Below are 55,109 nucleotides of genomic sequence, written 5' to 3' on the forward strand. Positions count from 1 at the left end.
GAGTTTTCGCACGGTCTGGATCGTTTTCGAGAAAGGTTTCGTGCCGCAACCAGCCGGTTTTGACACCTGTGAAGGCGGGGGATCTGCTAACCTCGATAACTTATTCGGCATGATCCTTTTTAACATTCGATGTGCTGAAAGCGTGTGGGTATCGTTGATCATCCATGGCCAACGAACGACTGTCATTGACCCGTGATTTCAACGGCCCATTCGTTCACGGTGCGGACCGGTTGGAGCATAGCGCCAAGCAGCAAGCAGATAGCGCCGATCGGCGCACGGAGCTTGCTGCCGATCGAACAGTCATGGCAGCGGAGCGCACCTACGCAGCCTGGGTCCGTACCGGGCTTGCCGCTCTAGCCGCAGGAATTGGCGCCCGCGCATTGCTTGAGAACATCGTGCCCGGCTGGCTTGCCGGTGCGACCGCAACCGTCCTGATCCTGTTCAGCGGCTTCTGCTTCGTTGCAGCGGTCTGGCGTGAAATGATTCCTATCGCCCCACCGCGGCCCGACACTCAGCGACTGCCGGCTTGGTTGCTGATCTCTGTGAACGGCTTCCTAGCGATTGCCGTCTTGGCGGCACTCGTCGGGATTTGGCTGCAATAACCGGCGTGACTATCGCCATTTTACGGATTCTGCTTGCATGACCACGCCGCAACTTATGTCGATTGGCCTGCTGATTGGCATGATGGGCCTCTTTCTTTGGGGCCGATTTCGCTATGATGTCACGGCCATCATCGCCCTGCTTGCCGGGCTGTCGCTGGGATTGGTGAAGCCCAAAGCGGCATTTACTGGCTTTTCCGATGACATCGTTATCATCGTTGGATCGGCGCTGGTGATCTCATCGGCAATGCAGCGTTCCGGCCTAATCGAGAGCGCGCTCGGGATACTGGCGCGGCGCGTGACACGCGTCCGGTCGCAACTCGTGGTGCTGACTACGGCAGTCGGGGTATCGTCCGGGCTCGTAAAGAACGTCGGTGCCTTGGCTATGCTGATGCCGGCAGCCGTGCAGACGGCGAAGAAATCGGACACTAGCCCCTCGGTGTTCCTGATGCCGATGTCGTTCGCTTCGCTCCTTGGCGGGTTGATGACCCTCGTTGGTACGTCGCCGAATATTATTGTCAGCAGAGTACGAGAGCAGATGACCGGTGAGCCGTTCGGCATGTTCGATTATCTGCCAACGGGGCTGGGCCTGCTTGTGGTCGGCCTCATTTTCCTGCGTTTCGGCTACCGCCTCCTGCCCAGGGAACGCCGCGCAGCGCCGACCATGGGCGAAGCTCTAAACATCACGGACTATGTCACTGAGGCGACCATCCAAGACGGATCGCCCGCTGTCGGCGAAACGGTTGAGTCCTTCATCGACCGTCATGATAATGAGGTGACGATCGCCAATGTTGTCCGTGACGATGTGCGCACGAGCATTACGGCCGAGTTCCTTCTGGCTGCCGGCGACACGCTGATCTTGGGCGGTGACCCGGATACGCTTGAGCGTGTCATTGCGGGTGACCACCTAGCACTTGCCGGACAGCATCGTGACCTACCGGAAGGCAGCGAAGATGATGAGGTTGGCGTCATTGAGGCGGTCATCACCACCGGCTCCGTGTTGGTCCGCCAGTCCGCTGGACGACTGCGGCTTCAGCAACGCTATGGCGTCAATCTCATCGCGGTATCGCGCGCCGGCAAACGGCTGACCAAGCAGCTCAGCGAGACCGTCTTGCGCGCCGGCGATGTCATTGTTCTTCAAGGACCCCTCACACTCTTGCCGGAACGCATGCGTGACCTCGGTACGCTGCCGCTGGCAGAGCGTGCCCTGCGTCTGGGAAGTTCGAAGCGTCGCTTCCTACCACTTATCATCCTCGCGGTGGCGATGACCGTAACCGCGACCGGCTATGTGCCTGTGGCCGTCGCCTTCTTCGCCGCTGCCGGTCTAATGATGGCGACCGGAGCGCTACCGCTGCGAGATGCCTATGATGGCGTCGAATGGCCAATTCTCATCATGCTGGGCGCGCTCATTCCGGTCAGTGAAACCCTGCGCACCACCGGCGCGTCGGATGTACTCGCGACCTCGCTTGCCCATCTGGCGGCCTCCTTGCCGCCATGGGGCGCGGTCGCCCTGATCCTCGTAGCGGCGATGGCTGTGACGCCGTTTCTCAACAATGCCGCGACGGTCTTGGTGATGGCGCCAATCGCGGCGGTGTTCGCGCATGACCTCGGATATCGCCCCGAAGCCTTCCTCATCGGGACCGCTATCGGGGCAGGATGCGATTTCCTGACGCCGATTGGGCATCAGTGTAACACCTTGGTTTTTGGTCCTGGGGGCTACCGCTTCAGCGATTACGCCCGGCTGGGCGCACCACTATCGGTTCTGGTGGTCTTGGTTGGTACGCCTCTAGTGATGTGGACTTGGCCACTGCACTGATCGCCGGGTACTGTTGATGGGCAGCATGGCCAAGCCGCAGGCGTTCGAAGATACTGAATGGCGTCCGTGGCGAGGAAGCGTACCGGGCGGCTCGGAAGGTTGTGGCACCGCAGATGTAGCAGGCGTAGGCGGCTTCATGCGTTTTTTCCACTCGCGGGCAGCCATGCCCGTTCTCATCGTCCTACTGCTTGCAACAATCACGGCAGCTGGACTGGCGACGTCTTGGACGCTGTCGATTGTGATGTGGCTTTCGAGCGCCGTTCTCGCCGCAGCCCTGTTTGCAACCTTGATGCAGGACGCCGACTGACATGGCTTCAGCGCCACTGATCGATAGCGCAGCTAGTCCACCTGGATCTGGTCGGGTGGCGCCATCGTGGCTCCGTAAAGCTTTTCGATCCAGCGAAGCTGCACTCATCGTGCTGGCCATCATGATCGGCAGTGCAGCCGGATTGCTCAGTGTCGTCCAGGGTACGCTCGCACAGGCGATGCAGCATCTGCTTTATGCCTTGTCGCCGGATGAAAGGCTGAGTGCGGCCACGACGATCCCTTACCTTGCTCTACTTGCCCTGCCGGCTGGTGGAGCCGTCCTCGCACTCTTCTCTTGGGTTACTCATGCTCGCCGGCGCCGGATGGTCGACGCTGTAGAGGCGAACGCCCTTCATGGTGGTCGCATGTCATGGTCCGACAGCCTCGTTATCTCCGGGCAAACGATCCTTTCCAACGGCTTCGGTGCGTCTGTGGGGCTTGAGGCGGCGTATGCGCAGTTGGGAGGGCTCGTCGCCTCGCTCAGCGGCAACTGGTTTGCGTTACGCAGGTCCGATCTGCGCATCTTGGTCGGCGCCGGAACGGGCGCCGCCATCGCAGGTGCATTCGGGGCTCCATTAGCTGGGGCCTTCTATGCCTTTGAGATCGTAATCGGGGCCTATACGATATCAGCGCTGGCACCTGTCGCTGCGGCGTGCCTGGCGAGTGTCCTTGTGGCGCAGGCGTTTGGTGCTCAACCGTATCTGGTTGCGGCTAATGCAGGCGAACAGATCGAGACGTTCCACTACCTTCTCTACGCCGGTCTTGGGGCCTGTGCCGCTGGCGCTGGTATACTGCTGATGCGGGCTGTTGCGGAGATGGAAGCAGCTACACGCAAACTGCCGATACCCTCGATTTGCCGGCCGATATTGGGCGGTCTTCTGCTCATCCCTCTGGCGATGCTCACGCCGCAAATTCTCTCTGCTGGTCACGGCGCCCTCCACCTCAATCTTGAAGCCGAGGTATCGCTGCGCTTCCTCGCCGCCATCTTCGTCGTCAAGTGCGCGGCCTCCATCATCTCACTTGGCTTTGGCTTCCGCGGTGGCCTGTTCTTCGCATCCTTGTTCTTGGGCAGCCTGCTGGGTCACCTGTTTGCTGGTTCACTCGAATGGATTGTCGGATCGCCTGTGATCGACCCGCACAATGCGGCCCTGGTGGGGATGGCCGCATTAGCGGTCGCCGTAGTTGGCGGGCCGATGACGATGGCGATGCTAGTCCTTGAGGCGACCCACGACTTCTCCCTTGCCGGCGCGGCCATTGCAGCATCGCTGGTCTCGTCCACCATCGTCCGCGAGCTGTTCGGCTATTCCTTTTCTACGTGGCGCCTGCATCTCCGGGGCGAAACCATCAAAAGCGCCCGCGATGTCGGCTGGGTCAGAACGCTTACAGCGGGCAAGATGATGCGACGTGTCGAAAGGGCTACGCCGTGCAACACGACGATCGCCGAGTTTCGTCGGGCGTTTCCGCTTGGTTCCACAAGTCGGGTCCTACTAGTCGATGACCACGAAAATTATGGCGGTATCGTACAGACTGCCAGTGCATTTGCCGAAGAGGTCGATCAGAAGGCACCGATCGGGTCGCTGGCGATCCACACGGGTCTCGCCCTTACGCCGGATTCAGACATCAGAAGCGTCATGACTACGTTCGATACCGAAGGTGCGGACGAACTGGCGGTAGTTGGAAGCGACGGGGCAGTTCTCGGCATCCTCTCCGAGAGCTATGCGCGACGCCGCTACGCAGAGGAATTGGACAAGGCGCAACGTGAGTTGTTTGGAGAAAGCTGACCAGCCGGCACGCAGCAAACGCTTCGTCCTACCGGTCTCGCTTAAGCCGGGCTTCGATTTTGACCCAGAACATGCCGCATCGCAGACCCATTCCGGCGAGTTGGGCGCCATGTACTGACATCAGCTCCGCACCGCGGCGAAACTGTTCAACCGGCACGGATATGGCGACGAACAGCCCGGCGTAGAGCAGCTGCGACATGATCGAGTGGATCACGACGGCGACCCCCAGCACTATCAGGCGGGCAGGCACGGAAGGCCGATGCGGCGCCGGATCGGGGCCTGTAATGAGCTAGGCGTAAAGGCATCCTGCTGCGACGAAATGGAAGTGCACCAGGTAGTGGAGCGCACCTGCCCTCTCTAAAGCAGCCAGTCCGCTTTCCTTCCCATTGTCGGCATTCAGCGGCCCGATATGTAGAAAACCCAGTCGTAATCACCATTGTGCGACAAACAAGTGCTTTCCGACACTCTCGAGACGTCGTGTCGACCTAGCCCAGCGTCATGCCGAATATACCGGACACGGACAGCGGGGCGCAGGTTTCACCGGAATCCTCATTTTTGCACCTGAACGACAGCGCCCGGCATCATCGGGTCGCCCGGAGCAATGACGAGGTAACGGCGCATGTCGCCTTTCGCGTCGCTGACGATCTGGCGGAGCGGTCCGAGCGTGTTTACTATCGCGCCGCCCGCCGGATTGGTCATGAACTTCGCCAGAGGCTGGATCACGCCGCTGCCGTCAGCGTGGGAGGATAATCCAAGGACATAGGGCATCTTTGGGCTGAGGCCCGCAACCGCCGCCTGCAAAATCTGGACCTGGCCTTGATCGAATAGCGTGACCTGGCTGCGCCCAGTCCCGGATAGAGTCAGCTGGATCTTCATGCCGGCCTGCGCGAGCGGCACCAGGTTTGCACGGCCATCGCCTACCGGCACCGCGCCGGGAACATATGCCACGCCTTGCGGCCCCTGACCGATTGGAATCGTCGCGATGACGGTGTTGCTTGCTGTGTCGATCGCCGCGACCGCATCGGCGTTCTCCAGCCCGACATACATCCGCGTGCCGTCGCCCGACGGCCATAGGCCGTGCGGGAGCGCGCCGACCGGGATGCTCGCCACCTGCACGAAGTCAGTGGTGCGGAACACCTTCACGACATTCTCGGTGCCGACCGTCACAAAGGCGAACTGGCCATTCTTATTGCGGGCGATATTGACGTGGTTGGTGATCGCGCCGGTATCGAACGTCTTGAGCACTGCGAAGGGTGGCTTGGCGTCGAACACCATGACCTTGCCGACGTCCTTGAGCGTCAACCAGACCTGCTTACCGTCGGGCGTCGCGGCGATGTCAGGGCAGAACGGGCTCGCCTGCTTGACGCGACCGACGATCTTCTTCGAGGCGGTGTCGATCACAACTGTCTCGGGCGAGAAGCTCGAACAGACGTAACCGTATTTCCCGTTTGGCGAAAAGATCGTCATGCCGGGGCCATTAGGAACGGGGATGCGCGTGGTCGGCGCGAAGGTCTTACCGTCGAGCACCTGGATATAATCCTCGCCGCGCACCGCGACCCAGACTTCGCGACCGTCGGGGCGGAAGAACGCTTCGTGCGGCGATCGGCCCACATAGGTCGTGTGCTTCACGGCATTGGTCGCAGTGTCGATGAACGTCACCGAGTTCGAGCCGATCGATATTACCGCCAGCGTCTTGCGATCGGGCGAGAAGCCCATGCCGTGCACGAGCAGCTGCCCCTTGTAGAGCGGGCTGAGATTGGCCGGGGTCTGGTCGCCGAGCTTGATGACGCCGAGCAGCGTGTTGGTCGACGGATCGATCACCGACACGGTGTTGGAGAACTGGTCCGAAGTGTAGAACCGGTCGTGCGCGCTAACAGGGATGTCGGGGGTCGCGTTCGGTACCTGCTGCGCAAATGCCGGGGCCGAAAAAGACAGGGCAGCACAGGCGGTTAAGGTAAAACGCTTCATGGACGGTCTCCGTGATGGGGGTGACCGGTCGCGGTCGGTTCGGTGTGAGGCAGCAACGCGCCGCCTTCGGATAGGATGCCCTGCATCACCGCGATTTCCTGACGCTGTTCGACGATGATTCCCTGGGCGAGCCGGCGCAGGCGTTCATCCTTGCCGAACCGCAGTTCGACTTCGGCCATGTCGATCGCGCCCTGATGATGCGGGATCATCATTTTGGCGAAGTCGCGATCGGGATCGCTCGAATAACCGGTCATCATCGCGCCGTGCATCCGCGCCATCGCCGCATCCATTGCGGACGCGAAACCGTCCGTTTGCGCTAAAGCACCCGTCGATACGGACACGGCTATCGCCGTTAGCAAAGCCGTGCGAAATTTCATCGTCATGCCTTTAGTGTTCCCATTTATGACACGCGAGCGATCAACGCCGAGCGTGACAGCGTAATGATCGCGGCGCAGCCGTCGATCCAACGCATAAGCATGGTTGTTCTGATCATCTAACAAGAACGGTAGGCGATCTATGATCGCGTTTTCGTATTGAAACCATCGCGACCATGCGTTGGACGCAGGGGACATATCGGTCGATCTAACGGCATCGGACTGGCACGATCACCCGCCGGATCCGCGATAAGGATCAAACGATGAAAGCTGCGATCGTTTTGGTTGCCGCGATGTTGGCCTCCGTAGCGCCAGTCCCGGTGATCGCTCAGGCCTATTGGGCTGCACCTGCGGCGGACGACTTTCCCTACGATATCAAGGCGGTTCAGGCACCGTGGTCGAAGGCTGATATCGACCTCAGCCATCATGACCGGATCTATGTGTCTGACCCTACATCGACGAAGATCGTTGTCATCGATCCTGCAGCGGGCAACGAACTGGGACGCATCGACCTCGCCAAAAGCGCGATAGCTGAGCCCAGCTTTTCCAGCCCCAGAGTCCAGCACCTGGCTGCAACGCGTGACGGGCGGACCCTGGCGGTATCGGCATCAGCGCAGCACAGTGTGACGCTCGTAGATCTGGCCACGAACACGGAACGAGGCCGGACCGTGTTCCAGACGTCGCCTACCGCCGTCGCGTTTACGCCCAATGGGCACGAACTCTGGGTTTTGCTCGGCGATGAACATGCCATCGCGGTCGTGGATCCTAAGACCGCGCGGGAGATCACCCGCGTACCAGCAAGTGGCGGAGCGGGCGCGACCATCCTGTCGCCAAACGGACGCTATGCCTTTGTATCGCTTACTGAAAGGCCGTCCATCCTGGTTGTCGACGTCGAGGATCGGCGCGTCGTCGGACACGTTGCCAGCAACGGTGCAGGTGCGGGAGCAATCGCGGTCTCGCCAGATGGCAAACAGATCTGGGCAACACGCCGCGAGAGCGGCACGACCACGGTCTTTGCTGCCAAACCGCCGTTTGCGGTACACGAAGTGATAAACACTGGTCCAGCGACGGGCGCGGTCAACTTCGCCCAGCGCGCAGACGATTCCTTTGCCTATGTCAGCGTTGGCGGCGATCAACCTGCAATCAAGGTCTATAGAACCGACAGCCTGGAGGCTGTGGCAACCGTCCCGCTACAAGCGGCTCCGAGTGCGGTTTGGCCGTCGGGCGATGGTACGAGGATCTATGCCAGCCTGGCCGGAACCAACAAGGTCGCTGGGATCGACACGCTGACGTACACCACCGTGTCGACGATCCCGATCAGTACGGATGCGCAAAGCCTGATCTACGTTCCTGGTGCCGTAAGATCAGGAAAAGGTCTCGCCAATCTGGTGCCATCCGGGCGCGATGCGGCGCTTGCCCTGGCGGCGCGTTAATCGGTCTCACACCGTCTGTAATCTTCCAACGAAAGCCCTTTCCAAAATGACCAAGCCCCCCGTCAGGATCGCGATCAGCGGTGCCGCAGGACAAATTTGCTATTCGCTGCTCTTCCGGGTCGCGCAGGGTGACGTGTTCGGACCGGACCAGCCCGTTATCCTTCAACTGCTCGACGTGCCGCAGGCGCTGGACGCAGTACGCGGCGTGGTCATGGAACTGGAGGATTGCGCGTTTCCGCTGCTGGCAGATGTGATCATTACTGATGATCCGATGGTGGCTTTCAAGGACATCGATGCGGCCATGCTGGTCGGGTCTCGTCCCCGCTCGAAGGGCATGGAGCGCCGTGATTTGCTCGCTGCCAACGCAGCGATCTTCAAGACGCAGGGCGCAGCGCTGGACGCAGTGGCCAAACGCGACGCCAAGATCCTGGTCGTCGGCAATCCCGCCAACACAAATGCCTGGATCCTTGCGCAAAGCGCGCCGGGTTTCCCTGCCGAAAACATCACGTCGATGATCCGCCTCGATCACAATCGCGCGCAGGGACAGCTTGCGGCCAAAGCGGGTGTCGGTGTCGATGCGATTACAAAGCTCGTCGTCTGGGGAAACCATTCGCCGACGATGTTTGCCGACTGGGGGAATGCCGAACTCGATGGCCAAAAGCTTGCCGACCGTATCGGAAACGAGGCCTGGTACCGCGAGACCCTGATCCCCACCGTTGCGCAGCGCGGCACCGCGATCATCGAAGCACGGGGTGCGTCCTCGGCCGCATCGGCCGCAAATGCGGCGATCGACCATCTGCGCGATTGGGTGCACGGCGCAGGCGACAATTGGGTGTCGATGGGCGTGGTGTCAGACGGCTCCTACGGTATCCCGCAAGGGCTGGTGTGCGGCGTGCCGGTGCTCTGCAAAAGCGGTGGCTATGTGCGTATCGAAGGACTGATCCTCGATCCATTCCAGCGAACGATGCTCGATCGCACGATTGCCGAACTGGTCGATGAACGTGAGGCGGTTATCGACATTCTGAAATGACCAATCTGTAATTATGATTGAAACGACCATAATATTTGGTTGGTGCGATTGATCTCCTTTCCCTATCATTGGGGCAAGGAGATCGGGCATGACCCTGGAACAACTCAGGATTTTCGTCGGTGTCGCAGAGCGCGAGCACATGACGCGCGCTGCCGAAGCGCTCAATGTGACGCAGTCGGCCGCAAGCGCTGCCATCGCCGCGCTAGAAGCGCGGCACGGCGTGCCGCTGTTCCACCGGGTCGGCCGTGGGATCGAACTGTCCGAAGCGGGCCGTATGTTTCTGGTCGACGCACGCGCAGTGCTTGGCCGTGCTGCCAGTGCAGAACTTGCATTGGCCGAATATGCCGGACTGGAGCGCGGCACACTGCGGCTGGTCGCGAGCCAGACGATCGCGGGCTATTGGCTACCCCGCCAGCTGGCGGCGTTTCATGCGCGCTACCCGTCCATCACGATAGAACTGGCGATCGACAACACGGAAGGGGCCGCGGCGCGCGTGCTCGACGGTGCAGTCGAGCTTGGCTTCGTCGAGGGTGTGATCGACGAGCCCGCGCTCGCGCATTGGACCGTCGCGAACGACCGCATGGTGCTGGTGAGTGACCGCGCTGCCGACACGATCGACGAGGACTGGATCCGGACCGCGCGCTGGATCGTCCGCGAGCAGGGATCGGGCACGCGCTCGTCGTTCGAGGAGGTGTTGCGCCAGCGCGGCGTCGATCCGTCGGACCTTACCATAGCGCTGACCCTGCCATCGAACGAGGCGGTCCGCAGCGCGGTCGAGGCCGGCGCGGGCGTCGCGGTGCTGTCGCAGCATGTCGTCGCACCTGCAATCGCGGCCGGCACGTTGCACGATCTGCCGCTCGGTCTGCCGCGGCGTCCATTCTACGCGCTGCGGCACAAGGAGCGCTATCGTACCCGGGCGGCCGACGCGCTGACCGATCTCATCAAGGAGACTGGGAAGTGACTGCCGATCTGAAACCCGTTCTCGATGGTCTGAAGCCGCTCAGCCGGCTTGATTCTCCGCGCGAGATGATCCGCCAGTTCACCCCCAACTGGTTCGCCGCTACGATGGGCACGGGCATCCTCGCGCTGGCCTTGCCGCAGGTGCCGGGCGTCGGCGCATCGCTGCACCCGGTCGGCGAGGCGTTGTGGTATTTCAACATCGCGCTCTTCACGCTGTTCGCCGGGCTCTACACCGCGCGCTGGACGATGTTCGGGCACGAGGCGCGTCGGATCTTCGGGCACAATACCGTGTCGATGTTCATCGGCACGATCCCGATGGGCCTCGCGACGATCATCAACGGGTTCCTGGCGTTCGGCCTGCCGCGGTTCGGCGCCGGCGTTATCCCGATCGCCGAGACATTGTGGTGGATCGACGTCGCGATGTCGCTCGCCTGCGGTGTAGCGATCCCCTACCTCATGTTTACCCGGCACGAACATTCGCTCGACGGCATGACCGCGGTGTGGCTCCTGCCAGTGGTCGCGGCCGAGGTCGCAGGCGCGAGCGGAGGCCTGCTCGCACCGCATCTGGCGGACGCGCACCACCAGTTCGTGGTGCTGGCGACCTCCTTTGTCCTCTGGGCGTATTCGGTGCCGGTCGCGTTCGGCATCCTCGCGATCCTCATCCTGCGGATGGCGCTGCACAAGCTGCCGCACGAGAGCATGGCCGCATCGAGTTGGCTCGCACTAGGCCCGATCGGCACCGGTGCGCTCGGGATGCTGGTGCTCGGCAGCGACGCGCCCGCGATCCTCGCCGCCAACGGCCTCGGCCAGATCGGCGCGGTAGCGCAGGGGATCGGCACGATCGCCGGGCTGCTGCTCTGGGGCTTCGGCCTGTGGTGGCTGGCGCTCGCGACGCTGATCACGATCCGCTACTGGCGCGCGGGCATTCCGTTCAACCTCGGGTGGTGGGGCTACACCTTCCCGCTCGGCGTCTACACGGTCGCCACCTTCAAGCTCGGCACGACGCTCCAGCTCGGCTTTTTCGGGATCGTCGGCACCGTCCTTACCATCGCGCTCGCAGCGATGTGGCTGCTGGTCGGCGCCAAGACGGTCACAGGCGGCTGGCGCGGAAACCTGTTCGTGTCGCCCTGCATCGCCCAAGCCAATTGATGGGCCGAACTGATCGTCCTGCCGGATCGAACCGGCGCATCCGATCGACCCGTACCGGGCAGACCGTCGGACGGATCGCGCATAAGAGCATGACATCGAAGGGAGAATGCTGGTGGACAGCCTGGATATGAAACTGGCGCAGGCGACGAACCGCCGTCGCTTTCTCGCAGAGGCTGCGATCGGCAGCGGCGCGTTGATCGCCGCACCCGCGCTGGCGCAGAGCATTGTCGATCTGCACCTGCCTGGCGGTCCGTCGGAACGACCGATGACCAGTGCGTTCCCTGGCAAGGGCAACATGATCCTCCAGCGTATCCACCCGCCTTTGCTGGAAACGCCGATGAGCGTGTTCAATGGTGACGTCTTCACGCCAAACGACCAGTTCTTCGTCCGCTGGCACTGGGCTGACATCCCCACCGCGATCGATGTCGAGGCGTTCCGGATCAAGGTGCACGGCGCGGTCACGCGGCCGCTGTCAATCTCGCTCGCGCAACTGCTGAAGTTGCCACGCGTCGAGCTGGCGGCGATCAACCAATGCTCGGGCAATTCGCGTGCGCTGTTCCAGCCGCCCGTTGCCGGTGCGCAGTGGCGTCACGGGGCCATGGGCAACGCCAAATGGCTCGGCGTGCGCCTGCGCGACGTGCTCGACATCGCCGGCGTGAAGCCGGGCGCGGTTGCAGTGCGGTTCGGTGCGCTCGACCAGCCGGTGGTCGCGGGTGGACCGGATTTCGCCAAGTCGCTGTCGATCGACCACGCACGCGACGGCGAAGTGATGCTCGCCTTCGGGATGAACGGCGAACAGATGCCGCTCCTCAACGGCTTCCCGGTCCGGCTGATCGTACCCGGCTGGTATTCGACCTATTGGGTCAAGATGCTGAACGACATCGAGGTGCTCGCCGCGCCCGACGACGGTTACTGGATGGCCAAGGCGTACAAAATCCCTGACACTCCAGGCGCGAACGTGCGGCCGGGCCAGAAGGATTTCCCGGCCGTTCCGATCAACAAGATGATCCCGCGCAGTTGGGTCACGAGCCTCGACGAAGGGCAGGCGATCGCGTTCGACCGGTCGATCCCGCTGGGCGGCATTGCGATGGGGGGCGATTGCGGCGTCGCCAAGGTCGATGTGTCGACCGACAACGGCAAGACCTGGTACAAGACGACGCTCGGCCCCGATCACGGCAAATACAGTTTCCGCCGCTGGGACGCGCAGGTGCCGCTCACGCATGCGGGCCCGACCAGGCTGATGTCGCGCTGCTGGAACACCGCCGGCATCGCGCAGCCGATGACGCCGATCTGGAACCCGGGCGGGTTCATGCGCGGCAACATTGAAACCACCAACATCGTCGTCGGCTGAGGAGCGCTCCCCCATGAAAACGCCTTCCATCGGCACGCTGTCGTTTGGGTTCGTCGGCGCGACCGTCGTTCTGCTACTTGCGATCGGTGCCCCGAACAGCCGCATAGCCCCGCCGCCTGCCGCCCCGGCCGCACCACCGCCGCCAAGCGTTTCGGCGCGCGGCTTCTCGCTGGCGTCCACCTCGGTCGATCTCCCGACCGACGAAGGGCAATATCCGGCTGGTCCGCATGCGGACGTCATCAACGCCAACTGCACCTCGTGTCATTCGGCGAGCATGGCGCTGAACCAGCCGCCACTCTCTTCCGACCAGTGGACCGCGGAGGTCACCAAGATGCGCGAGGTCTACAAGGCTCCCGTTGCACAGGCTGACGTGCCGGCGATCGTCGCTTATCTGACCGCCATGAGCGCAAAGCAGCCGGGTGCCGCGAAGGGCAAGGCGCAAGACCCCGATCCGAAGGCTGCGCCCGACGTATCGGGGGGATCAGGCTAAGCCCATCAACTCACGACACGCGGTTCTGCGCGCGAAGTGCTGTGCGGCGTGGCCTCCGGGGGAGGGCGTCGACGCCAATCGAAACACTGCTCGCGCCCTGCGCGTTCGCAGGTGTGCCATGTGGCACACCTTACGCGAGAATCGTCACCGGCAGGGCCGAGACGCCGGCACGATGGCTCGGTCGGCACGCCCAGCGGGCCGATAGAGCCGTGCCCGCGGGGTCCCGCCCCACTCGTTGGGGACTTCGGAAAAGAGCGTAGGGTGCCGACTGCCTGCCTACTTGGTGCTATCAACGTCTGGACCGAAACCATATAGCTGCTATCCTGGATATATGGAAAACAACACGGCAATTTCAGCGCTCGGCGCGCTCGCACAAGGAACACGCCTCGACGTGTTCCGCCTGTTGGTGCGGCACGAACCGCATGGCTTGGCTGCCGGCGAAATCGCCCGTCAGCTCGACGTACCGCAAAACACGATGTCCGCACACCTCGGCATCCTCGCCCGTGGCGGGCTGGTGCGATCCGAACGTCATAGCCGCTCGATCATCTATCGTGCCGATCTCGACGGCCTGCGCGCGCTAACGCTCTTTCTCGTCAAGGATTGCTGCGCCGGCAACGCGGAGCTGTGCGCCCCGCTGATCGCCGAACTCACCCCATGCTGCTGAAAGGACGCCCGTGGCCGTCGATATCGTGATCTATCACAACCCCGTGTGCGGCACGTCGCGCAACACGCTAGGCCTGATCCGCAATGCCGGCATCGAACCGCACGTGGTCGAATATCTGAAAACCCCGCCCTCGCGCGCGCTGCTGGTCGAGCTGATCGACCGCGCCGGCATAACGCCCCGCGAGCTGCTACGCGAAAAGGGTACGCCCTATGCGGAGCTCGGCCTGGGCGACACATCGCTGTCCGACGACGCGCTGGTGGATACGATGATGACGCACCCGATCCTCATCAACCGGCCGATAGTCGTCTCACCGCTCGGCGTGAAGCTCTGCCGGCCGTCCGAAGCCGTGCTTGATCTGCTGCCGGGCGATCAGCGCGGCGCGTTCGCGAAGGAAGACGGACAACAGGTGGTAAACGCCTCGGGCCAGCGCATCGCCTGATGCTTCTTGCCGTCCTGATCTTCGTCGTCACGATCGTGCTCGTCATCTGGCAACCCAAGGGGCTCGGAATCGGGTGGAGCGCGATCGCCGGGGCCGTCTTGGCGCTGCTCGCGGGCGTCGTCACGCTGTCCGACGTCCCGGTCGTTTGGGGCATCGTCTGGAACGCGACGGCTGCATTCGTCGCGATCATTGTCATAAGCCTGTTGCTCGATGAAGCTGGATCCTTCGAATGGGCGGCGCTCCACGTTGCGCGCTGGGGCAGGGGACATGGGCGCCGACTCTTCGTCCTGATCGTGCTGCTCGGCGCGGCGGTGTCGGCGTTGTTCGCCAATGATGGTGCGGCGCTGATCCTCACGCCGATCGTCATCGCCATGCTGCGCGCGCTGGGGTTCAAGGACAAGGCGACGCTGGCGTTCGTCATGGCGGCCGGGTTCATCGCCGACACGGCCAGCCTGCCGCTGGTGGTCTCGAACCTCGTCAACATCGTGTCAGCCGACTTCTTCAAGATCGGGTTCGGCACATATGCGTCCGTGATGGTCCCGGTCGATCTGGTGTCGATCGCCGCCACGCTGGGCGTGCTGCTGCTGTTCTTCCGGCGCGACCTCCCAGAAGACTATGACGTGGGGGCGCTCCGCGCGCCGCGCGATGTCATCCGAGACCCCGCGACCTTCCGTGCCGGCTGGATCGTCCTCGCGCTGCTGCTCGCTGGCTTCTTCCTGCTCGAACCGATCGGCGTGCCGGTCAGCGCCGTTGCCGCTGCCGGCGCGATCCTGCTGCTGGTAATTGCGGGACGGGGCCATGTGATCCAGACCGGCAAGGTGCTGCGCGGCGCACCGTGGCAGGTCGTGATCTTCTCTCTCGGCATGTACCTGGTCGTCTACGGGCTGCGAAACGCGGGCCTGACCGACCATCTCGCCGCGCTGCTCGATCGCACCGCTCAGGGCGGCGTGTGGGGGGCGGCGTTCGGGACAGGCGTGATCGCGGCCATCCTGTCGTCCGTGATGAACAACATGCCGACCGTACTGGTGGGCGCGCTGTCGATCGACGCGACCCATGCCACTGGCGCCGTGCAAGAAGCAATGATCTACGCCAATGTCATCGGCTGCGATCTTGGCCCCAAGCTGACGCCGATCGGCTCGCTCGCAACGCTGTTATGGCTCCACGTCCTCGGCCAGAAAGGTGTTCGGATCGGATGGGGCTATTATTTCCGTGTCGGTATCACGCTGACTGTGCCGGTATTGCTGGTCACGCTTGCCGCCTTGGCATTGAGGATCACGATCGGATGACAGCCCTGATCTACATCGGCGCGGCGCTTGCTGAAATTGGCGGATGCTTTGCCTTCTGGGCCTGGCTTCGCATGGCGAAGTCACCCTTGTGGCTTGCTCCGGGCGTCGTCTCATTGATCCTGTTCGCATGGCTCCTCACCCGCGTGGACAGCGATGCCGCGGGACGAGCGTATGCCGCTTACGGCGGCATTTACATCTGTGCATCGCTTGCTTGGCTCTGGACCGTCGAAGGCGTGCGGCCCGATCGCTGGGATGTGAGCGGCGCGGCGCTCTGTCTGATCGGCACCTGTATCATCCTCTTGGGACCACGAACCGCCTGATGCCTGTTCGAACGCTCTCCGACCCCGACCATCTGCCCGCGCTCGATCGAAGCTATGCGATCGAACGACCTGCTCATGGCCTCGGCGCGGGTGCTCCGCCGCCACGAATCCTTCTGCTCTACGGTTCCTTGCGCGAGCGGTCATTCTCGCGGCTGTGTGTCGAGGAAGCGGCGCGACTACTGCAATTCTTCGGATGCGAAACGCGCATTTACGATCCCTCGGCGCTGCCGTTGCCCGATCAGGTCGTCGGCGACGACCATCCGGCCGTCCACGAGCTGCGTGAACTGTCGTTGTGGTCGGAAGGTCAGGTGTGGTGCAGCCCTGAACGGCACGGCCAGATCACCGGCATCATGAAGCTCCAAATCGATCATCTGCCGCTCTCGATGGGCGGGATGCGACCGACGCAGGGACGCACGCTGGCAGTCATGCAGGTATCGGCGGGTTCGCAGTCGTTCAACAGCGTCAACACGCTGCGCGTGCTCGGCCGCTGGATGCGAATGGTGACGATACCGAACCAGTCGAGCGTCGCCAAGGCGTTCGCCGAATTCGGCGAGGACGATCGCATGAAGCCGTCGAGCTATTATGACCGCATCGTAGACGTAATGGAGGAACTGGTGCGGTTCACGGTGCTGCTGCGCCCGCACGCGGCACAACTCGTCGACCGCTATTCCGAGCGCAAGGAAGTTCGCGTAGGGATCGACCTGACGACAGACTTGTCGACTATCGCGACCACGGCACCCCCTCGAGGTGTTTGACCTCGCCCCGACGCGATGGAAGATCAGAGCGGCTACTGTGCAATACCAGCCAATGGCCTGCTGGGCTGTTAGTCGTCGACCGTCGAAACCGACTACGTGATCAGTCTTCGCGACGTTCGATGTTGTCCCCTAGCCCCGGCGCTTCTGGAGACGATCGGTCGTCTTTACGCTTCTCCGAGGCGACCATTTCGCCAACTTCGACCATCTCCGCGGTTTCCTGCGTGGTCGGCTCATCCTTGTCCGTCTCGGCCATATGCGTCTCCTTTAAAGCATCAACGCCAAAGGCTCGCTATTAGATGCGAGGAGACGCGCAGGCGTCGGATCAGTCGTCGTCGCGGTCCTGCTTTTCGCGGGAAACGACCTTGAAGTTGCGGTTTAGCTTGATGTCATAGCGGCCGCCACGGCAGCGTGCGTCGTCGACCTCGAAGCCACCATCGTCGCGCTCGATCGAGCGTGGCGCAGTGCAGCCGATCCGCTTCAAGGCGGTAAGCGTCGAGGCCCGCTGGCGCGGGGTCACCCGATCGTCGTCAGCGAGGGCGGGGGAAGCGATGACGAGTGCCAGCGCGCCGGCAGCGAGATATTTGAGCATGGAAAAGACGTCCGATTAAAGGTCCATGGAAACTCTGAATCCAATGCGGCCCGCGCGCCGATCGTTCCGAAATCATCCCCACCGTCGGGTGATAACGAGAGCAATCGCCAGAACGACGACCGAGAGAACAAGACTTGCCAGCACATAGCCGATCGCGGCGCCGGTCTCGCCGCGCTCCCATAATGTCACGGCATCGAGCGAGAAGGTCGACCAGGTCGTAAATCCGCCGATAAGTCCCGTCGTCACGAACAGGCGCAACTCCGCATTTTCGATGCTCTTGGCGGCAAACAGGCCGATCATCATGCCCATCAGCGCCGAGCCGACCACGTTGATGGCCAAGGTTCCCCAAGGGAAGGTTGGCCCCATAAGACGTAGTGCCACGATGCCGACGCCGTGACGCAGCATGCCGCCCACGCCCGAGCCCAGGAACACGACCAGAAAGCCAAGCCAGATCGGCATCGTTCACCCCGTCACTATCATCTGAACTGCCGTCACCGAGAGGAGAGCGGCGACCAACAATTGGAAACGGTGCACCGAAAGGCGCTTGATGAAATCATGCGCCAACGCGCCGACCACGACCGAGGGAAGGAAGGCGACCAGCACGTTTCTCGAGAAGCGGCGGGCGTCGGCATCGGACGACAAGCCGGAGACGACCGACCAGAGCCGCGCGCGGTACAACCAGCAGATCGCGAGGATCGCCCCGACCTGAATGACGACATCGCTGATCCCGGCTTGCCGCCCTTCGTAGCCGATCAGTCGTTCGGTCAAAATGAGATGGCCGGTAGAGGAAACCGGGATGAACTCGGTCGATCCCTCGACGATGCCGAGGACGATCGGAGCGATCAGCGAGGGTAGATCCGTCACGTCCGGGGCTTCGGTCGCGACACGAAGGGATTGGTGAAACGTGCTTTGGCGCCGAGCTCGGCTTCGATCTCGATCAGTCGGTTGTATTTGGCCAAACGCTCACCCCGGCAGGGTGCGCCGGATTTGATTTGCCCGGCGCCGACCGCAACCGCGAGATCGGCGATAAAGGCGTCCGTGGTCTCGCCCGACCGGTGCGACACCATCGTTCCCCATCCCGCAGCGTGGCAGATGCGAACCGCCTCGATCGTCTCCGTGACGGTGCCGATCTGATTGGGTTTGATGAGGGCTGCGTTGGCAGCTTTTCGAGCGATGCCTTCCCGGATGATCCGGGGATTGGTGACCAGGAGATCGTCGCCGACGATCTGGATCCGGCTACCCTGGCTTACGGTCTGGTCGATGAACCCTTGCCAGTCCTCCTCACCGAACCCGTCCTCGATCGAAACGATCGGATACGCATCGATCCAGCGCCCGTAGAGCGTGAGCAAGCCTGCGCGGTCGAGCAGGCCCGTTCCCGACCGCGCAAGATCGTATTGCTCCCCATCCGATAAGGACGATGCGGCTGGATCGAGCGCGATGGCGATGTCTGTACCCGGTCGATAACCCGCGGCTTCGATCGCATCGACGATCAACTCGCAGGCGGCCTCGTTGCTTTTGAGGTTCGGGGCAAATCCGCCTTCGTCGCCGACTGCCGTCTTGAGGCCGCGACCATGGAGGAGGTCGCGCAATGCGGCATAGGTTTCCGCACCATAGCGCATCGCTTCGGCGAAGCTGGAGGCTCCCACCGGAACGATCATGAATTCCTGAAAGTCGAGGCTGCTATCGGCATGCTTGCCACCATTCAGGACGTTCATGCACGGCATCGGAAGGAGGTAGTCGGTCGTACCGGCGAGCGTCTCGTAAAGCGGCTGCCCGAGCACCGATGATGCGGCGCGCGCGACCGCCATCGAAACACCCAGAATCGCATTGCCGCCAAGCCGCGCCTTGTTCGGCGTGGCATCGCGTTCGATCATCACCCGGTCGATGTCCGGCTGCGCGCAGACATCCATTCCGATGATCGCGCTGCCGATCTCGCCTTCGACGTTCTGCAGGGCTTGCCGAACACCCTTTCCGGCGAAACGATCGGGATTGTTGTCGCGGAGCTCGACGGCCTCATGTGCGCCTGTCGACGCACCCGACGGCACCGATGCCGATGCTGTGATGCCGTTGTCCAAGGTCACGGTGACGGACAAAGTCGGATAGCCTCGGGAGTCGAGGATCTCGAGGGCACGGAGGCTGGTGATGTGGCTGCTGGCCGGCATGGTCGGAGTCCTTGTCACTGAAGGATAGCGCGACCGATGATCGCGGTCGTGTAACTGAAATCGTAGAGGATCGCCCCTCCGGTCGGGATATCGAGGGTCTCGACCCGGGCGGCATCAAGGCCGTCGAGCGCCATAACCAGCGCCCGCAACGCGTTGCCGTGGGAGACGACGAGTGTCGTGCCGCCACTCATCACGGCAGGCAGCATCGTCCGAACGTAATAGGCGAGCACGCGCGCGACGGTGTCGCGCAGGCTCTCGCCGTGTGGCGGGGCAGCCGCATAGGAGCGTCGCCATTGGCGGACCTGATCTTTACCGTAGCGATCCGACGCCTCGGTCTTGTTGAGACCAGTGAGCGCACCGTAATCGCGCTCGTTGAGCGACCGGTCTACCGTGATAGGGACATCTGGTGCCCCCATCACGGCAGTGACGATAGCCGTCGTGTCCGCGCAACGCCGAAGGGTAGAGCGGAAAATCCGTGCAGGCCGAATGCCTTGCGCGATCAGGCGGTGTGCGATCGCCTCGGCCTGACGGTGCCCCAGAGGCGTTAGCGCCGGATCCGCAGAACCAGTAAATCGGTTGGCTGCGTTGGCTTCGCTTTCGCCGTGTCGAACGAGGACCAGACGCGCGTGCGGGAGCATCGTCACCCCTCAGTGCGCCATCAGCAGGGGTATATCGGCAGCGGCGAGGATGTGGCGCGTCGTGCCGCCCATGAACCACTCGATGATCTGGTTGTGCCGATAGGCGCCGGTCACGAGAAGCTCGGCGCCGATCGCTTTCGCTTCGGCGACGAGCTGGGCACCCAGATTCTCGCTGGAGCGCGGCACCACATGCAATTCGTGACGAACACAGATTTCGTCGAGCAAGGCTTCCAAGCCCAGCGCCGGATCGGTTTCTTCACCGATGCGGATTGCCGTGACACGCTTGGCGACACGAAGCCACGGGGCTGCCTCCTCAATGGCGTGGCACGCCGTGTCACTGTCGCTGAGCCCGACGGCCATGTGCTCGAAGCCGGTTCGCGCGCCGGCTCTCCACCCAGCCGGGACGATGAGGACGGGCTTGTCGGTCGAAAAAATTGCGGCGTGCAGGGCGTCGCCGCCGTCCATCGTCTGCTCGCGCGCGATGACGATCAGCGCATCGACATTTGCCGCCTCCTGTTTGACCGTCGCTTCTTCGGTGCCGACGATCGAGCGCCAGGCGACCTCGGGTGTGTCATCGCTGGTAGCTGCGGTCCAGGCAACGAAGGCGGCCCGCGCCGCATCCGCGCGCTCTTGGGCTGTCCCCTCGTCGCGCGCGCGTAGGCGTTGAAAGTCGATCTCCTCGCTCGCAACCGCGATCTGCTCGGGATCGACGACAACATTGAGGGCCTCGATCGATGACTCGCCAAGAGATCTGGCGGCGAGAACCGCCGCATCGAGGCAGGCGGCAGCGCTGTCGGCACCGACAATCACGGCAAGCAGTTTCATGGCATCGTCTCCCGGGCGGGGGTGAAGGCGTGTGTGAAGTTTCCGGAATGCTGGGCACCGGATCGTTTGAACCCTTGCGACGGCGCAGGATGGCTCTTCCCCGCCCATCCCATCCAGGCACCCTCATTTGGATACGCGAAGTACCGCGTCACAAGGCGCATCATGACTGGTTCCACGACCGAATGACCGGCTCGTCGCCATCATGTTCGTACCCGAGGACGCTGATGCTGGCCGTATCGAGCAGGAAATAGGCAGCGGCCCCGACGGGTAAGCCGAGCCAGCGCGCTGTCAGCACGCGGAGAATATGAGCGCTCGAGAAGATCAGGACATCGGCGTTGCGCCCACGCAGCGATGCGATGACGCGATCGGCTCGGGCTGCGACCGCCTCCGGAGTCTCTCCTTGCGGGCAGCCGTCGCGGAACAGGTTCCAGTCCGGGCGGTCGGCGAGGATCTCCTTCCTGGTTCGTCCCTCGTAGGCGGCGTAATCCCATTCCGCGAGATCGTCGGCAGGCACCAGGCGGGTCGCGAAACCGGTCAATTCCCCGGTCCGGCGCGCCCGTATCGAAGGGCTCGACCAGACGGCGGTAAAGTCCAAGCTTGGCAGACGTTCGGCTATTCGTTTCGCCGCGGCTTCTCCTGCCTCGGTCAGCGAGATGTCAGTCCGTCCCGTATGCTGCCGCGAAACGCTCCAAGCGGTTTCACCGTGACGGACGAGCCAAATCTGTGGGAGCCGGTTTATCGCCGCATCGCCTTTTCACCCGATGGGACGGATGCTGTTCCTATACCGAGCGTCCGATCGGGGAAGCCGCCGGCATCGAGATAGCGGATGCCGCCCAGCTGCTGATATTGCAGGACGGTCGCGAGGCCGTTGGCAGCAGGCTGCGAGCGCTCTTCGCGACCCTCGTAGCGCGGCACCGTTCCACCCGGCATCGCCTCGCGCAGTACCCGGCCGGTCAGATGGCCGCGCGGGGTGGGGAGGAGATTCAGCAATGCCATCATGGTGCGGCCCACGTCGACATTGCTGACCGGTGCTGGATCGACAAAGCCGCGCTTGAAGTCCGGGCCGGTCGCTGCGGTAAAGTTCAATGTGTCACCGCGGCCGAAGCTGCCGTGCATGCCCTGCCCCTGCTGGAGGGTCGTATCGGAGACTTCGATCTGGCAGTTTGTCGCAATCGCACACCCGGTGTTGGCGGATCGGAAGTTGACGACGATCGACGGCACCGGCGGGAGTGCCTCGCCCTTCAAATTGATCGCGGAAAGCGGCAGTGTTCCGGCGATTGCTCCCAGGCGGTCATCGACGAAGATACCGCTGACATAGTCCTGATCCAGCAGTGCGGAAACGACCCGTGCCGCTAGGGCAGGATCGCGGGTCGGTAGATAGAGGAGGTCGGACCCGCCATTTGCCGCCACCACTACGTCAGGTCTCGTCGCATCGGCACCGAGCACCGCGTTGCCGCGGCTCGGATGCTTGCCGTCCGCGACCCGCGTGTTGCCCGCTTCTGGATCGAATACGGGCATGTTCAAGGCGGACGCCAGATCAAGCGCAAGGAAGCCGGGCGGTAGGAAACCTTCGGGAACATCGACATAGCGCCCGCGTGCTGCGGAGCTGGTCCGGCTTTCTTTGGAGATCGTAGAGAAGCCGTGATCCGACGTGACGATGATGTCGGTCGTCTTCGCAAGACCCAAGCGATCGAGTGCTGCGCGCAGCTTCGCTAGATCATAGTCGGCATTGCGGATCGCGGCGAAGGTCGTGGGACCGTTGATGCCCGGCGTCAGCTGATTGAGGCTGTCGCCCTGATTGTGCTGCGTGCCATCGGGATCGCGCGACCAGAACACCATGGCGAACGGCCGGTGCTGCTTTCGGAAGACCGGCAAAGCGACCCGGGTCGCGACGTCGATGAGATAGTCCTGCTGCACGCGGTTGGCACTCGTCGTTCCGGGGATTCGGGCATCCCCGGACCGTCCGTTACTGCCGCGGTCCGGTGCTTGCAGCGCAAGCCCTGCCTGCGTGAGGCGAGCGGCAACGTCGGCAGACAGCGGAATCCCGCCGGGACGCCCGGTTGAATCGTCGATGATGAGTGTGGTGGCTCCGTCGCGTGCACGATGGTCCTGGATCAATGCGGGACCGAGCTTGCCGATCGCGGCCGTGCCGTACCCTGCTTGCCGCGCCGCTTCGAGAACGGTGGTCTCGTTGAGGTAATTGCCCCCGAAATGCTCGTCGACCTCGCCCAGAACAGCATCGTTCTCGAGGAAGGGCGTCACGCTGCCGGCAGCTGCAGCAATCGGCGCACGAGTCCATATCGTGTTGCTGAAGTCTCCGGTGTCGCCGAGCTGGTGACCGGTTGCGAGCGCCGACGCATTGGCGGTGGTGAACGTCGGGAAGACCGAGTGGCTGTTGGAAAAATAGGTGCCGGTGTCCCGCAATTGCGCGAGCGTCGGCGCGCTCTGGGATGTGACGATCTTGCCTCGCAGGCCGTCGATCACGACAAGAATGACATTGTGGGGCGCCGGGTGGCGCTTTGGCGTGCGCGCCTGAACCGTGGGCGAGACCGTGAGGACCAGGGTCGCAGAGAGTGTCGCAAGGAGGCGCATCGTTGGGTTCCGGTTTCGAGGTTCAGGCAAGGGCGACGAGCACGGCTCCCGCACCGATCAGGACGATCCCAAGCCAGCCGCGGGTGGAAAGATGCTCACCGAGAAACGCCACGCCGAGCACCGCGACGAAGACGACGCTCAGCTTATCGATCGGTGCGACGCGGGCGGCATCGCCGATCTTCAAGGCGCGGAAGTAGCAAATCCAGGAGGCACCCGTCGCAAGGCCCGAAAGGGCAAGGAACAGCCAGCTTCGCGGACTGATCGCATCGAGTGGCTGAAATTTGCCCGTGACCGCAAGAAGGATGGTCAGCACGGCAACTATCACCAGCGTCCGAAAGAGCGTGGCCAAATCGGAGTCGATCCCTTCGACGCCGATCTTCGCGAAAATCGCGGTCATCGCGGCGAAGCCGGCGGAGCCCAATGCCCAGACGAGCCAGGACGCTGAAGCGGTGCTTCTCATCCTCGCGCTCACTCCGGCTCTGCCGCGAGGATCGCGGGCGCGGCATCTTCGTGACGGATACCGGCAGAGCCAATGCTCCAGTGTTCGAGATGCTTGTAGACGATAACCTTGCCACCAAGGATCTCGCCATGTGCTTCGCAGAAGCGTTCCAGTTCGTGGCGCTGCCCGATCAACTCGACACACATGGTCAGGTGCGGATCGGCGATTTCGGAACCATTTTCGCGCACCGGGCCGTGATTGCTGTAGCCGTAGTGCGTGTTGTGAGCGACCGCGTTCATGATGCCGTCGCGCTTCGCTTGCGCGACAAGCTCACGGTAGAGCGGCTTGCGCGACCAGAAGCTGCGCGATCCGGTCGCGATCTTGTCGGATGGCTTTAGATAGATGCGGATCATACCGATCTCGCTCGGCGTCACCTTATGCTGTTGAGACATCAGTCATGCTCCTTGGTGATGACGGGGGTCGGGGATGGACGGGGGCCGCGCCGTGACGCACGAGCATCGCGCAGGGTCGCAGCCCCGGTATGCGCGCGAGACGCGCGCTTTGGCACCGCGATCCGCTGCGACAGGTAGATGCCGTTATGGCCCGAGCAGATGTAGGCGATGAAACAAGCGACTGCGATTGGGACGGCGTGGGCCGCTCCGAACAGCTCGATCCCCATGATCGTGCAGGCGAGCGGCGTATTGGCCGCGCCAGCGAACACCGCAATGAAGCCTAGTCCCGCGAACAGATCGAGCGGTGCGCCAAGCAGCCAACCGAGCGCATTACCGAGCGCTGCGCCGATGAAAAATAGTGGGGTCACCTCGCCGCCCTTGAAGCCGGCGCTAAGCGTCACGACCGTGAACAGCATCTTGAGCGCCCAGCTCCACCGATCGGCAGGGCCGGTGAAAAAGCCGGCGATCGTGGGATCACCGGGAATGGCCGACCATACGCCTAGGCCGAGATAAGCGCGTGTACCAACGATCCAGACCAGCGCGATGACCAGCACCCCGCCCAGCGCCGCACGCGCAGGGCCGTAAGGGATATGGCGCTTCAAAACTCCGCCGAAGGCGTGGTTGGCTTCTGCAAACACAAGTCCGGCGAGACCAAACGCTACGCCGGCTATTGCCGCCTTGAAGAGCAACACCGGCTCGACGAACAAGGCACCGCTCGCGGAGGCCACATAGGTGATGTGGTAAGGCGTATGATGGATGCCCCAGGCGTGACATGCCCAGTCGCCGACCAGCGCGGCTAGCAGACAGGGGATGATGCCGCCGTATTCGATACGTCCGACGGCCAGCACCTCGAGTGCGAACACCGCCCCGGCGAGCGGGGTCCCGAAGACCGCACCGAAGCCGGCTGCGACACCTGCCATAAGCAGAATGCGGACGCTGGCAGGATCGAGCCGGAGGAGGCCGGCAACGGCGCTGGCGAGACTGCCGCCGAGCTGGACCGCAGTGCCCTCACGCCCTGCGGAACCGCCAAAGAGATGAGTGGCGATCGTGCCGATGAAGACCAACGGTGCCATGCGCAGCGGAACGCCGCCTCCGGGCTCGTGTATCTGCTCGACGATGAGATTATTGCCCGCTTCGACCGAACGGCCGGTCAGGTGATAGAGCAACGCGACCGCCGCTCCGCCTAAGGGCAGGAGGTAAAGCAGCCAGGGATAGTCGAACCGCGCCTGTGTCGCGGCGTCGAGGCTCCAGAGGAAAGCCGCGCAGAGTGTTCCCACCAGCGCCGCCATCGGCACGAGGATCAGCGTCCAGCGCAACACCGACAGGGCATGGTCATGGCGATCGCGAAAAAAAGCGGCCAAATTTAATTCGTTATAGAGATTGCGAAACGTCGCGCGCACAATTCCTCCTTGCTGCCTTGCGGCGCCCGGTAGGAATCATCGGCCCTTGCGAGGGCGGTTCGGCCAACATAGCCAGGCGGAAATCCATCGCCTTCGGCCGCTATATGTCGCCGCGGTGCGGCAACGTCAATCCGATGTAGAAATGAAACTGTATGGTTGCCGGATGACAGGCCCGAAACGGCAGGATAACTGACGGACCGATACTGTTGCTCGCAGCCATCCGATTGCTGTGGCCGGCGGAGCAGGCGAAGAGCCGCCGCCCAAGGGCGGCGAGGTCACGCCGCTGTTCTTCATCGGCGCGGTGCTGGGTCATGCGCTCGCCGGCCCGATCGGTGTCCCCGTCGACCTCCTTGCCGCGCTCGGTTTCGTGGCGGTGTTCGCGGGCGCGGCCAATACGCCGCTCGCCTGCACGATCATGGGCGTCGAGCTGTTCGGCGCCGAGACCGCAGTGCCGGTCGCGGTCGCCTGTTTCGTCGCTTACGCCTGCTCCGGGCATAACGGCATCTACCTGTCGCAACGGGTGGCGGTGCCGAAGCGGGCGGGCAGCACCCTGCCGCCGGACCTGACGCTGCGCGATGCGCGCGCGCTCCGTCCCGTGTCCGACCTTTCAGACCTGTTCGCTCCTTACCTCACGGAAGGCTTATCCATGTCCGACGCCCACCACGTGTCGCAGACCGAGATCGGCTGGTCCGCATCTACATGAAGCTAGCCGATAAGGCGGTAAAGCCGGGCACGCGCTCACGCTGGGCTGCCAAGCCGCTCGACCGAACGCTCGTCGCGCAGGCCAAGGCGGACGGAATCATGAACGCTGTCGCCCACTATACCCACTACGGCTACAGCAACCACGGCCCGGTGCATGAGAACGGCGCCGAGATCGCCGATCCACACCTCACCATGTGTGTCGAACTGATCGGCCAGCGCGAGCAGCTCGAAGGCTTCTGCCGGGCGCATGGCGACCTGCTTGCGAACAAGGTCATCGTCTACAAGCACCTGGAGCATTGGACGGTCAGCCCGGCGGGCTTGCGCCAGGAAGATGCGGATACGGCCGAGCTGGTTGGCTGAGGCATGGGGCCATACCTGATTGTGTTCGCCGGGGCTGGTTCCGACGGCATGCTGCGGTATGGGCTGAACGGCCTCAGCCTGCGCCTGTTCGGCCCCGACCTGTCGATCGGAACGCCCATCATCAACGTGCTCGGCTCATTCCTTATGAGTCTGCTGGGGGGCTGGTTCTTGTTGCGAAGCGGATCGAGCCCGGGATGGCGATTGTTCCTCACCACCGGCGGGCTGGACGGCGTCACGACCTTCTCGACCTTCTCGCTGGAAGCGGCCTTGCATTAGGAGAGAGCCGAAGTCGGGCAAGCTGCCCTTTATGTTGTCGGATCGGTTGGGCTGGGCGTGCTCGCGCTGTTCGGCGGCCTCGCTCTCGTTCGCTCCTTCAGCCCGGCTTAGCGGCGCCAACCGGCTCAGAAGCGATCATCTTCCTTGACGTTGTCAACCTTCGCCTTGTGTTTGGCGCGGACCGACTCCTCCAGCTCCAGAATCTCGGCCGATTCTTGCGTGGTGGGCTTCTTCTTGTCGATATCGCTCATGAAGTCCTCCGTCTGCAAAACTACTGGTACACCGTTTCGCGCCAAGGATTATTCAGGGTTTCTGCTCGGCGTCCCGCCGGTCCGCTTCGGCCGGGGTCTGCCGGGCGCGTTCGCGGATACGGCGTTCGAGCGGTGCGCCGACGAACAGCACGAGCATCGCCAGCAGCAGACCGCCCACAAGCAGTGGCCACACCGCCAATCCCGCTGCCGCTCCGAGCGTCGCTGACACCCAGATGCACGCCGCCGTTGCCAGCCCATGCACCTCCTGCCCGCTGCCGACGCGCAGGACCGCGCCCGCGCCGATGAAGCCGACGCCGGATAGGATGCCCTGCATCACCCGACCTGCTGCATCGGCGTTCACGTTCGGCAAGCCGCTGTGGACGATCGCCTGGACGGCGATGCAACTCGCGAGCCCGACCAGCCCTAGCGTCCGCAGACCCATGATCTGTCGGTTCTCGCGTGACCGTTCCCAGCCGAGCGTCATGCCGGCCGCCGTCGCCACGATCATCCTGCCGATCGCGTCGACCCAGAAGGCGAGATCGACCGACAAAGGCGGCGGATTCACTCGACCAGCACGTGGACGTGGTGCCAGGCCGTGCAGAGGTATCCGGCGAAGTTCCACATCGTATCGGGTAGTTCGGGCTGACCCTGGCCCGCATCGTCGAACGCGCGCACCACAAGGTGCTGGCGCCCCTTGGGCAGTTCCGCATCTAGCGACCAGCGCTGCCAGCTCCACTGCCCGTCCGGATCGTCGGAGAAATCGACCTGCCGCCAGTCTCGACCGCCGTTCAGCGACACCTCTACCCGCGACACGCCGCGCTCATAGGCGACGGCATAGCCCTCGATCCGGACCTTGCCCGCGGGCAGGCTCTCGCCCGAACCAGGCGAGCAGATCGCGGCGTTGAGCGGCATGGCGTTGATCGTCAGCCCTTGCGTCCAGTCCGCCGTCTCGCTGGTCACGTCGGCCGGAAAAAGCTTGTAATCGTGCGCCTGGATCGGCGCCTCGGAGGGCGTGTCCTTGACCTCGATCCGGGTCAGCCACTTGGCGCTACGCACGCCAGCATAGCCTGGCACGACCAGACGCAACGGCGCACCGTGCTCGGGTGCCAGCGGTTCGCCGTTCATCGCCCAGGCGAGCAGCACGTCGGGCGCCCGCGCCTTGGTCATAGCGATCGAGACGCCGAACGGTGCCACCTCGCCTTCCACATCCACCTCGTCAGCGCCGGTGAAGCAGACGAACAGGTTGGACGCGTCCGATGCTCCAACTGCATCCAACAGGTCTGCGAGCCGCACGCCCGTCCACTCGGCATTGCCGATCGCGCCTATGTCCCATGGATCGCCTGAAGTCTTGCCCACCTGTTGGAGATCGGTCCGGCGGTTGCCGGCGCATTGAAGCACAGCCGTGACAGTCCGGACCGGAAAGCGCGCCTTCAACTCCGCAATCGAGATGGAGCACTCGCCCACACTGATCCCGCCCACCTCAATCCGGTGATCGGCCGGCAGGTCCGGCACGGGCCCATGGCTGCGCACATAGAACAGGTTCTGTGGCGTCAAAAACCGCTCGATCAAGGCGCCGGGCACCGGCTCGGCGTTGTAGGGCTCGGGGTTCCGCTCTATCATCAGCTCGCTCATGCTATTGTAACGCCTGACAATCGGTTTGGCCTCGGCCTCATCCTCACTATCTTGCCCGATCATGCGATGTGCAGCGCGGCCAGCAGCGTCAGGCTGATCGCGGCCAAGCCGAGCAACGACAACACGACGGCCATGGTCACGCGGCCCCCGGCCTTGGCGACGGTGCGGACGTCCACGCCGAGCCCGAGCGCCGCCATGGAAACGACGGTCAGCAGCGTGGCGCTCCGGCCGATCGGCGCGATGGCGACGGTCGGCACCAGACCTAGCGAGCGGCAGGCGACCAGTGCGAGGAAGCCGATGATGAACCAGGGCACGAGGTGGGCGAGGTCCATCCGCTTGGCCGTAGGCGCACCGGCGACGAACTCGCCTTCGGGAACCGACTGCGGCGCGAGACGAGGCGCCACCAGCGACAGAACAAGGCACACCGGCCCGAGCATCAGCACGCGCACCAGCTTGACGAGCGTACCCATCTGCACGGCGGTGGCGCCCAACGGCGAGGCGGCTGCGATCACCTGCGGCACGGCATAGACAGTGAGCCCGGCGAGCGCCCCGAAGGCGAGCCCGCCCATGCCGAGCGCAATCGCGAGCAGTGGCAGGCCAAGCACTACCACCACACCCAGTACCGCCGTGAACGCGATCGAGGCAGCTACGTCGTCGCTGTCGGCGCCGATTACCGGTGCCACGGCCGCGATGGCGGAGTTGCCGCAGATTGAATTGCCGCAAGCCACCAGCAGCGCCATCCGCGTTGGCAAGCCGAGCAATCGGCCGATCCCAAAGCTGAGCAGGATTGCGCTCACGACCACGCCGGCGATACCGGCGAGGAGCGGCAGCCCGGCCGCCAAGATGGTCGCGGCACTGACCGAAGCACCGAGCAGGACGACCGCCACCTCCAGTAAGTATTTGGCGCTGAATGCGATGCCTTCGTGCCACCTTTCATCCGGGGTCCACAGGCTGCGCACGGCGGTGCCGATCAGGATGGCGAGCACCAGCGCCTCCAGCCACGCCTTGCCGGCCAGTGCGCGCTCGCCCACCTCCAGCGCGTAGGCCGAGCCGGTGACGGCGAGGCAGAGGCCGACGCCGGGCAGCAGCGCGGGCAATCTGCTAGTCTGGACGGTCGGGAATATACGATCGGGATAGGCAAAACTGGCCACGGCGGTGTTCCTTCCGTCGCACGATCTAAACCCTGCCTACCGATCGCTCCAACTTAGCCTTGTTGTCATTCCGATCGTCAATCGTGATCGGTTTCTATATCAGGTGCGGTGTGACACTGGAGCAACTGCGCATCTTCGTCGGCGTGGCCGAGCGCAAGCATATGACCGTCGCGGCGCGGCCTTAAACGTCACGCAGTCAGAGGCTTCCGCAGCCATCGCCTCGCTTGAGGAGCGACACGCAACCAAGCTCTTCCACCGCGTCGGGCGCGGCATCGCTCTGACAGAGGCCGGACGGCTGTTCCTGACCGAGGCTCGCGGAGTTCTTGCGCGGGCCGACGCGGCCGAGACGGTGCTGGAGGAGCTTGGCGGACTGAAGCGGGGCACGCTGCGCCTCGTCGCCAGCCAGACCATCGCCGTCTGCTGGTTGCCGCCCATCCTTTCAACTTTCCATGAGCGCTATCCGGCGATCAGTATCGAACTGTCGATCGGCAACACCGGGCAGGCCGCGGTACACGTCAATGACGGCAAGGCCGATCTGGGTATTGTCGAGGGCGAGATCGAAGATCCAGCGTTGGCGCATTGGCCGATCGGCGAAGACCAGCTGTTGCTCGTCGGAGCACAACCTTTCGCCGACATCGACATCGACGCGACATGGCTGCGACGAGCGCGCTGGGTGCAACGGGAGCCTGGATCAGGCACGCGATCGACGTTGAATAGCGAGTTGCGCGGCTTGGGGGTCGATCCGGCTGCCCTCGACGTGGCGCTGACGATGCCGTCTAATGAAAGCGTCCGAACGGCCGTGGAGGCTGGGGTGGACGTTGCTGTCCTGTCGGCGCTGGTGGTCGACCCGGCCATCAAGGCAGGTCTGTTGCACGTCGCACCGATCACATTCGCTCCTCGCCCCTTCTTCGGGCTGCGGCATAAGGAACGCTATCGCACGAAAGCCGCGGATGCGCTGTTGGACGTGATCGGGTTGCAGCGGCGGTAGGTACGCATCGGCATTCTCAAAACGCCATCCTTTGTGGGACCGCCCGCGATCGCCATCTCCTTGCTGAAACCTGTCTGACCGCACTCCACCAGATTTGCGCCATAGTAGGACGGGACATCGCCCACGAGCGGCCGGATCTGGCAGTAGCTGTTGTTCAGCAGACCGTGCCGGGACGACGCCTTTGTCCCTGAAGGCATCGATTACGGCGGAAAACCCTGTCGCCATCCTGGATGCACGACAAACGGGTGTTTTCCGACATGGCAGGTCAATCGCCTCTCACTCAACAGGGGGATGGCTGGGAGGGGTCGCGAAGCCGAACATCGTGTTCGCGTAGGGTGAGTGGCAGGTTTTGAGAGAAGCCGCCATTTACCCCTTTGCTGAGGAACGGCGTGAGTTGGTCGGAACCCGCCGATCCGCTTTAACGTACTTCGTCTAACGATCCTTGGTGAGCTCGACCGCAGTCGCACGGTCGTTGCTGGAAGCCCTGCGACTGTCACCGATGTCCGGTCGATCGCCTGCCTCGATGCGGCTGGCTAGATCGCTGTGAAGCGAGACCAGCTCGGGTAGAGAATGCTCCCCAGCCGCAGGCCCCAGCCTGCGCTCTGCATCGTCGAAGATATCTATGGCGCCCGCCAGTTCGGGTTCGCCGTAAAGCGCTGCGCTTTCCCCTGCACGCCATAGCTCGGCGAGTTCGTGGGACCTTATCAGGCAAGCCGAGGCTGTACGATCGACCGCCACGGTGGTGCCCGGTGGTGCCGGCGGCGCAGCCCCCCTCCCCTTGATCTCGGCTCGCGTTAGTGCCGCCAGGCGGTAGCGCAGGACCCGGGTCTCCGGGGTATCCGTTGGTGAGGGCTGATACTGCCGGTTCAGGAGAACAATAAGCTCGGCTGTGCTGGCGGCCGACGCGGCGTTGCGCCAGTCCGTCAAGGACCGCTCGTCCGATAACAGATCCGCGGGTTGAGTCAGGATAAAGCGCTCGAGGAGCGGATCGCTGGCTACTGCGACAGGCAGGGGTGCTCGGTTACCGTTAGCGGCGGCATGGGCGAAGCCGATCGCCGCCGCAATCGTACCGAGTTGCGTCTTCATGATTTCACGATCGCCGATCGATCGCCCTAGGATCATCTCGAGGATCGGCGTTAGATCCGTCACGGCGGCCTGGCCCGCATCGATCGTGTCGAGCCTATGGACGATCTCTTTGTGTGTCGCCTCGATGCGCTGGGTGCTCGCGGTCAGCGCATCGAGCTGCTCCTGCACGAACGTCAACGCATCCAGAACGCCTGCAAGAGCAACGCTTACCTTGTCCGTGCTCATCGTTCTGGCCCACCCTTATCCGGCGAACGCACTCGGTCCCGAGTGGCGCGGTCGCGATCCAATATCTCGCGAAGGACCTCCTCCGGCTTGCTTGGCGTCGGTGCCGTGGCCTGCCGTTCGGCCTCGTCCATAAGCGAGCGAAGGCGCTCGGATACCCCCGAAGGTCGGCGTTCATGCGGCGTGTCTTCGGTCCGCTCGGGTCTCTCCCGAAGTGCTTGCTTGGCCTCCAGCTTTCCACGCAAGACGCGAGAACGTTCCAGTGCTGCGGCGATCGGATCGGGCCCGGGATCCGCAACAGCGGGGCGCGTCCGAGCATCGACAATCGCGCCGCGCGTGCGGGACGGTGAACCGGCACGCATCGCCCGAGCGGAGTTGGGCTCGGGCGGCGGCAATGCCGCGACGAACCGCCCGAGGCTCTGTGCCACCACCTGATCGGCGAGGGAGGGCGAAGCCGACAGCTCCGCGACGGATCGCATATAGGTCGCGCGAACGATGGCCTGCCGACTTGCAATAATGGCCTCGACCGGGTCGGATATACCCTGGTCGCGGAGGCGCATGGCGCGCTCCGCCCGGCTCCTATCGAGCCGCGGAACCTGCCCCTTGTCGCGCATCTTTTGTACCGCAATGTGCTCATGCGCGGGGTCAATACCGCGCGCCCTGGTCGGCGTGGCGTTGGCCTCGATGCCGCGTTCGCGGAGCTTCTCGGCGAAGCGTTGCCGCCATCGAAACAGATCATCCCGGTCCGGATGAAAGCGGCGCCCGTCAAAATCGCGACGCGCGATCGTGATGTGAACGTGCGGATGGTCGCGATCGACGTGAAGGCCGGCAACCCACGACCGGTTCGCAAACTCCTCGCGTGCGAAGTCCAGGGCCGCCGCTTTCAAACGCTCCGGATCGGTCCCCGTCGGCATCGAGAGGATCATCGAAATGGACGTCGCACCCTTGCGTCTGGCGTCCCCGTCCATCTCGAAGCTATGCCAATCCGTCGCGAGAATCTGCATGTCCCGTCCGTCACGCAGCATGACGCCCTCGCTCGTTTCAAGACCGAGTTCCTCGTCGGAACCGTGACCCAGCCGGCTGATGTAGGCGAAGTTGGCCATGACGTGTCCGCCGCCATGCTGTCGCCCCGTGATCCGCACCATGACCTCGGGGACGCGACGCGATGTGCGATCCGCAGCCATGGTCGCCTGGCCGCTCATTCGGGCCTGCGTTCCGCCCCCGAAAGCGTGCTTAGCCTGCGCACTGGCACGCGACGTCCCCGACGAGGATGCGGCTTTCGGGAACATCGACGCAACGGCAAGACCGAGCATCGTGCCCCCCGTTCTCGGGCCCTTTGCGTTGCCGCCTCCAGTCCCGAGGCGGTACTTCTTCGGCGGCGCGAAGACGCCCGCCATGGAGTCCATCGTTCCAGAAGAGAAGCGGAAGCTCACGCTCCTGACGCTCGGTAGGTTTCGGTCCAGTACCCGACCTCTGCCCCGATCGAAGCAGATAGGCCCAGCCGGGTCGTAAACAGCAGCGTCTTCAGTTCCTCACATTTCTCGATGAGGGGACCGGCGACGCGGGCGATGTCGAGCGAGCTTTCGGGCTGGTTGGCGGCGTTCATCGCATGGACCGCCTGGTTGATGTTCCGGCCGATCAGAAGCACCTGCTTGCGCAACGCGACGATCTCAGCCTGGGTGGCTGGCGCCAGCCTCAGCACGCCCGCCTTGTCCCAAAGCTGCCAGCGAAGCGTGCGTTTGATCCATTCGTTTCGCGTCATCTTCATCGGCGCCGCTACGGTGTCGATGCCTTCGACCTCGCTCCGGTCGAGGCGGACGGTGACGCGAATGAGATCGTCGGGATCCCCCCTACCCTGAATCGGCATCACCGGAATGTCATCGTTCTCCGGAGCCAGCACTGCGTTGGCCAATACGTTTGCCATCCAGCGACTTCGGGTCTGCCCATTCGCCGCGGCAACGCGGTCGATCTCGGCGACCAAATCGTCCTTCAACCGCAGGCCTACATTCATCTCAAAAGCCCCGTGCAGCGGCGCCCCACAAACCAATGTTAAACATTGGTGCCGTGAGGCATATCCTGCCATCCCTAGTAATTGCCTGTTCTCATGAAACAACGACCTTTTTGGAGCTAAATCACTCCAAACGCGGAGGTGAAAAGTGATTGACTGTATGCTTGCTACAAGTAACTTTCGTTCTTGTGGCGCCGGCGCAAGGCGTTTGTACGATTAGGTACGCCTACCTGCTATCTCCCGGATTGCCCGCAACATGGTAAGTTGTTCTCTATTGGAACCGGATTCAAAGAATGGCTCGATCAAGAAACGCCGTCGATCTCGCAACAATCGAGGCTCGGCGGGAAGCTCTAAAAGCGGAACTTGCTCATCTGGACGAACAGGCAAAGGCGGCGGAGCAGACGGCTCGAGACGCTGGTCGTCCGGTTCTAACCGCAGCGCTCGAGCGGGTTAAAATTGCAGCGATCGACAAAGCGGATGCCCGGGCAATCGCGACGGCTATTTCGAAACACGGCGGCAAAGCGGTGGCAAGCCAGCTTGCGTCGCTAGGCTAGGCTTCCAGGTCCACCATCCAGACGAGAAGCCGGCGTTGGCCTAGTATCCAGATTAGGGCAGCCTCATCGGATGCCTCAACGCTTGAACCTGACCGCTCTCCTTGTCGACGAATATGACACCGCGCTCTCTTCTTCGTCGAGAAGCTTGGCTTCGAACTGCGTGAAGATACCGTGCTGACCGATGACAAGCGGTGGGTGGTGGTCGCGCCGCATGGTGCGGCAAACGGACTGTTACTAGCGCGAGCGGTTGGCGACCGGCCACGTGAGGCGATCGGCGATCAAAGCGGCGGTCGCGTGTTCCTGTTTCTCGAAGCAGACGACTTTGCCCGTGACCACCTCGCTTACACGCAGCGGGGCATCCGTTTTGTTGAAGCGCCTCGCCATGAACCATATGGCACGGCGGCGGTCTTCGAAGACCTCTACGGAAACCGATGGGATTTGATCGAACCTAGCGTGGGCAAGGGATGACCTTCGATCCGCCATTCTATGCGGTAAGCGCATTGGCTGGGATCGAACGCAGCGGTTCCCCAATCTTGGCAGCCACGGCCTGTCTGGGTGTTGCGCCGACGGAGGCTGACGGCCGGCGCTCGCTTCAGCGCGGCCTAGCAGGATACCCGAAAGCAGATTGACGGCGCCAGATCAGGCTGCCCCCTCCCCTGCCGGCCTGCCACAGACTGCGTCGTGTTGGTGGTTGGCGATCGCCCGTGCGCCTGTGCACGCGAGCGCCGCTCGTATGGTGTTTCGGGCGCTGTCGCGGTCCTGCCAAGCGAGGTATCACGCCCTATTTATTCGATCGTGGGGCCGCCTTTAACGAGGTTCTGCGGCGCGCGGGCGGTCAACCAAGATTGCGTTGCGTCGCCGCGCTAACGGCCATGCAAGCCCCCTGCCCTGCCTATGAAGCAGCCCCGCCAATCTCGCGCTCGTAAAGCAAAAGCGCCGCATCAGCGACGACGTCGGCGAGCACGCGTTTGCGTGCCGGGTCCGCGTCACGAAGAGCATAGAGTCGCGCAGCGGTCTCGGGATCTACCCTCACGTTGATCGCGATATTGCGATTGCCGGTTACGCGTGGCGGCCGTTGGAATGTCCCGGCTTGGGGACGCTCTTGAGGCACGGGCGCCGCTACAGGCGGAGCAGCTACAGCTGGGACAGCCGGACGCGACGGAAAGCCCGCCCCGTCGCTGATCTCGCGTAGCTTGGCTGGATCCTTGTTCGGGGGCGTATCATCGAACTCCGAGAGATCGAGCCGGGTCCGGGTCATGCTGCCTCCTTCACGGTACGCGCCTTACGCAGCCTCGCGATCACCGCTGCCGCGTAGGCCTCGGCGTTCTCGAGCGCTGCCTTCATGTTGCCGACGCCTTTGTCGTTGATGGTGCGAAGCGTTCCACCAGCGGCGAACATCGCGCGGTAGGCCTCGCGATTATAGATCATGACCGGAAGGACTGGAATTTCAGCATCGTTGAACTGCTCCGCGATGTCCTTCTGATTGTTCGAGCGCAGCGCCGGCGGGATTTGGCTGAACAGGATCGCATAATCGATCTCTGTCCTGGTGCCGCGCGCCGTCTGCTTGACGAGCTTGATAGCGCGGGCAGCCTGGGTGGCATCCAGATGCGACCCCTTGCAAGGAATGATCACCAAATCGCTTTGCGCGATTGCGAACGTGACGGTCGCGGTCGCCGCGCCTTCGAGGTCGACGAGTGTGAAGCGCGCCTCCGACGCGCCCCTCTCGATCTCGTCGATGATCGCGTTTTCGTCGCGGCACCCGACGACAGTTATCGCATCCGGTCGTCCCGGTAACTGGCCCCAGTCGACCAGCGGAAGGTTCGGGTCAGCATCGATCAGGCGCACGGTACCCCCCGCCTCCGCCAACTCTCCGGCGAGCAACAATGTCGCGGTGGTCTTGCCCACCCCGCCTTTCGGCGACACGAAGCTGATGACTGGCATGCTGCTCTCCCGTTGCGGCCAGGTTGCTACCATGTAGCAGCCAGCGTTCATGAAGCTGCTATATCGCAACCTAGCAGCTAGCGTCTAGCGACTTTGACGCAATCTGACAGCGAGCAGCTTGCGATATGGTTGCGATTTGATCGCAAATAGACCGCGAGGTGGTAGCGAGTTTATCGCGAGCCTGTTGCAGCTTAGGTGCGACAATGTTGCGGCCAAGAAGCTACATGCTCACGGCCTGGTTGGTAGCCGGTTGCTACTTGCTACCAACTAGCGATACGCACCCTTGCGATACCGTCGAGACGCGGTTGTATAGGCGCGAGGAGCAGGGCCACACCGTGTATGAACATGCTACGTCATAGCTATCGGGTTGCTACCCGAACGCAAACCGCGATCAGATCGCTACAATGTCGCTAGCTCGTTGCTACCAAGCAGCTACCAGACGAAGGAACAATCACCCTCAGTTCGCGTGTCGCCAAAGCAATTGATGAATCCGCAGTGCCAAGCCACAAATCGACAAGAGATTGAGACGCCGAACGCGACGAACGCGATCGGCGTTCACCAAAGCGCAAAATGGCGAAATCGATCGTGAAGTACCCACGGCCCGATCTCGTTCGACACGACCTGCACCACACCGGATATAACGACGCTCAAGACGAAGACCCGATCCTCTAATCGGGCTGCCGAAGCAGCCCGGTCAGTGATCATTCCTCCCAGAGCGGCTTGAGCTTGCGGGACCGCTTTACTGCGGGGAGCGGTACCCGCTCGGGCATCCCGTGTGCTGCGATCTCCGCTTGAATGCTTGCAAATTCAGCGAGCCATGCCTGGGTGCGTGCGGTTTGGACGTGCATGTGAACCTCCGTCTGTTCGTTGAGACGGATGCCGACTGACGATCGGGTGGGGTCAGGGTCACAGGACCGCCCAGCGGCCGCGCGAGCGGGGCGTGGGGGTACCGATTTTGTCGTGGCCGAAGCGCAGCGAAGGCCGCGTCAAAATTGGGGGAACCGCGCATCCTTGACGCTGGCTCCGCCCGGTCGTCACGATGGACAGAGTTGACGACAGAGCCTTTCCGACGTTGGTAGGGCAGGGGAGGGGCCGACCCACGCGACGGTCTTCCCTCCCGCCGCGCACCAGTTACCCTTCCCGGACAACCGTCGAGGTCCAGATAGCGACCGTCAGCTGGTCTCAATCAAATTCTGCGGCAAGTCGCGGGCGTTGATGCCTCGATCTTACAGGAGAGAATGCCGCCGTCATGATGGACGTTGCCACCAGCGAGTTCGATCTCGCGTTCCCGTCGCGCGCGCTCGGCTGCGCTCATCGCGGGGCGTTGAGTGGGGAGGGGGGGCCTCGACATTCGAGATCCGATCCTTTCGGCAGAACGAATAGCCCCGACGCCATAGCGCCGGGGCGGTGCGTCATCGTTCGTCGACGCGCATGATCGTGAGGATGCGCGTGGTCTTGAAGGGATCCGCTGGATCCTCCGAACCTGCGGTCACGTCGTGATTGTAATAGTCGATCTTCCAGTAGCAGTCGGTGCCTTCAAACCGGAACCGGCCCAGGTCGTGCTCGCCATACGCGTCGATCGCGTCGCCGAAAGCATCAAAGTCGCGAACGGCACGGAGCAGCTCCGCCCGCTTGCGGAAGTTTCGGAAGAGGCTGACGTCGCCTATCAGGTCTGCGATCCCGCTGGTCATCACGACACGGTTGTTGCCCGGGGCGGTGAGATGCTCGCGCAGCCAGTCGTTGAGGCGGGCGATCTCTTCTGCGCCACCCTTTGCGGGGTTCGATTGGGGCGTTTGCTCGGCCATGATGGTCTCCTGCCATTGACCCCGACGATCGGGGCCTTTCGACAGGCGACAGGACGGCCGGGGCATAGATCGCTCGCGCACCCGTAGGGTCGCAACGGAGTGGAGAAGCCCGCTGGCGGGCTTGCGCGGGAGGGCGCCCCGGCCAGGACGTAGGAGCCCGAAATGCCGCGCGGATCGTCGACCTGGAAGAGACTTCAGGTCGAGGCTGATGCTGGACGACCACGCCGATCGGGGCGTATCGTTCGATCATGGAAATGGCTGCCAACATCGTTGCCCTATGGCCCCGCTGGATGGACAGTGCTGGCGATATGCTCCAGATGAAGGCGTTGGTCCGGACCCGGTGCTGCAAATGCGGTACGCTGATGCGGGCCGAGCTGGAAGACATCGTGGCACGCCACGGCGCCGATTATTCGCTGGTCGACAAGCTGGAGCGCTGCCGGATGGTCGAGTGCGAAGGGTCTACCTTCTATCTGGCGTCGCGAACCTATGGCCGCGAATGGGTGACGCTCCTGCGCGACCCGCGGCTGATGAAGATGTTCGAGGAACTGCCGCCTGTCCGGACGGCGTGGAGCTGATTGCCCGCCTCCGGAAGAGATACCGTCTGAATTTGGATCCCGCACCCAAGCGGTGGATAGAAAGAAGCAGATGCCCTTCGTCTCGCGGCGCTGCCGTGCTTGCGCAGCAGGGCCGGGGCGGGCTCGATGCCCGCTCCGGCGCCTTCATGACGAGCGGAAAGGGGAGGGGGGCCGAAGCCCCCCGGGAGGCTCAGGCGTAAGGGTCGTACTCGTTGACGATCGTGAGCGAGCCGTCGTGATCTTCGGCGGTGATGACGGAATATTGGGTGCCGACGGCGATGACCATGGTTGCCACCATCAAGGTTCTTGCGAGGCCCATGGCGTTTTTGCGGGCGATCCAGATATCGTTGAACATGTCCGAGGCTCCTGTGAAGCCGGCGGGGTTCATCCCCGCTCGACAGGCGCCCGACAGGACGGGGAAGGGCCGCGATCACTTTTTTCGCTTGCGAAAAAAGCCGTAGCGAAGCGCCCGGACCCCTGGCGGGTTGATCGTACAAGGCCCTGAGCCGGCCCAAGGATTGCGCCTCAAGAGCGGGGTGAAGCCCGCCTGCCCGGAACGTCGTGCTCAGCGTTGGTTTGCCGGTAACGCGCGCCCTCGCAGGCGCGGTGGACACCTGCCCAGTCCGTGCCCCCTCTCTGCGCCCCGATGTCGACGGGGACAGTGCGCTGCGCGGCGGTGCAGCCCCGGCCGGGCTAGGATGGAAGGAAGTTGCCGCTTTCCGGAAAGAAGTTTCCGCGCTGCGCGTCCGTCAGTCGATCGTCACCCGAACGGGCCGAGACCGGCTACGGGCTCGGTGCAGCGAAGCGGAATAGAGCGACGGTCCCGGCTTCGCCGGGAGACGCCAACTCGGTTCGAGACACCAACAAAGACAACCCGGTTTCATAACAAGGGTTTAGACGGGATGGCGAGCTCTACCGTCCCTTATGCCGTGGTCGTCGACGACGATCCGTTTATCCTCATGCACGCCTGCGACATTCTAGAGGAGGGCGGGGTTTCGTTTTCACGAGGCGAGTACGGGCAAGGAGGCTAAAACCCTTCTAGCCGATCACGCCGACGATGTGACGCTACTGTTCTCCGACGTGGAGATGCCTGGCGACACTGACGGGTTCGCGCTGGCCCATTACGTTGCCGAGCATTGGCCCTGGATCGAGATCGTGATCGCAAGCGGCAACGTGAAGCCGGGTCCGGGGGACATGCCCGACAAAGCGACGTTCATCGGCAAGCCGTTCAACGATCGTATGGTTCACCGACATTCAGGGAGAAGCTGCCGCACAACAAGCAACCCGAGCAGCTCAAGCAGGCGGTTTAGCTGCTTTTTTGCAGAATTTGTGACCTTGCGGTCCTGATTGCCGGTGAACGCGAGAAGATGCCCGGAGCGTCAGCTCCGGGCCCGTACTGCCTCCCTCAGAAGGGGACGTCATCCGCCTCATCGTCCTGGGCGGCGCCTTGGCGTTCCTGGCGGCTTTTGCCGTAGGAAAGGAAGGTCACTTCGTCGGCGATGATCTCGACACCGTAGCGCTCGATGTTCTGATCGTCGGTCCAGCGGGTGTAGTGGATGCGGCCCCGGACCATGACCTTCTGGCCCTTCTCGACATACTGCGCGACGGTCTTGCCGACCCCGTTGAAGCAGGTGATCCGATGCCATTCGGTGTCCTCGACCCGGCGACCTTCGCCATCCTTCATGGTCTTGCCATCCTGGTCGCGCTTGGGGCGCGAGGTGGCGAGGGAGAAGTTGGTGATCTTGGTGCCGCCCTGGGTGGTGCGGACTTCAGGCGTGGCGCCGACGTTGCCGGCGAGGATGACGAGGTTCTGCATTTCGAGGTTCCTTTTTTGCTCGCCGGGGGGTCCGTCCCCTCGACTGAACACCAAAAAAGACGGCCAGGACGCCCTCTCCACCGGAAGCGCGAAGACGCGCAGGGGAACCCCGATCGAAGGGGTGGTGCGGGCAGCCGTGGCACACGGCAACTCGGCCCGAATGATCGCGGGTTGGAGGGGGTGGACGGCCGGATTAGGTCGTTCAGGAAAGAGAGGGGATGGACCCCACCGGCCGGCAACGGACATGGAACCGTGAAGCAGGACGCCCTTGTCGCGTTGCTCGTCCGGCAGTGTCACTGTTCCTGGTTCCGCTATCCAGGCGCTCTCTGACACCCTCCCTCGCCGGTGCTCGCGCCCTGCGCCGGTGCCTGTCGTGAAGGATGATGGTTGCGGCGTGGACCTTGGTGCCGCCTTTCGCCGTCACGGCGCGCGCGCGTCGTGCGTGTCGAGATGACGATGGGGGGTTCGTGCTGCGCAGCGTCCCGCCTGGACGGCAGGAACCAAGCGCGGCTGACGTGCCTGCCGGCAGTGCATCCCACCTGGCACAACGCGGCGAAGCCGGCGCAGAGACCAACGCGGTGGAGGTGGCGTGCCCCCTGTCCGGGAGGAACACGGCCCCGGGGCAGGCTCCGGCCTCGCCCCAAGGAACCGCTCCGCGTCGGAATCGCGATTTGGGCGCGATAAGTCCCCGTCAGTCGAGCGTCACCCGAACAGGCCAAGACCGGCTAGGGGCTCGGCGGAATAGCGCGCTGGTCGCGAGACTATTCACCCGAACCTTCGCAAGATTGCCCTTAGGAACCAGTCATCAACGCTCGGCTGTTCGCCTTGGAAAGCCTGCACGACCGATCATGGCATCGACAGCGCGATCCGCTTCCTCACCACTCAGGCGGGAGGCCGGGGCCGGAGTCTGCGACGGTGTCGAAAAGCCTCGTTCCGCGCGCGCGAGGAGCGCTGTGGTTGTCCGTCATGACGACGTGGTAGGTGTCGCCGTCAGCGGAAGCGCGAAGCGCCAGCTTTGCGCAGCCGTCTGTAACCGTTTGGGCGAGGCATCGGTTTGCTCCTCAACGGGGTGGAAGTAAGTGGATTTCCGCGGGGAGGCCGCAAAGGGCGAGGCCGCTGGCTTTGCCAGCGGCCGAGCCGAAGCTCAGGCGACCTCTCGGTCGCGCTGAGCGTTCTGAGCTGCGGGCGGGGTGCCGAGCGGGCCGCGGCGGTCGACCACGCGGATACCGGCCTTCTTGGCGTCGATTACCAAGCGCTCGGTCACGCCGTTACCCTGGAAGGCGATGACGTAGCGAGGTTTCAGCGAGAGCATCTGCTCGTTGCGACGGAAGCCGGCACGATCACCCAGCTTGCGATCGAGACCGAAGCGGACTTGCTGGATGCCGTTTTGCTCGGCCCACGACGCCGCAATGCGCTCGATCCCCTTCATGTCGCCGCCATGGACGAGATACATGTCGCCGACGCGCTCCCGAACCGCACCCAGGGTGCGCAGCAGATTGTCGCCAAACGCCTTCATGTCCTCGTCGGTCCGGAAGGTCAGCCGTCCCCCGGCAAACACGACCGGGGTGCCCTGAGCCGTGTTGGCGTCACGGACGCGCTCGCGGCGAGCCTGAAGGAAGGCGCGTCCGTCAACGATTGCCGACGTAACCCCGAGCGAAATGCGGTTGCCGGTCGACGGGATCCAGGAACGGCCGGTCTCGCGGATATAGTGAGCCGCTGCGGTGTCGCGCATGTGTTCGTAGCAGGTGGCGGCTTCCTCGATCTTCTTCGCAAGGTCGATCTTGTCCTCGAGGTTAGCGGTGTTGATCTCCGAACCGTCCTGCTCGGCCAGGAGGAGCCTGATCTCGTCGGTGAGACGGTCGATGGTCGCGTGCTTCTTCGCCGCGGCCCGGTGGAAGAGGTTGACTAGGCCCCAGCCCATCTCCTCGATGTCGCGCTCGAGCGACGTGTTCTGGAGGGTTGCGAACAGGTCGCTCCAGATGGCGGTGGTGGTCTGCTCCAGTGCTTCGGTCGAGGGCGGGCACATGCCTGAAATGTCTTCGGCGCGGGGTTCGAGGTGTCCAAGCTCCAGATCGGAGAGTGCGGCAGCGAGGGAAGTGGTCATGGGGTCAAGCCCTTCATCTGATCGAGGCCGGCGGCCTATCCGCCGGATGCGCACCTCCTGGGCGGCCGAATAAGAGGCGCCCGCACCGGAGCGCAGCGGAGGGAAACCGCAAAAACCGGGGTGGTGCGGGCAGCCGCAAAGCGGCAACTCGGCCCGGATTTTTGCGGTTGCGGGGGTCTCGCGGCCGCCCATGTGTCGCATCTCTCTGGCGGAGGGCTGTCGGGCGTCAGGTGGCGTCGGGCGCAGACGTGACCACGCTTGCTGCTACGGTTGACGTGGGGCTCAACTCGAACGTCGCGATGTCGTTGAGAAGCGCCTGCCACGTTGCACACAAGCGGACCATCGCCGCTGGGGTGATCCGTGGGCGCTCTATCGGCGCCGATCGCATCGACCATGGTGCGCAAGCGGGTCGACCAGATCCTCGCTCCGGGTCGCGGCATAGCCCACGCACGCCGTAGCTTGCGAGAACAGGCCCGGGACGGGCAGGGCGAAGCAGCGCCGCCAATCGAGGTCAAGGCGCCAAGGCGCGACGTCCGCACCTCCAGCGACAAGCGCTGCCGACGTGGGATGCCCCGTACCGAGGCTCTTCCACCCGTCGGTCGTATGCGACGTATCGACAAGCGGAGCGGCAGGCGCTGACGACATCTTCCGCCTCGACCGTGATTTCCGCACGGTAATGGGCAGGGTATTCGAAAGGGGTCGGTGAAGGTCTTCATGAGACCGGACTCCTGAAGGCTGGCAAAATGGGAGACACAAGCGGCTCGGGTCATTCGTAGCGGGGACGCCCGGCCGGAAAGGCGAGAGCGGGCCAGCCTTCGTGGGCGTGGGTCCCGAAGCGACCAGCGGAGAGGATGCTGCTGATCTCGCGCGCGTGATCGCCGACGTTCCAATCGCGATTGAGATGCGCCTGAAACTCCAGCGCCATCGTCCACCCGTGGTCCTTGTGACCCTCGGCAAAGGTGACGCCACAGGCAGTCAGTGCCGGTTCGGTACAGAGTTCGCCGGAATCTCAGTACGATGGTGATGGTCTTTGGCCAGCGCGTCGGACGCGCGATGAAAGTCGTCGAGCCAGCGCCCCATCGGGACGCGTTGCTCAGGGAGAAGTGCGGCCTGCGCGGCCTGAAAATCGAGTAGCGCCAAGGGCGCCGTCTCGATGATGCGGTCGACTTCGGCCGATGATAGGAGGCCGCGTTCGCGGATGAACTCGGTGATGCTGCCGGGACGCGGCGTCGCACCGCGACGGCCAAGCACCGGCTTGCGCCACAGGCCCTCGACATTGCGAAGGCGAGGCTTGGCTCGCGCTTCCATCAACACAATGATGCGCAGCTCCTCGGTTGAAAGCTCCAGCACCTCGTCGGGCTTGATGCTGCCACAAAAATAGCAGCTCGATTTGGGCGGGACGGGGAGTCCGGCGCGCGCGATGCGCGCCTCGCAGTCGGCGCGCGACCATTCCCATTCCCGCAAGGGGTAGCGGTAGGCGTAGCGAGGATCCTCGCACCCGACCGCATGATGGTAACGCTGCGTGTCGCGTCCCGAGGCGTCGTAGCCGATCAGCTTTACCACGCGCCCGCCTGCGTCCCAGCAGCGGCGCGCGGGTTCCCACTGGGCGGTCCAGGCATCTTGCGGGGCCGCCTTCCATTTCTGGCTGCACGACCCGCCACCAAATACCACGGAGGGCAGGGTGGCGTTGGTCAGCATGTTCTCGGCGATGCCCGCATAAGGCGGCCAGTGTTTGAAGTTGCGGGGCTGGTAGCGGACGATCTCGGATGGGATGCCGCGTTCCGACATCCAGGCCCGGAACACGGGGATGAACGCATAGGTCGCCGATTTTTCGGCGCCGGGATCGGCGAAGAGAACCATGTCGACGGGCTCGCCGCGTTCGGCGAGTTCGACGATCATGGCGGTGGAATCGACGCCGGCACCCCAGGCGGCGATGACGGGCGGGCGATCAGCCACTGGCTGCGTCCCTTACGACGATCGCCGCATGAACGATGCGGTATGCCCGTTTGCGAAACCCCGGGATGCGGCAGATCGCGCGGCTTTCCGGGTCGCGGAACAGCGGCGTCTTGCCCTTGGGATTGGCGACCACCTCGAAGCGGCTGCGGTCGCTACCGTCGCTGAAGCGCATGGGCTCATCGAAGATGATGATCTGCCCAGGCTTCGGGGTCGGCTTGGCCCGGTCGAGCTTCTTCGCGAGCAGGTTGGCGCGGCACCGCGCGCGCCAGGCCAAGGCATATTTGCTGTCCGTAGCGGTCAGCTCGTCGAGGATCGCGGCCGGGCACTCGCTCTCGTTCGGCCCGACCGTTTCATCCATATCCTTGTACCCGAACGTGCAGCCGTCGCGCGCGCCGGTGCTGGTCTTGGTGAGGCAGACGATGCCGAACACAATCCGTTCGACGTCGTCCGCGAGACGCTCGCAAGCGGCGTAATAGGTCGATCCGACCATGGCCGATGCCAGCACGGTCAGGCGATGCGTGTCTCGCTGGTAGGTGAACTGGTTGTCGAGATAGGAGCGCGAGGTGGCGTGGCCGCCCAAATCGCGCATGAAGAGCCAACCCATGATAAGTCTCCGATGACGTGAGGATCAGGCGGCAGCGGCGAGGCGCGGAGTGCCTACGTCACCAACCGTCGCCGTGAGCCGGCGCTGGAACGTGGCTGCATCCAGCAGCTCGGCGATCGGTGCGCGCTGAACGGGGCCGGCGTGTTCGCCGCCCCGGCAGCGATTGAAAGTGATTTCGCTGTCGGGGAGGAAGCTGTGCGGCCGCACCCGGATCGACAGATCGGCGTGGCGCAGCTCGGTTGTTCCGTCGTCCGCGATCCCGCCCATGTCCGTGTCGATGCGGACGTCATGCGCCTCGAGGCCGATCGCCGCAGCAAGCGAAGCGAGCGCGACGCGTGCCTGTCGATGGAAGGTCCGTTTCGCCGCGCCATCGCCGGCGACGGTATTGCCGGCGATGGCGAGCAGCGCGGATCCGGCGATGACGGTGCCCCGACCGTCCGCACAGCGCAGGCGCAGTTCGTTGGTGCTGGGCGCACCAAATTCGGCGACGGACGCCAGGTTGCGGATCAGCAGCAGGATCGACGCATCACGGTCGATCGGATTGCCGGCACGCCGGCAGTCGTCAACGCCCGCGTTCAGGGCATGGAGCGCAGCGGGCAGGGTGCCCAGCGCGGCAGGGGAGAGCGCCTCGTTGTGGCGGTAATGGGTGTCGTAGAGCATGACCGAACCTCCTGAGCGCACACGCGCGCTCAAAAGGCCGAAGGCTCCCTCTCCTCCGTGGACGGTGCCTTGGTCAGAGCATAAAGCGTACAGGATCGGCAGATCGTGAGGCCGCGTCATAGCCGGACTGCCAAGCCGTACGGAGCTTGCTCCCTCGGCGGTAATGGCAACGGTCGTTGCCCATGACAAAGCAGCGCCATCCCGATTTCTCGGCTTCCCACAGCGGGTCTTCCCGCGTGGGAGCGAGCAGGTCCATGAGATCGACGCGCGTGGCGGCGTTCATGGCGGGCCTGCATGGTCGCCGAATGCGCCGGCAGGGAGCGTCCAGCGATCCGCCAGGATCGAGAGACGCCAGACCGGATCATCGGCTTGCGCCAATTCGTCGGGATGGAGCGTCGCAGCCGGGAACGCCGTGCCGCGGTCAGCGAGCTGCGTGACGGTGAGCGAGCGATGGATCGTCTTCCCGCTCGCGGCTTCGCGAGCCGCAACCCGTCGGAAGGCGGCGGGGAAGACGAGCCGGAGCGTCGCCCATTGGTCCGGTGAGCCGAAGATGCAGGCTCGGCACGACAGACGTCCCCATCCCAGGACGTAGGCCGGGTGGGGGCGGATGCGCGCTTGCGAGATCGCGTCCCAGGTCAGGCGCTCGGTCCAGTCATGGACCGGGCGCCAATGATCGACCGCACGCGCGAGGGTGGAGGTGCGATGCGGCTCAAACGTCGCATAGCGCGCACGCGAGGGACTTTCCTCGGCGCGCTCGCCGGTGATGACGAGCGTGCGGCCGTCGAGGAAGCGCGGCTGATTCCGGATCGCGGCGGCGAGGACGTCGATCTTCAGCGCGGGGCTGCACCAGCGCACCCGAAGATCGGGAGACGTCTGGGGAAAAAGCCCGCGCGTGCCAGCAGGGCCGTTGCCCCCGGCACGGCCGATGCCGGTCGGTGTCTCGAACGCGATCGGGGCGGTCGGCGCGTCGTCGCGCGCCAGCTCGCGCGCGAAGCCGCCCTCGCGCCACGAGACGTAGAGAGCGATCCCTAACTGCTCGGCGATCGCGCGGACATAGGCGGGGGTGCACGGCCAATCCATGAAGGTCGGGCCGTGGCCATCGACATCATGGTGATGCAGCTCGATCGCGTGTGCCGGCACGCCGAGGCTGAGGAGGTGGAGCAGGGCGGCAAGGCTGTCCTTGCCGCCACTGAATGCCACGACGAAGCGCCGGTAGGCGCCGAGGTCGGGGCGGGCGGCCGGAGCGGTCATGCTGCTTCACGGATCTGTTCCTCGGGTTCGGCCGAGGCGTCGAGGCCGGTCGCGCGGAGCAGATACCCGGCTGCGGCTTCCGCCTTCGCCGCGGCGGTCATGATCGCGCGGGAGTCCTTGCGCAGCACCTTCAACCACGAGCCGATATAGGCGGCGTGGTCGTCCATGTGCGAGGTGGGGAGGCCGAGATCGGCACCGAGCAGCGCGGAAGTCATCTCGGCGCAAAGTTCCTCGAACGCATAGGCGTCGTCGCCGAAGCGCTTGCCGAACGTGCGATCGAGCCGGTCGGGATGGCCGGTCCAGTGGCCGGCCTCATGGGCGAGCGTCGCCGCGAAATAAGCCCGCGTCGAAAATAGCTCGACGGGCGGCATGGTGATGCTGTCGGCGGTGCGGTCGTAGAACGCGCGATCGCCGCGCGTGTGGACGGTTGCCGGCAGCGCATCGAGGAAGCGCTGCGCGCGCTCGGGCAGCGCATCGGCCGGGGGCACGATGCTGACCGGGCTCGGGTAGAAGTCGGGAGACAGCCCTTCGATCTGGTCGCAGTTGAACACGGCGTAGGAGCGCAGCACGCGCCGCATCTCGTCGGTCGTATCGCCGGTGACGACGGATTCGACGGTCTTGCTGTAGGATTTGTAGAAGATCGCGATCTGCGACCGCTCGCCCTCGCGGACCTGGCCGCCAAGGGCCTGCGCCTGTTTGTACGTCATCCAGGTGCGCGAATTGTAGCCGGCGCCCTCGGCGCACAGCCACAACCAGAAGCAGTTTATGCCCTTGTAGGGGTCGCCGGTCGCGCGCAGCGGACGGCCGCCGAGGCCGGGGCGCCACGGCTTGACCCAGGGACGCACCCCGGATTCGAGCTTGTCGATGATGGTGTTGGTGATGATGTCGGCAGGCGAGGGCTTGTCGGTGATCTGTGCCACGATCGTTCTCCTGATTGAATTGAGGCAAACCCGCGTGAGCATCCTCCCCTCTGGAAGGGCGGTGCCGGGTCACAAAAAGAGGGGCGACACTTGCGCGAAGTGCCGCCCCCAGGTGCCTCGAAACGTGCAAGCCGGCGTCAGGCCGCTTGGCTGAAATCCTCCTCTTCCTCTTGATCGATCCCTGCACCGTCACCGGAGTCGAGATCGGTATCCTCGTCCTCGTCCGGATCGATGCCGGTTTCGTCATCGACGAAGCTGGAGCGCAGCGGCGTGCGCGCCGCCTTCTCTTGTCCCTCGAAACGCATCGCGTCGGGCAACCAGGCCGTCGCCTTCTCGCGGATTTCGGCTTCGACGATGCCCTGACCGTTGCACAGCGAGGCACAGGTGGCAGCAAGGTCGCCCTTCTTGGCGTCCTTGTAGCGGCCGCGCAGGATTGGGCCTCCAATCTCCTCGAGCGCGTCGAGCATGACGGTCTTCTTGACCCGGCCGAAGAAGTTCTCGGCCGTCGGGCGCCACCAATGCTCGACCTGGATGTCGAGGAGGCGACCGAGATGGTCGTGGAAGCCGTTGCTCCGATAGCCCTCGGCGACGTTGAGCGTCGGTTCGAGAGTTCGTGCTATCGAGTACGCAACCCAAGCGCCCCGGGCCTCGTCGTCGAGCGCCCGGAAGGCGTCGAAGCGCGCGGTCATGGTGGGCAGACCCGCCCAGCTCGTGTCGAGCCGCTGGCGCTGGTCGTCGATCGTCTGCGACGCCATCGATCCCTCGTCGCGGAACCCGAAGATCGGGAAGGCCGCGGCGCTCGACTTCAGGGTCGAGTGGTTCGGGATGTGCGCCTGCTCGAACACCACGTTCTGCGCCATCAGGAAGATGGTCAGGTCGAGTGCGAGTCCCGGATCGCTGGCGATATGGGCGGCGAGAATCTGGCGGCGCTGCGTCGCCAGTTCATCGATCAGCGTGGCGCTGAGCTTCGGACCCTGCTCGGCGTCGCCGGCATCGCCGTCCCCGGTTGCGCCGCCCGACTCCTTGGGCGGGGCGTTCGGATCCACGACCGGCTTTTCGCTGAAGAGGCGGGTGTGGACGCGGGGTTCGCCATCGCCCCCGATATAGACGAACGTCCCGATCTGCGCCTTCAGCGCTGGATCGATCTCGTGCCGGGCGTCCTCGATCGTCTCCAGCTCGCGCTCGATCGCCTCTATACGCGCGTTCGCCGCCTCGGCTTCGGCGCTGCCGTCGGGCAGTTCCTGCTCGAGCCGGTCGATCAGCGCGTCGTTCTCGGCCGACAGAACCTCGACACGCGCGGTCTCGTCCTCGGTGAGGGCGCGGGCGGGAGCGTGATACTCGTGAAGCTGGCGCTCGAGGTCGTAGGGAACGTGCGTCGCCGCGATCGGCGTGACGAACGCGAGGCCCTGGTCTCGCGCCAGTTCGGCCGCTGCGGCTTCGAGCTTCGAGGCGGCAAGCGTCTCGATCAGGTCGACGTCGATCCAGTTCTCATCGCCCTCCGTGGCGAACAGGTCGCCCTCGATGCGACCGCCTGCGGCAACATAGGCTTCGCGACCGACGAAGCGGGCCTTGGCGTCGTTCGCCCTGACGGTGCCGTTGAGGATGGCGCGACGGATGTTATCGGGGTTGTCGCCATAGTAGGACGTCTTCATCTGGGCGAATACGCGCGTCTGGCGATCGACGTCGGTCGTGACGGCGTAAGCCTGCGCAACGCCGAGCGTGATCTCGCCGGCTGCGAGCGCCTCGAAGACAGGCGGGGCCAGCTCGGCAAGGCGCACGCGCTGCTCGACGAAGCGGGTGGTCACGCCCTGACGCTTGGCAACGTCCTCGGCGGTCATGCCCTTCTGGATCAGGAAGTTGAAAGCGGTGCACTCGTCGGCCGGATTCATCGGCACGCGCTGGAAGTTCTCGGCGAGGCTTGCCTCGATCGCGTTGTCGTCATCGCTCAGCACGAGCACCGGGACGGCGTGGTCGGCGGGGAGGGTGCCCTGCTCGATCAGACGTTGGAGCGCGCGCAGGCGGCGACCGCCCGCCTTAACGGTGAACGTGCCCGACTTCTTGAGCGGGGTGACGACGAGGTTCTGCAACAGCCCCTGGGCTGCGATATTCGCGGCGAGGGTGTCGATCCCTGCGTCACGGTTGGATTTGCGCACATTGTCCTTCGACAGCGTCAGGTTCTTGACCTTCACGGACTGGATCATCGGTCGTCTCCGTTTGGAAATGGCGCGCCGCGTCCCGCGGTCACGCGAGCCTGGTCCTCCAAGCTCACAAAGCCGAAGGCTCCCTCCCCTCCCTTTGATGACCCGGGAAGAGAGCCTCGATCGTGTCAGGCGGTGATACGGTCGATCACGGTCGCGGCAGTCGCGACGGGAATGAACATCCGTGTCTTGTGCTGGATGATCTCGGTGAAGCACCCGGCTGCCTTCAGTTCGGGCAATCGCGTGTGCGGCCAGTCGAGCAGCTCAAGGCGCTGCTGGCCTGCGACCAGGCTGCGCTTCAGCCGGTACGCACCGAGCGCGGTGATCTCGCCGCTCCCCATGACGTGCTTGGCAGTCTCGGCCCCCGACACCGTGATGGTGGCGGCGATGCCGAAGGCGTCCGCAAGCTTGCTCACAAGTGGGGCGGGAACGATGCGACCAAGGAAAGACTGGCCGTCATCGGTGTTGAGACGCCAGACCTGAACGTGATCGTCGGGCAGGCGGTCCCAGACCGGCAGGAGCAGGCCGGTGACCAGATAGAGCGTATTGGTGCGCGTCTTGCCCGACATCTCCTCGACCTCGGCCTGCCAGAGCGCGGAAAACTCCGCCTCGCTCGCATCCTCCCACATCGTTTCGAGGAGAAGATCCTGTCGCATCCGCTCGGTGCGTGTGGGGCGGACCAGCTCGTAACGGCGCACGATCTCGCCATCGTCGTCGGTGAGCGAATAGGTGCTGCACCGGATCGCGGCCTTCCCCGACTTGCGGTTGACGATCGGGCGGGCGTCGTCGCCGAGGATCCGCATAGCGCGATCGAGCGCGAGCGGCTTGTAGCGCTCCTCGGTCTCCAAGCGGAGGATCTCGGTCTCAGCGCCGCTGGTCTCGTCGCGCCGGATGACGGTGCGATCGAGGATCGTGATGCGCTCGGCGTTGATGCTCTCGACGCCAAGATCGAGCGTGCCGGCCTCCTTGGCCGCCTCGATCCGGGCCTCGATCAGCCCGAGATATTCGTCGAAGATCGCGTTCTGCATGGCGATGCGCAGCGCGAGGATGCGATTGAGCCAGCGCTGGATCGGGGGCATCTCCTCCTTGAGCCCGCCACCTTCGCCCTCAAGCTCGAGGCCCGTCAGTTTCTGAAACTCGTTCAGTGTAGTGGAGCGCAGCTTGCCATTGGCGAGCAGGCGGAACCACTGTTCGAGCGACTCCTTTGCATAGTCGCTTTCGAGGTTGTCGCGCGGGTCGAACAGGCCCTGACCGCCAGTCTGTCGCTGGCCGCGGGTGAGCGCACCCAGACTGTCGAGCCGGCGCGCGATCGTCGAGATGAAGCGACGTTCGCCCCGGCAGTCAGTCGACACCGGCCGGAACAGCGGTGCGGTTGCCTGATGCGTCCGGTGCGTGCGACCGAGGCCCTGGATGGCGGCGTCAGCACGCCAGCCCGGCTCGAGGAGGTAATGATTGCGGCGCGATTGGTTTTCGCACGTCAGGCTCGCGTGATAGCTGCGGCCGGTGCCGCCAGCGTCGGAGAAGATCAGGATCTTCTTCGCACCGCGCATGAAGGCGTCGGTCTCGGCGAGATTGGTGCGGGGCGAGCGGCTTTCGACGCGCTGGCGGCCATGGGCGTCCATGATGACGCGACGGCTACGACCCGTCACCTCGGCGACCGCACCTGTGCCGAAATGCCCGATGATATGATCGAGCGCGGATCCGACGATCGGCAGCGCGCAGAGCTGCTCGAGGAGATTGTCGCGCATCTCCAGCGCCTCCTGGCTGAACACGGGGCGGCCGTCCTCATCCGACATCGGTTCGGAGCGCGTTTTCCCGGTCTCGTCGACAAAGGTCTTCATCTGGCGAACCGGGAAGGCGGCCGTCAGATAGGACATGAGGAACTCGCGCGGGGATAGCTCGATGTCGAGGTTCGCCCGCTCTTCGACGGTCAGCGCGGCGAGCGCCCGGTTGAGCATCGCCTCGGACGTCGACACGAGCTGGATCACGACGCTCTCGCCGCGGGCGAGATCGGCTCGGATCGCGGGCACCAGTGAGGGCAGCTTCATGCCGATCAGGAGTTGGCAGAAGAACCGCTGCTTGGTGGATTCGAAGATCGACAACGCAGCGGCCTTGGCGCCGCTGTTATAGGTGTCGTTCGAGAAGCTGTCCGTCACGCGGGTCGCGTCCAGCGCCGCGCGAAGGTTGCTGTGGATGATCGCCCAGGCGTCGGCGTAGGCGTCGTACACCTCGATCTGGTCGACGGTCAGCTTGTGTTCGAGGATGTCGTACTCGACGCCCGCGAAGCTCAACGCACGCGAGACGTAGAGGCCCTGCATTTTCAGGTCGCGCGCGATCAGCTCCAGCGCGGCGATCCCGCCCCGGCGCAGGGAGTCGACGAAGGTCCGGCGATCGGCGAAGGCCGTGCCCGGACCCCACAGGCCAAGCCGCGTGGCATAGGCCAGATTGTTGACGTCGGATGCGCCGGTCGCGGACACGTAGAGGACGCGGGCGCGGGGCAGGAGGTTCTGAAGACGGACGCCGGCGATGCCCTGGTCGGAGCCCTGTTTGGTGCCGAAGCTACCTTCGCCGCCTGAGACACCGGCCATCTCGTGCGCCTCATCGAACACGATCATGCCGTCATAGTCGTCGCCGACCCACTCGAGGATCTGCTGGAGCCGCGTTCCCTTGTCACCGCGATTGGAGCGCAGCGTCGCATAGGTGAGGAACAGCACGCCTTCGGCCGCGCCTACGGGCGAGCCCAGCTTCCACTGGTTGAGATGCTGGATGTCGAGCGCAAGACCGCCAACGGCGGCCCAGTCGCGACGCGCATCTTCGAGCAACGTCTCGGTCTTGGAGACCCAGATGTGTTTTCGGCGTCCGCGCAGCCACTGGTCGAGGATGATCGCGGCAACCTGACGGCCCTTGCCGGCCCCGGTGCCGTCACCGAGGAAGAAGCCGGTCCGGTAGGGACGCCCATCCTCGGACGGTGCGATCGAGAGCCCCTCCTCGACAGGTTTGAACAAGCCGGGGATATCGCGCTCGAACGCGTCGCCGGCATAGATCAGCGTTTCGAGCTGCGCGTCGGAGAGCGTCTTCGCATCGACGACGGCTTGCGGCAGAGTCGGGACATAGATCGGCCGCGGTGCGGTGATCGATCCCATGGCGATCGATTCCACCAGAGCGGTTGGATGCGCCGATGCGCAGCCGATCGCGATGCGGCTCGGCCGATAGGGCAGGTACACACCGACAGACTCGCCGGTCGGAAGTGGCTCGGCGAACACGGTGTAATCGATCGGGGCCGCGGTCTGCGACCGCGCGGCTTTTGCGGGTGGTGCGCTCAGGCGCGGTTTGCTCGCCAGGCCGCCAAGAAGCGAGCTGCGCACGCTCGGGCGGATGAGCGGCGAGGCCGTGCGCGGGACAGGCTCGGACACAGGCGGAGCGGCCTTAGCGGTGATCGCCGCGAGCGCATCGGCGAGCGTCGCGCAGCGGATCAGCTCGGCAGGCGTGCCGGTCCCCTTTTCCAGCACCATGATCTTCACGATCTGGCTGGTGCCATGCTTCGCATAGGCGTTCGCCGGCAGTTCGAGGTGCAGCGTCAGCGTGCAACCCTCGGTCCCCTTCGCCCAGGCGCGGCTCGACGTGTCGACGCGGTCGGGCAGGATGGCGGCGCAGCGGCCTCCGGTGCCGAGACGCATCAAGGCGGCGCGAAGATGCCGGAACGCTGCCAGCGGGTCGGCGTGGCGACCCATGCTGCGCGAGAAGGGAGGATTGATGAGGACGGCCGTGGGCCGGATCGTTGGTTCGAGTAGATCGTGGATCAGCTCGCCGTCGTGGCGCGTGACAGCGACGCCCGGGAAGGCGGCCGCAAGCATCTCGGCGCGGGGCGGATCGATCTCATTAAGGATCAGGCGGGCACCGGCGCGGTGCGCGAAGGCGGCGAGCAGGCCGGTGCCGGCAGACGGTTCGAGAACCAGATCAGTGGCCGCGATTCTGCCAGCGAGCGCCGCGAGGTACGCAATCGGCGCCGGTGTCGAGAATTGCTGGAGTTCGATCTGCTCTTCGCTGCGAACAGTGTGGGTCGGCAGATTGGCGACCAGTTCGGTAAGCGCCGCGACACAAGCGCCGGGATCGGGGGGAAGGTCTGCTTTTGCGAGGTACATAACCTCGGCGAGTTCGAGCATGTCGTAGGCGTCGCGGAGCGACCAGCGACCATCTGCAGACGAAGCGCCATAGGCTTGCTCCATGACCC

At 64.0% G+C, this 55,109-nt stretch carries 58 protein-coding genes, 3 pseudogenes and 1 riboswitch (1 of these 62 running past the window's edge); of the genes and pseudogenes, 24 read left to right on the forward strand and 37 right to left on the reverse strand.

Features of this window, described 5'->3' with window-relative positions:
• From OXQ95_RS13920 to OXQ95_RS13940, 5 genes are all read left to right on the forward strand, one after another.
• Window positions 1–196, forward strand: a 196-nt coding sequence (locus tag OXQ95_RS13920; RefSeq protein WP_267382038.1) for a hypothetical protein, incomplete at its 5' end; no start/stop codon positions are given.
• A complete protein-coding gene (locus tag OXQ95_RS13925; protein WP_056019268.1) occupies window positions 165–602 on the forward strand; it encodes a DUF202 domain-containing protein in 438 nt (145 codons plus the stop codon). The genes OXQ95_RS13920 and OXQ95_RS13925, both read left to right, overlap by 32 nt.
• Before the next feature lie 37 nt (window positions 603–639).
• Complete coding sequence (locus OXQ95_RS13930) at window positions 640–2,415, forward strand: SLC13 family permease (protein ID WP_056019265.1); 1,776 nt, start codon at window positions 640–642, stop codon at window positions 2,413–2,415.
• 25 nt (window positions 2,416–2,440) lie between these two features.
• Window positions 2,441–2,722, forward strand: a complete 282-nt coding sequence (locus tag OXQ95_RS13935; protein WP_132833781.1) for a hypothetical protein — start codon at window positions 2,441–2,443, stop codon at window positions 2,720–2,722.
• Window position 2,723: 1 nt separating this feature from the next.
• Complete coding sequence (locus tag OXQ95_RS13940) at window positions 2,724–4,502, forward strand: chloride channel protein (protein ID WP_082445489.1); 1,779 nt, start codon at window positions 2,724–2,726, stop codon at window positions 4,500–4,502.
• Between the two features lie 28 nt (window positions 4,503–4,530).
• Here OXQ95_RS13940 and OXQ95_RS13945 read toward each other — a convergent pair whose 3' ends face one another.
• The 3 genes from OXQ95_RS13945 to OXQ95_RS13955 form a co-directional block, all read right to left on the reverse strand.
• Window positions 4,531–4,716: a hypothetical protein gene (locus tag OXQ95_RS13945; protein ID WP_132898276.1), complete on the reverse strand. Its 186-nt coding sequence runs from the start codon at window positions 4,714–4,716 to the stop codon at window positions 4,531–4,533.
• A gap of 335 nt (window positions 4,717–5,051) precedes the next feature.
• The gene (locus OXQ95_RS13950; protein WP_056056390.1) at window positions 5,052–6,470 is read right to left on the reverse strand and encodes a YncE family protein; all 1,419 of its coding nucleotides are present in this window, start codon (window positions 6,468–6,470) and stop codon (window positions 5,052–5,054) included.
• Window positions 6,467–7,042, reverse strand: coding sequence for a DUF305 domain-containing protein (locus OXQ95_RS13955; protein ID WP_236698803.1), 576 nt, complete (start codon window positions 7,040–7,042; stop codon window positions 6,467–6,469). The genes OXQ95_RS13950 and OXQ95_RS13955 overlap by 4 nt, the downstream gene beginning before the upstream one ends.
• Window positions 7,043–7,107: 65 nt before the next feature.
• On the opposite strand from OXQ95_RS13955, the gene OXQ95_RS13960 reads away from it, so the two are divergent.
• The 11 genes from OXQ95_RS13960 to arsH all read left to right on the forward strand — a co-directional run bounded on the left by OXQ95_RS13960 (window position 7,108) and on the right by arsH (window position 16,721).
• Window positions 7,108–8,277, forward strand: coding sequence for a hypothetical protein (locus OXQ95_RS13960; protein WP_267382039.1), 1,170 nt, complete (start codon window positions 7,108–7,110; stop codon window positions 8,275–8,277).
• A gap of 46 nt (window positions 8,278–8,323) precedes the next feature.
• Window positions 8,324–9,307, forward strand: a complete 984-nt coding sequence (locus OXQ95_RS13965; protein WP_056056386.1) for a malate dehydrogenase — start codon at window positions 8,324–8,326, stop codon at window positions 9,305–9,307.
• 88 nt (window positions 9,308–9,395) lie between these two features.
• Entirely contained in the window at window positions 9,396–10,268 is an 873-nt protein-coding gene (locus OXQ95_RS13970; RefSeq protein ID WP_056056384.1) for a LysR family transcriptional regulator, read from the forward strand.
• Window positions 10,265–11,416, forward strand: coding sequence for a TDT family transporter (locus tag OXQ95_RS13975; RefSeq protein WP_056056383.1), 1,152 nt, complete (start codon window positions 10,265–10,267; stop codon window positions 11,414–11,416). The genes OXQ95_RS13970 and OXQ95_RS13975 overlap by 4 nt, the downstream gene beginning before the upstream one ends.
• Before the next feature lie 106 nt (window positions 11,417–11,522).
• Entirely contained in the window at window positions 11,523–12,767 is a 1,245-nt protein-coding gene (locus OXQ95_RS13980; RefSeq protein ID WP_197983136.1) for a molybdopterin-dependent oxidoreductase, read from the forward strand.
• A 13-nt stretch (window positions 12,768–12,780) separates the two neighbouring features.
• Window positions 12,781–13,257, forward strand: coding sequence for a hypothetical protein (locus OXQ95_RS13985; RefSeq protein WP_031439129.1), 477 nt, complete (start codon window positions 12,781–12,783; stop codon window positions 13,255–13,257).
• Window positions 13,258–13,588: 331 nt separating this feature from the next.
• Window positions 13,589–13,921, forward strand: a complete 333-nt coding sequence (locus OXQ95_RS13990; protein WP_056056382.1) for a metalloregulator ArsR/SmtB family transcription factor — start codon at window positions 13,589–13,591, stop codon at window positions 13,919–13,921.
• Between the two features lie 10 nt (window positions 13,922–13,931).
• Window positions 13,932–14,360 (forward strand): arsenate reductase (glutaredoxin), encoded by a 429-nt coding sequence (arsC, locus tag OXQ95_RS13995; protein ID WP_056056381.1) that lies wholly within the window; start codon window positions 13,932–13,934, stop codon window positions 14,358–14,360.
• Window positions 14,360–15,646 (forward strand): arsenic transporter, encoded by a 1,287-nt coding sequence (locus OXQ95_RS14000; protein WP_056056380.1) that lies wholly within the window; start codon window positions 14,360–14,362, stop codon window positions 15,644–15,646. Before arsC ends, OXQ95_RS14000 begins: the two co-directional genes overlap by 1 nt.
• Window positions 15,643–15,966 carry a YnfA family protein gene (locus OXQ95_RS14005; RefSeq protein WP_056056378.1) on the forward strand — a complete coding sequence of 108 codons (324 nt, stop codon included), beginning with the start codon at window positions 15,643–15,645 and terminating at the stop codon, window positions 15,964–15,966. Before OXQ95_RS14000 ends, OXQ95_RS14005 begins: the two co-directional genes overlap by 4 nt.
• Window positions 15,966–16,721, forward strand: coding sequence for an arsenical resistance protein ArsH (gene arsH / locus OXQ95_RS14010; protein ID WP_056056376.1), 756 nt, complete (start codon window positions 15,966–15,968; stop codon window positions 16,719–16,721). Before OXQ95_RS14005 ends, arsH begins: the two co-directional genes overlap by 1 nt.
• Before the next feature lie 100 nt (window positions 16,722–16,821).
• Here the strand turns inward: arsH and OXQ95_RS14015 are convergent, their stop codons facing one another.
• The 12 genes from OXQ95_RS14015 to OXQ95_RS14070 form a co-directional block, all read right to left on the reverse strand.
• On the reverse strand, window positions 16,822–16,974 hold the full coding sequence (locus tag OXQ95_RS14015; protein WP_156364448.1) for a hypothetical protein: 153 nt from the start codon (window positions 16,972–16,974) through the stop codon (window positions 16,822–16,824).
• Between the two features lie 69 nt (window positions 16,975–17,043).
• The gene (locus OXQ95_RS14020) at window positions 17,044–17,310 is read right to left on the reverse strand and encodes a PepSY domain-containing protein (RefSeq protein WP_056056375.1); all 267 of its coding nucleotides are present in this window, start codon (window positions 17,308–17,310) and stop codon (window positions 17,044–17,046) included.
• 72 nt (window positions 17,311–17,382) lie between these two features.
• Window positions 17,383–17,769, reverse strand: a complete 387-nt coding sequence (gene crcB / locus OXQ95_RS14025; RefSeq protein ID WP_056056373.1) for a fluoride efflux transporter CrcB — start codon at window positions 17,767–17,769, stop codon at window positions 17,383–17,385.
• A 3-nt stretch (window positions 17,770–17,772) separates the two neighbouring features.
• Window positions 17,773–18,174, reverse strand: coding sequence for an undecaprenyl-diphosphate phosphatase (locus tag OXQ95_RS14030; protein WP_056056372.1), 402 nt, complete (start codon window positions 18,172–18,174; stop codon window positions 17,773–17,775).
• Window positions 18,171–19,472 carry a phosphopyruvate hydratase gene (gene eno / locus OXQ95_RS14035; protein ID WP_267382040.1) on the reverse strand — a complete coding sequence of 434 codons (1,302 nt, stop codon included), beginning with the start codon at window positions 19,470–19,472 and terminating at the stop codon, window positions 18,171–18,173. Before eno ends, OXQ95_RS14030 begins: the two co-directional genes overlap by 4 nt.
• 14 nt (window positions 19,473–19,486) lie before the next feature.
• On the reverse strand, window positions 19,487–20,110 hold the full coding sequence (locus OXQ95_RS14040) for a 2,3-bisphosphoglycerate-dependent phosphoglycerate mutase (protein WP_056056401.1): 624 nt from the start codon (window positions 20,108–20,110) through the stop codon (window positions 19,487–19,489).
• A gap of 9 nt (window positions 20,111–20,119) precedes the next feature.
• The gene (locus OXQ95_RS14045) at window positions 20,120–20,935 is read right to left on the reverse strand and encodes a universal stress protein (protein ID WP_121905592.1); all 816 of its coding nucleotides are present in this window, start codon (window positions 20,933–20,935) and stop codon (window positions 20,120–20,122) included.
• A 160-nt stretch (window positions 20,936–21,095) separates the two neighbouring features.
• Entirely contained in the window at window positions 21,096–21,674 is a 579-nt protein-coding gene (locus tag OXQ95_RS14050) for a histidine phosphatase family protein (protein ID WP_056056368.1), read from the reverse strand.
• Window positions 21,671–23,527 carry an alkaline phosphatase family protein gene (locus tag OXQ95_RS14055; RefSeq protein ID WP_107963383.1) on the reverse strand — a complete coding sequence of 619 codons (1,857 nt, stop codon included), beginning with the start codon at window positions 23,525–23,527 and terminating at the stop codon, window positions 21,671–21,673. Before OXQ95_RS14055 ends, OXQ95_RS14050 begins: the two co-directional genes overlap by 4 nt.
• 22 nt (window positions 23,528–23,549) lie before the next feature.
• Window positions 23,550–23,987, reverse strand: coding sequence for an EamA family transporter (locus OXQ95_RS14060; protein ID WP_242152857.1), 438 nt, complete (start codon window positions 23,985–23,987; stop codon window positions 23,550–23,552).
• 8 nt (window positions 23,988–23,995) lie between these two features.
• Window positions 23,996–24,418, reverse strand: a complete 423-nt coding sequence (locus OXQ95_RS14065; protein WP_056056363.1) for a DUF190 domain-containing protein — start codon at window positions 24,416–24,418, stop codon at window positions 23,996–23,998.
• On the reverse strand, window positions 24,418–25,818 hold the full coding sequence (locus tag OXQ95_RS14070) for a voltage-gated chloride channel family protein (RefSeq protein ID WP_267382041.1): 1,401 nt from the start codon (window positions 25,816–25,818) through the stop codon (window positions 24,418–24,420). The genes OXQ95_RS14065 and OXQ95_RS14070 overlap by 1 nt, the downstream gene beginning before the upstream one ends.
• Before the next feature lie 23 nt (window positions 25,819–25,841).
• Window positions 25,842–25,919: riboswitch (Fluoride riboswitch) on the reverse strand.
• Between the two features lie 161 nt (window positions 25,920–26,080).
• Between OXQ95_RS14070 and OXQ95_RS14075 the strand changes: the two are divergent.
• The 3 genes and pseudogenes from OXQ95_RS14075 to OXQ95_RS14085 form a co-directional block, all read left to right on the forward strand.
• Window positions 26,081–26,521: pseudogene (locus OXQ95_RS14075) on the forward strand (chloride channel protein); the annotation flags it as partial.
• Window positions 26,518–26,880, forward strand: coding sequence for a DUF190 domain-containing protein (locus tag OXQ95_RS14080; protein ID WP_082471096.1), 363 nt, complete (start codon window positions 26,518–26,520; stop codon window positions 26,878–26,880). The pseudogene OXQ95_RS14075 and the gene OXQ95_RS14080, both read left to right, overlap by 4 nt.
• A gap of 3 nt (window positions 26,881–26,883) precedes the next feature.
• Window positions 26,884–27,156: a CrcB family protein gene (locus OXQ95_RS14085; RefSeq protein WP_201780755.1), complete on the forward strand. Its 273-nt coding sequence runs from the start codon at window positions 26,884–26,886 to the stop codon at window positions 27,154–27,156.
• A 125-nt stretch (window positions 27,157–27,281) separates the two neighbouring features.
• On the opposite strand, the gene OXQ95_RS14090 is transcribed toward OXQ95_RS14085, so the two are convergent.
• The 4 genes from OXQ95_RS14090 to OXQ95_RS14105 are packed head-to-tail and all read right to left on the reverse strand — an operon-like array spanning window position 27,282 to window position 30,136.
• Window positions 27,282–27,407: a hypothetical protein gene (locus OXQ95_RS14090; protein WP_258191424.1), complete on the reverse strand. Its 126-nt coding sequence runs from the start codon at window positions 27,405–27,407 to the stop codon at window positions 27,282–27,284.
• A 52-nt stretch (window positions 27,408–27,459) separates the two neighbouring features.
• Complete coding sequence (locus tag OXQ95_RS14095) at window positions 27,460–27,972, reverse strand: MgtC/SapB family protein (RefSeq protein WP_107963382.1); 513 nt, start codon at window positions 27,970–27,972, stop codon at window positions 27,460–27,462.
• Window positions 27,969–29,039: a sulfite oxidase gene (locus tag OXQ95_RS14100; RefSeq protein ID WP_031440360.1), complete on the reverse strand. Its 1,071-nt coding sequence runs from the start codon at window positions 29,037–29,039 to the stop codon at window positions 27,969–27,971. Before OXQ95_RS14100 ends, OXQ95_RS14095 begins: the two co-directional genes overlap by 4 nt.
• Before the next feature lie 59 nt (window positions 29,040–29,098).
• Window positions 29,099–30,136 carry a putative sulfate exporter family transporter gene (locus tag OXQ95_RS14105; RefSeq protein WP_056056358.1) on the reverse strand — a complete coding sequence of 346 codons (1,038 nt, stop codon included), beginning with the start codon at window positions 30,134–30,136 and terminating at the stop codon, window positions 29,099–29,101.
• Between the two features lie 164 nt (window positions 30,137–30,300).
• On the opposite strand from OXQ95_RS14105, the pseudogene OXQ95_RS14110 reads away from it, so the two are divergent.
• Window positions 30,301–31,178: pseudogene (locus tag OXQ95_RS14110) on the forward strand (LysR substrate-binding domain-containing protein).
• 432 nt (window positions 31,179–31,610) lie between these two features.
• On the opposite strand, the gene OXQ95_RS14115 reads toward OXQ95_RS14110, so the two are convergent.
• Genes OXQ95_RS14115 through OXQ95_RS14125 form a run of 3 tightly spaced genes read right to left on the reverse strand, consistent with a single transcriptional unit; the run spans window position 31,611 to window position 34,479 of the window.
• Window positions 31,611–32,489: a hypothetical protein gene (locus OXQ95_RS14115; protein ID WP_121905590.1), complete on the reverse strand. Its 879-nt coding sequence runs from the start codon at window positions 32,487–32,489 to the stop codon at window positions 31,611–31,613.
• Window positions 32,486–33,883 (reverse strand): relaxase/mobilization nuclease domain-containing protein, encoded by a 1,398-nt coding sequence (locus OXQ95_RS14120; RefSeq protein WP_183128850.1) that lies wholly within the window; start codon window positions 33,881–33,883, stop codon window positions 32,486–32,488. Before OXQ95_RS14120 ends, OXQ95_RS14115 begins: the two co-directional genes overlap by 4 nt.
• Window positions 33,884–33,915: 32 nt before the next feature.
• Window positions 33,916–34,479 (reverse strand): hypothetical protein, encoded by a 564-nt coding sequence (locus OXQ95_RS14125; protein ID WP_346731971.1) that lies wholly within the window; start codon window positions 34,477–34,479, stop codon window positions 33,916–33,918.
• A gap of 308 nt (window positions 34,480–34,787) precedes the next feature.
• Between OXQ95_RS14125 and OXQ95_RS14130 the strand changes: the two genes are divergently transcribed.
• Together OXQ95_RS14130 and OXQ95_RS14135 are read left to right on the forward strand one after the other, a co-directional pair.
• Window positions 34,788–35,048, forward strand: coding sequence for a hypothetical protein (locus OXQ95_RS14130; protein WP_121905588.1), 261 nt, complete (start codon window positions 34,788–34,790; stop codon window positions 35,046–35,048).
• 70 nt (window positions 35,049–35,118) lie between these two features.
• Window positions 35,119–35,516: pseudogene (locus OXQ95_RS14135) on the forward strand (VOC family protein).
• A 424-nt stretch (window positions 35,517–35,940) separates the two neighbouring features.
• Here OXQ95_RS14135 and OXQ95_RS14140 read toward each other — a convergent pair.
• From OXQ95_RS14140 to OXQ95_RS14150, 3 genes are all read right to left on the reverse strand, one after another.
• Entirely contained in the window at window positions 35,941–36,306 is a 366-nt protein-coding gene (locus tag OXQ95_RS14140; protein WP_147453227.1) for a hypothetical protein, read from the reverse strand.
• Window positions 36,303–36,989 (reverse strand): ParA family protein, encoded by a 687-nt coding sequence (locus OXQ95_RS14145; protein WP_121905587.1) that lies wholly within the window; start codon window positions 36,987–36,989, stop codon window positions 36,303–36,305. The genes OXQ95_RS14140 and OXQ95_RS14145 overlap by 4 nt, the downstream gene beginning before the upstream one ends.
• A 1,412-nt stretch (window positions 36,990–38,401) precedes the next feature.
• The gene (locus tag OXQ95_RS14150) at window positions 38,402–38,794 is read right to left on the reverse strand and encodes a DUF3768 domain-containing protein (RefSeq protein WP_267382042.1); all 393 of its coding nucleotides are present in this window, start codon (window positions 38,792–38,794) and stop codon (window positions 38,402–38,404) included.
• A 254-nt stretch (window positions 38,795–39,048) separates the two neighbouring features.
• Between OXQ95_RS14150 and OXQ95_RS14155 the strand changes: the two genes are divergently transcribed.
• Window positions 39,049–39,369 carry a hypothetical protein gene (locus tag OXQ95_RS14155; protein ID WP_267382043.1) on the forward strand — a complete coding sequence of 107 codons (321 nt, stop codon included), beginning with the start codon at window positions 39,049–39,051 and terminating at the stop codon, window positions 39,367–39,369.
• Window positions 39,370–39,559: 190 nt separating this feature from the next.
• Here OXQ95_RS14155 and OXQ95_RS14160 read toward each other — a convergent pair whose 3' ends face one another.
• On the reverse strand, window positions 39,560–39,724 hold the full coding sequence (locus OXQ95_RS14160) for a hypothetical protein (RefSeq protein ID WP_242152865.1): 165 nt from the start codon (window positions 39,722–39,724) through the stop codon (window positions 39,560–39,562).
• Between the two features lie 704 nt (window positions 39,725–40,428).
• On the opposite strand from OXQ95_RS14160, the gene OXQ95_RS14165 reads away from it, so the two are divergent.
• Window positions 40,429–40,716, forward strand: a complete 288-nt coding sequence (locus tag OXQ95_RS14165) for a hypothetical protein (RefSeq protein ID WP_267382044.1) — start codon at window positions 40,429–40,431, stop codon at window positions 40,714–40,716.
• Between the two features lie 58 nt (window positions 40,717–40,774).
• Here OXQ95_RS14165 and OXQ95_RS14170 read toward each other — a convergent pair whose 3' ends face one another.
• From OXQ95_RS14170 to OXQ95_RS14220, 11 genes are all read right to left on the reverse strand, one after another.
• Window positions 40,775–41,185, reverse strand: a complete 411-nt coding sequence (locus OXQ95_RS14170; RefSeq protein WP_037527256.1) for a single-stranded DNA-binding protein — start codon at window positions 41,183–41,185, stop codon at window positions 40,775–40,777.
• 1,144 nt (window positions 41,186–42,329) lie between these two features.
• Window positions 42,330–43,289 (reverse strand): DUF2493 domain-containing protein, encoded by a 960-nt coding sequence (locus tag OXQ95_RS14175; protein ID WP_121905584.1) that lies wholly within the window; start codon window positions 43,287–43,289, stop codon window positions 42,330–42,332.
• A gap of 766 nt (window positions 43,290–44,055) precedes the next feature.
• A complete protein-coding gene (locus OXQ95_RS14180) occupies window positions 44,056–44,214 on the reverse strand; it encodes a hypothetical protein (RefSeq protein ID WP_183128842.1) in 159 nt (52 codons plus the stop codon).
• 50 nt (window positions 44,215–44,264) lie between these two features.
• On the reverse strand, window positions 44,265–45,245 hold the full coding sequence (locus OXQ95_RS14185) for a hypothetical protein (protein ID WP_267382045.1): 981 nt from the start codon (window positions 45,243–45,245) through the stop codon (window positions 44,265–44,267).
• Window positions 45,238–45,834: a hypothetical protein gene (locus OXQ95_RS14190; RefSeq protein WP_267382046.1), complete on the reverse strand. Its 597-nt coding sequence runs from the start codon at window positions 45,832–45,834 to the stop codon at window positions 45,238–45,240. Before OXQ95_RS14190 ends, OXQ95_RS14185 begins: the two co-directional genes overlap by 8 nt.
• A 39-nt stretch (window positions 45,835–45,873) precedes the next feature.
• The gene (locus OXQ95_RS14195; protein WP_121905581.1) at window positions 45,874–46,509 is read right to left on the reverse strand and encodes a hypothetical protein; all 636 of its coding nucleotides are present in this window, start codon (window positions 46,507–46,509) and stop codon (window positions 45,874–45,876) included.
• A gap of 73 nt (window positions 46,510–46,582) precedes the next feature.
• Entirely contained in the window at window positions 46,583–46,792 is a 210-nt protein-coding gene (locus tag OXQ95_RS14200) for a hypothetical protein (RefSeq protein ID WP_121905580.1), read from the reverse strand.
• Window positions 46,789–47,760, reverse strand: coding sequence for a phosphoadenosine phosphosulfate reductase family protein (locus OXQ95_RS14205; protein ID WP_267382047.1), 972 nt, complete (start codon window positions 47,758–47,760; stop codon window positions 46,789–46,791). The genes OXQ95_RS14200 and OXQ95_RS14205 overlap by 4 nt, the downstream gene beginning before the upstream one ends.
• Complete coding sequence (locus tag OXQ95_RS14210) at window positions 47,757–48,680, reverse strand: zincin-like metallopeptidase domain-containing protein (RefSeq protein ID WP_267382048.1); 924 nt, start codon at window positions 48,678–48,680, stop codon at window positions 47,757–47,759. The genes OXQ95_RS14205 and OXQ95_RS14210 overlap by 4 nt, the downstream gene beginning before the upstream one ends.
• Window positions 48,681–48,817: 137 nt before the next feature.
• Window positions 48,818–50,881, reverse strand: a complete 2,064-nt coding sequence (locus OXQ95_RS14215) for a ParB/RepB/Spo0J family partition protein (protein ID WP_267382089.1) — start codon at window positions 50,879–50,881, stop codon at window positions 48,818–48,820.
• Window positions 50,882–51,006: 125 nt separating this feature from the next.
• Window positions 51,007–55,109, reverse strand: the 3' portion of a protein-coding gene (locus tag OXQ95_RS14220; RefSeq protein ID WP_267382049.1) for a strawberry notch-like NTP hydrolase domain-containing protein. Its footprint extends 118 nt past the window's final position; 4,103 of the gene's 4,221 nt are visible here — the last part of the coding sequence; its start codon lies off the right edge, out of view — the gene reads right to left on this strand; it ends in the stop codon at window positions 51,007–51,009.

This window comes from Sphingomonas sp. GC_Shp_6 (genome assembly GCF_026540835.1).
In the GTDB taxonomy this organism is placed as follows: Bacteria; Pseudomonadota; Alphaproteobacteria; order Sphingomonadales; family Sphingomonadaceae; genus Sphingomonas.

Excerpts from the sequence above, each read along its gene's own strand:
- OXQ95_RS14060 (WP_242152857.1), bottom strand. The coding sequence starts at position 23,987 with ATGAGAAGCACCGCTTCAGCGTCCTGGCTCGTCTGGGCATTGGGCTCC.
- OXQ95_RS13925 (WP_056019268.1), top strand. The coding sequence starts at position 165 with ATGGCCAACGAACGACTGTCATTGACCCGTGATTTCAACGGCCCATTC.
- OXQ95_RS14170 (WP_037527256.1), bottom strand. The coding sequence starts at position 41,185 with ATGCAGAACCTCGTCATCCTCGCCGGCAACGTCGGCGCCACGCCTGAA.
- OXQ95_RS14140 (WP_147453227.1), bottom strand. The coding sequence starts at position 36,306 with ATGACCCGGACCCGGCTCGATCTCTCGGAGTTCGATGATACGCCCCCG.
- OXQ95_RS14020 (WP_056056375.1), bottom strand. The coding sequence starts at position 17,310 with ATGCTCAAATATCTCGCTGCCGGCGCGCTGGCACTCGTCATCGCTTCC.
- OXQ95_RS14085 (WP_201780755.1), top strand. The coding sequence starts at position 26,884 with ATGGGGCCATACCTGATTGTGTTCGCCGGGGCTGGTTCCGACGGCATG.
- OXQ95_RS14150 (WP_267382042.1), bottom strand. The coding sequence starts at position 38,794 with ATGGCCGAGCAAACGCCCCAATCGAACCCCGCAAAGGGTGGCGCAGAA.
- OXQ95_RS14055 (WP_107963383.1), bottom strand. The coding sequence starts at position 23,527 with ATGCGCCTCCTTGCGACACTCTCTGCGACCCTGGTCCTCACGGTCTCG.
- OXQ95_RS14065 (WP_056056363.1), bottom strand. The coding sequence starts at position 24,418 with ATGTCTCAACAGCATAAGGTGACGCCGAGCGAGATCGGTATGATCCGC.
- OXQ95_RS13965 (WP_056056386.1), top strand. The coding sequence starts at position 8,324 with ATGACCAAGCCCCCCGTCAGGATCGCGATCAGCGGTGCCGCAGGACAA.
- OXQ95_RS14175 (WP_121905584.1), bottom strand. The coding sequence starts at position 43,289 with ATGACCACTTCCCTCGCTGCCGCACTCTCCGATCTGGAGCTTGGACAC.
- eno (WP_267382040.1), bottom strand. The coding sequence starts at position 19,472 with ATGCCGGCCAGCAGCCACATCACCAGCCTCCGTGCCCTCGAGATCCTC.
- OXQ95_RS14115 (WP_121905590.1), bottom strand. The coding sequence starts at position 32,489 with ATGAGCACGGACAAGGTAAGCGTTGCTCTTGCAGGCGTTCTGGATGCG.
- OXQ95_RS14120 (WP_183128850.1), bottom strand. The coding sequence starts at position 33,883 with ATGGCGGGCGTCTTCGCGCCGCCGAAGAAGTACCGCCTCGGGACTGGA.
- OXQ95_RS14180 (WP_183128842.1), bottom strand. The coding sequence starts at position 44,214 with ATGGCGCTGGAGTTTCAGGCGCATCTCAATCGCGATTGGAACGTCGGC.
- crcB (WP_056056373.1), bottom strand. The coding sequence starts at position 17,769 with ATGCCGATCTGGCTTGGCTTTCTGGTCGTGTTCCTGGGCTCGGGCGTG.
- OXQ95_RS14200 (WP_121905580.1), bottom strand. The coding sequence starts at position 46,792 with ATGAACGCCGCCACGCGCGTCGATCTCATGGACCTGCTCGCTCCCACG.
- OXQ95_RS14160 (WP_242152865.1), bottom strand. The coding sequence starts at position 39,724 with ATGTTCAACGATATCTGGATCGCCCGCAAAAACGCCATGGGCCTCGCA.
- OXQ95_RS14130 (WP_121905588.1), top strand. The coding sequence starts at position 34,788 with ATGGCTCGATCAAGAAACGCCGTCGATCTCGCAACAATCGAGGCTCGG.
- arsH (WP_056056376.1), top strand. The coding sequence starts at position 15,966 with ATGCCTGTTCGAACGCTCTCCGACCCCGACCATCTGCCCGCGCTCGAT.
- OXQ95_RS13940 (WP_082445489.1), top strand. The coding sequence starts at position 2,724 with ATGGCTTCAGCGCCACTGATCGATAGCGCAGCTAGTCCACCTGGATCT.
- OXQ95_RS13970 (WP_056056384.1), top strand. The coding sequence starts at position 9,396 with ATGACCCTGGAACAACTCAGGATTTTCGTCGGTGTCGCAGAGCGCGAG.
- OXQ95_RS13930 (WP_056019265.1), top strand. The coding sequence starts at position 640 with ATGACCACGCCGCAACTTATGTCGATTGGCCTGCTGATTGGCATGATG.
- OXQ95_RS13980 (WP_197983136.1), top strand. The coding sequence starts at position 11,523 with ATGCTGGTGGACAGCCTGGATATGAAACTGGCGCAGGCGACGAACCGC.
- OXQ95_RS14100 (WP_031440360.1), bottom strand. The coding sequence starts at position 29,039 with ATGAGCGAGCTGATGATAGAGCGGAACCCCGAGCCCTACAACGCCGAG.
- OXQ95_RS14040 (WP_056056401.1), bottom strand. The coding sequence starts at position 20,110 with ATGCTCCCGCACGCGCGTCTGGTCCTCGTTCGACACGGCGAAAGCGAA.
- OXQ95_RS13990 (WP_056056382.1), top strand. The coding sequence starts at position 13,589 with ATGGAAAACAACACGGCAATTTCAGCGCTCGGCGCGCTCGCACAAGGA.
- OXQ95_RS14015 (WP_156364448.1), bottom strand. The coding sequence starts at position 16,974 with ATGGCCGAGACGGACAAGGATGAGCCGACCACGCAGGAAACCGCGGAG.
- OXQ95_RS14045 (WP_121905592.1), bottom strand. The coding sequence starts at position 20,935 with ATGAAACTGCTTGCCGTGATTGTCGGTGCCGACAGCGCTGCCGCCTGC.
- OXQ95_RS14205 (WP_267382047.1), bottom strand. The coding sequence starts at position 47,760 with ATGACCGCTCCGGCCGCCCGCCCCGACCTCGGCGCCTACCGGCGCTTC.
- OXQ95_RS13985 (WP_031439129.1), top strand. The coding sequence starts at position 12,781 with ATGAAAACGCCTTCCATCGGCACGCTGTCGTTTGGGTTCGTCGGCGCG.
- OXQ95_RS14145 (WP_121905587.1), bottom strand. The coding sequence starts at position 36,989 with ATGCCAGTCATCAGCTTCGTGTCGCCGAAAGGCGGGGTGGGCAAGACC.
- OXQ95_RS14215 (WP_267382089.1), bottom strand. The coding sequence starts at position 50,881 with ATGATCCAGTCCGTGAAGGTCAAGAACCTGACGCTGTCGAAGGACAAT.
- OXQ95_RS13955 (WP_236698803.1), bottom strand. The coding sequence starts at position 7,042 with ATGTCCCCTGCGTCCAACGCATGGTCGCGATGGTTTCAATACGAAAAC.
- OXQ95_RS13950 (WP_056056390.1), bottom strand. The coding sequence starts at position 6,470 with ATGAAGCGTTTTACCTTAACCGCCTGTGCTGCCCTGTCTTTTTCGGCC.
- OXQ95_RS13960 (WP_267382039.1), top strand. The coding sequence starts at position 7,108 with ATGAAAGCTGCGATCGTTTTGGTTGCCGCGATGTTGGCCTCCGTAGCG.
- OXQ95_RS13935 (WP_132833781.1), top strand. The coding sequence starts at position 2,441 with ATGGCCAAGCCGCAGGCGTTCGAAGATACTGAATGGCGTCCGTGGCGA.
- OXQ95_RS14000 (WP_056056380.1), top strand. The coding sequence starts at position 14,360 with ATGCTTCTTGCCGTCCTGATCTTCGTCGTCACGATCGTGCTCGTCATC.
- OXQ95_RS14155 (WP_267382043.1), top strand. The coding sequence starts at position 39,049 with ATGGCTGCCAACATCGTTGCCCTATGGCCCCGCTGGATGGACAGTGCT.
- OXQ95_RS14190 (WP_267382046.1), bottom strand. The coding sequence starts at position 45,834 with ATGCGCGATTTGGGCGGCCACGCCACCTCGCGCTCCTATCTCGACAAC.
- OXQ95_RS14090 (WP_258191424.1), bottom strand. The coding sequence starts at position 27,407 with ATGAGCGATATCGACAAGAAGAAGCCCACCACGCAAGAATCGGCCGAG.
- OXQ95_RS14195 (WP_121905581.1), bottom strand. The coding sequence starts at position 46,509 with ATGCTCTACGACACCCATTACCGCCACAACGAGGCGCTCTCCCCTGCC.
- OXQ95_RS14005 (WP_056056378.1), top strand. The coding sequence starts at position 15,643 with ATGACAGCCCTGATCTACATCGGCGCGGCGCTTGCTGAAATTGGCGGA.
- OXQ95_RS14080 (WP_082471096.1), top strand. The coding sequence starts at position 26,518 with ATGAAGCTAGCCGATAAGGCGGTAAAGCCGGGCACGCGCTCACGCTGG.